Source organism: Pampinifervens navoyensis (genome assembly GCF_046159715.1).
In the GTDB taxonomy this organism is placed as follows: Bacteria; Aquificota; Aquificia; order Aquificales; family Aquificaceae; genus Pampinifervens.
The window spans coordinates 1-54,266 of record NZ_JBJXCT010000011.1 but is presented as its reverse complement, the minus strand read 5'-3'; the positions used below and the strand labels follow the sequence as shown (position 1 = coordinate 54,266).

Here is a 54,266-nt window from a genome sequence, read left to right as displayed (position 1 = left end):
TCGCACCCACTATGGTCAGGAACTTGCCCCAGAAGGAAGAACCCCCTGGAAGACCCATGGAGGAAAAGCCCGTTATGGCAACCAGTAGGGCAAAGACGGGCATGAACTTTATGCTTCCCCTGAGTGCCTGCATGTTAAAGCTGTGAAGCCTGTTGTAAATAAAGCCCGCCATCATGAAGAGGGCTGATGAAGTAAGCCCATGAGCAAACATCTCCGTTATGCTTGCCCTCATGCCCTCCGCGTTGAGGAGAAACATACCAGTGACCACAAAGCCCATATGACTGACTGAGGAGTAGGCGACAAACCTCTTTACATTGCTCTGACTTATGGTAAACCATGAGGCAAAGACTATGGTGAATATGCCCCAGAGGACCATAATAGGCATTAGGAAAACTGAGGCTTCTGGGAAAAGTCCTATGTTGAACCTGAGAAGTGCATATGTGCCCATCTTGAGAAGTATGGCAGCAAGCACCACAGAGCCAGCAGTGGGAGCCTCTCCATGAGCATCTGGAAGCCAGGTATGGAAGGGCACGATGGGCGTCTTTACTGCAAAGGCTATGAAGAAGAGAAGAAACATAAACACTTCAAACTCAAGGCTGTAGCTGTTGTTGAGAAGGTCAAAGTAGCTAAAAGAGAACTTGCCGTATTGTCTGAAGTGCTGGACTGCAAGGCTCACTATACCAAGAAGTAGGAAAAGGGAAGACACGAAGATGTATATGAAGAATTTATAGGCAGAATAGAGCCTAAGCTTGTAGCCCCATATGCCTATCACAAAGAACATGGGCACGAGGGTTAGCTCGTAGAAAACGTAAAAGACCATAAGGTCAAGACTTGCAAAGACACCTACAAGAAAGGTTTCTGTGAGCAGAAACCATATGTAATACTCCTTGAGCCTGTGGCTTATCTGGTGGTCTCTTGTGGACCAGAGGATTGCCACAAGAGAAACAAGAGTGGTGAGGATATACATGATGTATGAAAGTCCATCAAAGCCAAGGTGAAGGTTCAAGCTTAGCTCTGGAATGAGAGGATATTTCTCCTCAAACTGGACCCTTTCAGCCTTTGAAAAGTCAAAGAAGAGAAGAGACAGTAGAGAGAGGGCAAAAACAAGCCCACCGAATATGCTGGCAATCCACTTAGAAAGCTCCTCCCTGGCAAAGAGCACCACAAGGCTGCCCACAAGGGGCAGTATCATGCTTACAGAAACTAAGGGAAAGCCTTCCATCCTTTCACCTCATGCTGTATAGTATCACGCCCAGTATGAAGACAACACCAAGAAGCAAAAAGCTCACATAGTTGTTTAGAAGCCCAGTCTGCACATTGCGCACCTTTTTACCCGTCCAGTAAGAGACCTTTGCCACGCCGTTGACAAACAGGTCCACAAGCATTATGTCCAGCTTCATCCAGAGGAACTTCACCACTCTGAAGTAGAGAAAATTTAGAAGATTAAGAAAGCCATCTATAAGCACCCTGTCACCTGCCAGAAAGATAGCCCTTGAAAGACCCATGTATCCCCTTGCCACGCCTCTGTGGTAAAGCCTTTCAGTGAAGAACTGTTCTCTGAAGGCAGTATGCAGAGGTTTTAGGGCCTCATAAGCCCTCTGAGGGTCAACAAGACCCCTAATGTAAACAAGATAAGCCACAAGTATACCAGCCACACCCACAAGCACAGACAAAAGAGCAATATCAAAATGAAGCTCCTTCTTCACACCAAGCACACCACCATACCAGCCCTCAAAAAACCCAGCCACAACTGCCATAACTGAAAGCACAAGCATAGGAACAACCATCACAGAGGGACTCTCATGAGGCTCTCCCTCATGCTCATGCCTGAAATACTCCCTGCCATGAAACATCACAAACCCCTCCCTGAATATGTAATAGGCCGTCAGAAAACTTACCACAGAAACAAGAACACCCCAGAAAAAACTCACCTCGTAGGCAGTTGCCACTATAAGGTCTTTACTCCAGAAACCAGAAAGAGGAAAAATACCAGCCAGTGCAAGAGCACCCACAAGAAAAGAAGCATAAGTAACAGGCATGTATTTTTTAAGTCCACCAGTCTCATAAATATCATGCACATGATGATGAAAAGCATGAATAACAGAACCAGCAGCAAGGAAAAGAAGAGCCTTAAAGAAGGCATGAGTAGTCAGATGAAACATAGCAGACATTCTGTCACCAAGACCAAGAGCAAGGAACATAAGACCAAGCTGGCTCATAGTAGAGAAGGCAATAATCTTCTTTATGTCTGTGTGAGAAGTAGCAGCAAGAGCAGCAAAGAGAGCAGTAAGACCTCCCACAAGAGCGACCACCTTCAGACTCTCAGGAGCAGCCTCAAACATAGGAAAGAGCCTTGCCACCATATAAACACCAGCAGCCACCATAGTAGCAGCATGCAAAAGAGCAGACACAGGAGTAGGACCAGCCATAGCGTTGGGAAGCCAAGTATGAAGAGGAAGCTGACCAGATTTGCCCACAGCACCACCAAAGAGCAGGAGACAGGCAAGACCCAGAAGAGCAGAATCCACCTGAGAAACCCTTGAGAAGATATCAGAAAGAGAAAGAGAACCAAAAAGGTAGAAAGAAGCGATAATACCAAAGAGAAAGAGCCAGTCACCAATCCTGTTTAGAGTAAAAGCCTCAAAAGAGGCATTAGAAGCCTTTTTCTGAGTATGGAAGTAGCCAATAAGAAGATAAGAAGCAAGACCCACACCCTCCCAGCCAAAGAAGATACCCAGCAAATTATCAGAGAGCACGATAAGGAGCATGGCAAACAGAAACATAGACAGATAAGCGTAGAACTTAAAAGTCCACTGACCAAAAAGGTTGTGCATATAGCCTACGGAGTAGATGAAGATAAGAGTAGCCACGAAGGTGACCACAGAGGCGGTAATAGAAGAAAGGGGGTCAAAGAGAAGACCAAAGGAGAGAGTATAATCACCCATAGGCAGAAAGTTGTAGAGCTTAACAGAGAAGGGCTCATTTAGGGCTTTGAAAGTAGCCCAGAGGGAGAAGACAAAGGAGAAGGCACCTCCCAGGATACAGAGCACAGCAGAAGCCATATCACCCATTCTTGAGCCAAGGAGGGCAATGACCACAAAGGCTATCAGGGGTGAAAAAAGAACCACCAGACCTTCCATTTTAGTCCCTCAGGTGTGTTATCTCAGAAGAACCCTCGTAGCCCCTAAGTCTGAAGAGGGCAATTATGAGGCCAAGCCCCACTGCCACCTCAGAGGCAGCCACGGCAAGTATAAAGAGGGCAAATACCTGCCCCTCTATACCACCCACAATCCTGTCCACGCTCACAAGGGCTAGATTCACTCCGTTCAGCATGAGCTCTGTGCTTATAAGCAGTGTTATAAGGTTCTTCCTTATGATAACACCGAGAAGACCAGAAAGGAACAAAAATATGCTTATGAGCATATAAGCTTTTTCTATGGTCACTCCTCTTTCCTCCCGAGAAGTATGGCTCCTATCATGGCGGTCAATAGTATAACAGAAGCCACTTCAAGAGGAAAGAGGTAAGTGGAAAATAGGCTTTTACCCACCTCTTTTACATTGTCAGCTCCAGCAGTTCCAACTCTGGCAAAGTTTCCCTTCAGTATGGCGTAAGCAAAGAGGGCAAAGCTGGCAAGGAGAAGGGGAAAGCCAAAAAAGAACTCCCTTTTGTAAAAGCCCTCAAACCTCTTTACCTTTTCCCAGGGTATGGTGGTTATCACCAGCACATAAAAGACCACTATGGCAACCGCATATATGATTAACTGCAGGCCTGCCAGAAGCTCAGCCCTCATATGCAGGAACATACCAGCCACTGCAAGAATAAGACTTATAAAGGAAAGTATGGCATGAACTGGGTTTTTCAGAAAAAGCACCCCCATACTTGAGAGCACTGCCCAGACAGAAAGGAAGGCAAAAATCAGCCACTCCATTGAATCTTCCCCCAGAGCTTTTCCCTGTGCTGGTCATCTATCCATATGCGGTCTGGCTCAGAGCCCCTTCTTTTTTTCCAGTCTATGGCGTTTTCTTCAAGTTCACCCATCCTGAGAACGCCCTCTCGCCTCGTATACCCCGCAAGCTCATGGAGGTCCGTCATGGTAAGACAGCCAACCGGACAGGCATCCACGCATAGCCCGCAGAAAAGGCAGTTGAGCAGGTTCATGTCAAAACGCACCACCCTCTTTGAGCCATCGGGCATCTGCACCGCCTCTATCCTGAAAAGAGTGGGCATGGGACAGGCGGTCTGACACATATAACAGGCAACGCACCTGCTCTTGCCCTTCTCGTAGCTCATGAACTTTTCTATGGCTTTTAGAGAGTCCGGCTCAGTGCCGTCCCAGACAAAGTGTCCGTGAGCTCCTCTGTATCGCTTTGGGGGGGTGAGCTTTTCCAGAGGATAGTTGGTGGTTATGGGTTTCCTGAAGAGGTTTGTCAGGGTCACGGAAAGACCCTTTATAAAGTCCACGAACAAAACTGTTTCCAACAGGTTAAGAAAAGCCTTCCTGTCTACTTTCTTTATGCCCATAGTGGGCTATTATTTTAAGGCAAGCCAGGCAGTTATGCAAAAGTTTATGACATATTTCACTCTGTTAAACTCAGTTTTCTGTATAGCCAGCTCACGCCAAGAAAACCTCTCTTGACTGCATACTCCACTCTGTCTCCCACCTGTGCCCTCATGTAGAAACCCTCAGAGACCTTAAAGCTGTCACACCACTTACTTTTATGAAGCTCTGCGAGCACCACTCTGTGCCCACCTCTGATAAGGTGGTATTTTCTTGCTATTGTATCTCTTTTGAACTCTGGCTCAGACCTGTCAAAGTATCCGTTCACCCAAGTGAGAAAGAAGAGGCTTATCATGGGTATGCATACCAGACAGATAAAGAAAGTCTTAAGAATCACCCTCTGCCCGAGCGTGGGACCTCCAGTCAGGAAAAGAACAGAGGCTGTGTAGAGAATGACAATGGGCATCAGTATTTTAAAGCCAGCCAGCAGAATTTCATGGTCGCAGACATGGTCATACCTGTAAAAGCCAAGAAAAAAGCCCGCAATGCTCAAGAGTATGGTGGCAAAGATCGGTAGCTTCAGAGTGAGCCAGCCCCTGAGAGTTTCTCTGTAGACCTCTGCAGAGGGCACGGCGTCTATGGTTTTTCCAAGGTCTGCCATTATTTTAAAGGCTTCTAAAACTGCCTCCTTGCTCACCACCTTTCTGAACCTGTCCATACCGCCCAGATGCCAGCAGAGGATGAGTTTCTTGCCCTTTATCTCAACAGAGCTCAGACCGGGCAGGTCAAAGAGCTTTTTGACCATATCCTTAAAATCCTCCCTGCCAAGTAGCTTCTCAGCCCACTGGCTGTCCTCATACTCCACGAAGATTCCTTCCATATACCGCCTTCTGAAAAGGATTCTGTCCAGGAGACCCCCACGCCAGAGCCTCAGGTAGCCCAGTGCCTGAACTTCAAGGCTTACTTTGAAGGCATAAAGCCCCCGTCCTCCCTCTGTGAAAAGCCTAAATTTCTTGCCATCAGCTTCAAGCTCTGCAACGGGAAAGATAAGCCACCTGTAGCCCGTGTGTTTTGCCCCTATGGAGTTGTAAAAGTCAAAGAGCTCACGCCTGTGCCTGCCATAGCCAAAATACCAAAGGAGAAACAGCAGAGTCAGGAGGAGAGAAGGCAGGACGTATTCAATCTTTGCACTCCACAGCCCCAAGGTCATACCCTCCCACCTGAGTGATTTTTACCCTTATCATATCTCCGGTCTTTAGCTCTCCTTCTGTCTCTAAGTAAGTTATTCCGTCCACTTCTGGTGCCTGAGCGTATATCCTGCCAACAGGAATATAGCCAAACTCATCATCAAAACCATCAATAATTAGCTCAAGTTCCCTGCCCACAAACTCTTCGTTTTTCTTACGAGTTATGCTCTCCTGAAGGCTGAGAAGCTCTGTCTTTCTTCTTTCTTTTTCCTCCGCCGACCAGGGGTCTCCCAGAGGAAAAGCATGCGTGCCCTCCTCCTGAGAGTAGGTAAAGACACCTAACCAGTGGAAGTGCCCCTCGGAGACAAACTCTAAAAGCCTCCTGAAGTCCTCCTCGGTCTCTGTGGGATAGCCCACTATGAAGGTGGTTCTCAGCACCGCCTGAGGAAGCTTTTTCCTTATCTTCTCTACAAGCCCCCTTACAAAGGACTCGTCATAGCCCCTTCTCATGCTTCTGAGCACCTCGGAGCTTATGTGCTGGAGGGGCATGTCAAAGTAAGGAAGTAGCTTTTCAGAATCAGCCATAAGGGAGATGAGCTCTTCCTCTACCTCTGTGGGATACAGATACAGGAGCCTTATCCACCTTATGCCCTCTATCTTTTCAAGCTCCTGCAGAAGTTTTACCAGTGCACCCTTTCCGTAGATGTCCCTTCCGTAGTAAGTGGTGTCCTGAGAGACTACGCACAGCTCCTTTACTTCCCTTTCTGCCAGATATCTGGCTTCCCGGAGGACTTCTTCCATGGGCTTTGAGCGATGTTTCCCCCTTATGAGAGGAATGGCACAGAAGGAGCAGAGCCTGTTGCATCCTTCAGCAATCTTCAGATAGGCATAGGAACTGGGCGTGGTAAGAACCCTTTCTGACCTCTCTGCAGACTCAAGACCGAGGAACTTCAGCACTTCATTCCAGCTTTCTGTTCCAAAGTATGCCATCACCTCTGGAATCTCCTTCTGCAGCTCTTCTCTGTATCTCTGCACCAGACAGCCCATTACTATAACCTTCTTCTTTTCAGAAAACTCCAGGATTGTTTCTATGGCTTCCGCCTTTGCAGGCTCTATAAAACCGCAGGTGTTTATCACTATAACATCCGCATTTCTAGGGTCGCTTACCAATCTTGCACCACCGCCCTTCAACTTTCCGAGGAGCACCTCCGTATCCACAAGATTCTTGGCACAGCCAAGGCTTATAACACCTACCTTCATCACTCCTCCATATCAAGCTCTGAGTCTATCCTGAAAAGGTTGGCATTGTGGAAAGCATCATACATGACATATTTTCTGTAGGGGTTGTCTTTCAGGGCTTCTCTTATCTCGTCTATACTCTTGCCCTGTTCCTTCAGCCTTTTTATATCTTCCCTGAGGAACTGCGCATAGCCAAGGGTAAAGTCAACGGCGGACATATCCATGGGCTCGTTGTGTCCTCCAAGGAGAACTTTTGCGTCCATCTTCTTTATCTTCTGAAGAGCTTCCACAAGCCCCTTTGAGCTCGCCCCCCTGTCTCCCATAAAGGGAATACGGTCCTTCAGCACGAGGTCTCCCGTAAACAGAACCTTCTCTGTGGGCATGTAAACTACGAGGTCGTTGTCCGTATGGGCAGGTCCCATGTAAACTATCTCAAAGGTCTTTCTCCCTGCCTTCAACGTATACCTGTCCTCTACTACCACATCAGGTGGGACAAGGTCCACATTTTTGAAGAGCTCTCCAAACCTCTGCTTTGCACCCTCAAGGGCAAGCCTTGCCTCACCCGACTGGTAGAACTCCATCAGCTTTTTATGAGCCACAATCTTGGCTCCGAGGTCTCTATAGCTCTTCGCTCCATACCAGTGGTCTGGGTGGTAGTGGGTTATTATGGCGTATTTTACGGGAGCCTTCTTTACCCTCATCAGGTTTTGCACAAACTCCCTTGAAAGCTCAGGAGTTGAAAGGGCATCTACAACCACCCAGCCTTCCTCTGTAAGCACTGCAAAGGCATTGGACATAAAGCCCCTGTTTTCTAAAGAAGGCAGTGCATCCACACCCCGGACCATGTAAATGTCCTTCTGCACTCTTCTGAGTTTCATCTCCGGCGCCATGGCGTAGGCAATAAAGACCAGTAAAAAAGCCAGCTTCAGGTATCGCATGACTGCCTCCTCTATTTTTCCTTATTCTTCTGTGTTAATAAACTTACAAACAGGTTTATCATGTTGTCAAACTTCTGGTTGAGATGTCTTATCTCCGCCTTTAGCTCCTGTTTATCTCTTTCCTGCTTCTCCTCAAGCCGGTGAAAATAACTCAACAACTTTTGCTTGTCCCTTTCCTGCTTTTCAAGAATGCTTGCGGTTCTTTCGTCCACTATGTTGTATAAGAGCTCCATGCTATATGATTTTATTACCTTCAAGGTATTCCGCAAGTATGCTGACCATCTGCAACTCTTCATCCGTTTTCAGCACAAGGACCTTTATGGTGCTTTCCTCTGAGCTTATCACCTTACAGCTCTTCCTGTTTGCATCAATGTCAAGCCTTACACCCAAAAAGGCAAGCCTTCTACAGAGCTCCTCTCTCACTTCAGGGCTGTTCTCCCCTATGCCCCCAGAGAACACAAGAGCATCCACATTCCCCTCAAGAAGAAACCAGTAGGCACCCACATACTTTACAAGCCTGTGAAGGAAAGCCCTGAAGGCAAGGTCTGCCCTTTCATCTCCTCCTTTTTTCATAGCCATGAGCTCCTCAAAGCTGGAAACTCCCGCTATGGCTCTTATACCAGCCTCCCGGTAGAGTTTTCTTTCCAGCTCTTCCACTGGCATTCCGGAGCGGAGCATGTAAAGAAGGACACCCGCATCCACGTCCCCAGGTCTTGAGACCATGAGAAGGCCCTCAAGGGGCGTAAAACCCATAGAAGTATCCACCGACGCACCTTCCTTTACCGCACAGACGCTGCACCCCTGCCCCAAGTGCATCATTATAAGGCTGGGACTTTTCTTCTTGAGAAGCTCTTCAGATTTACTCAGGAGGTAGGAGTAAGATATGCCGTGAAAGCCATACTTCTTTATGCCTTGGCTGTATAGCTGGTAGTCCACTCCGTAAAGCCTTGCGTATTCGGGTATGCTCCTGTGAAAGTCTGTGTCAAAAATGGCGTAATGCTCGCTATTTCCAAAAAGCTGAAGGCTCAAACTTATGCCCTCAAAAGCTATGGAGTTGTGGAGGGGGTTTATGCGGGTGAGTTCTTCCAGAATCTTGAGCGTCTCCTCTGTTATCCGCATGGGGCTTTCGTGTTCCATGCCGTGCACTACCCTGTGGAGGACATACTGAGGGTGCTCTGGCAGACTTTCTGCAATCTGGTGTATTAGAGATGGCAGTTCCTCTATGCATGTCAGACTTTTCTTCTGTCTGAGAAGCTCCCTATCTTCAGAAAACATAGCATACTTAAGGGAGGAACTTCCGTAATTCAGGCACAAGAAAGTTCTCGTCGGAAAACTCCGGGTCATCTACTCCCTCCTCGTAGGCATGCTTTAAAGCCCTTATCTGCATGTCCTTTAGAAGGTCTATGTATTTTCCTCCTTTTGCCTGCAGTGTGGGCGTTCTCTGAATCACGTCTATGGCTATACTGAAACGGTCTATCTGGTTTATTATGGCAAGCTGGAGGGGCGTGGTAATACCACCCCTTCCCCTGAGGAAGGGCTGTATCTGGGTGGCGTCTATGCCGAACCTTCTGTTTTCCCTGTAGCCTCTCACATGGAGGTTTTTGTGGTTCTTCCTGCGGTAGGTGAGCCTGTGTATAAGCCACGGATATCCGTGGAAGTTGAAGATTATGGGTCTGTCTGTGGTAAAGTAGGCGTCAAAGTCCCTGTCGGGGAGACCGTCGGGATGCTCGCTATCGGGAGTAAGCCTGAAGAGGTTGACCACGTTCACAAACCTGATGGCAAGGTCGGGGAAAAACTCCCTCAGAATAAAAGAGGCACATACCCCCTCCTTGGTGGGTATGTCACCACAGCTTGCGAGCACCACATCGGGTTCTCTATCCGTGTGCGTGCTTGCAAAGTCAAATATTCCTATGCCCTTTATGGCATGCCTATAAGCCCCCTCATAGCTCAGATACTGGGGATGGACCTGTTTGTCCACCACTATGATGTTTACCCTGTTGGTGGATTTAAGGCACAGCTCCGCAGTTGCCAGAAGGGTGTTAGCATCGCAGGGAAAGTAGAGCCTGACCACATTGGGCCACTTGTCCACTATGCTGTTTATAAACCCGGGGTCCTGATGGGTAAAGCCGTTGTGGTCCTGCCTCCAGACCACGGAGGTAAGAAGGAGGTTGAGAGAGCTTATGGGTGCCCTCCATGGCACATCCAGTGAAATGTCCAGCCACTTTCCAAACTGGTTTACCATGGAGGTTATTATGGGGGCAAAGCCCTCGTAGGTGCTCAGAATTCCATGCCTGCCTGTAAGCAGGTATCCCTCCAGCCAGCCCTCCACCGTATGTTCTGAGAGCATCTCCATCACCCTGCCCACGGGGCTGAGATGACCTTCGTCTTCGTCTACCGGTAGCCTTTCCAGCATCCATGCCTTTCCCTCCTCAAAGGTGGGATGGAGTCTGTTGGAGGCGGTCTCATCAGGACCAAAGACCCTGAAGCTGCGGGGATTTCTCTTCAGAACTTCCCTCAGATAGTATCCCAGAGGGAGAGTGTTGCTGTGAAGTGTAAACTTTTCCACCTCAAACCTCTCGGCCTCTGGCAGTTCAAGGGGCTTTCTCAGCAGTCCACCGTTGGCGTAGGGCGTGTCTCCAAGCCTTCTGCCCTCCTCGGGAAAGACCTCACGACAGTCTATGAGGGGCTTTCCCTCTGCGTCAAAGAGCTCCTGAGGTCCGTAGCTCCTGAGCCACTCTTCAAGAAGACGCAGGCTTTCGGGATTTTCGTGCACCTCTGACAGGGGAACCTGATGGGACCTCCAGTAGCCCTCAATGTATCTTCCCCTAAATTCCTTTGGTGCAGTCCATCCCTTGGGAGTCTTGAGGACTATGGCGGGAAGCACGGGTCTTATAGCCTTTCCTCTGAGCTCCATGAGCCTTTCAAAGGCGGTCTCCACAGCCTGAAGCATCTGACCCATCACCTCTTCAGGCTCCTCTCCCTCCACCCAGAGGGGCTCATAGCCGTAGCCTCTCAGAAGGCTTATGAGCTCTTCCCTTGGAATCCTCGCAAACAGGGTGGGGTTGTTTATCTTGTAGCCGTTTAGTGATAGCACTGGCAAAACCAGCCCATCCCTCTGGGGGTTGAGGAACTTGCTAGAATGCCAGGCGGTGGCGAGCGGTCCAGTCTCCGCCTCACCATCACCCACTATGGCAACTGCCACGAGGTCAGGGTTGTCAAAGACAGCACCGAAGGCGTGAGATAGGCTATAGCCAAGCTCTCCTCCCTCCTGTATGGAGCCCGGAAGCTCGGGAGTGCAGTGGCTACCAAGACCACCGGGAAAGGAAAAGGACTTAAAAAGTTTCTTCATACCCTCTGCGTCCCTTGAAAACTCCGGATAGAAGCTGGTAAGAGTTCCCTCAAGGTAGAGAGGCGCTATGTATCCGGGTGCTCCATGTCCGGGACCCACCACAAGAAGGGAGTTCACAGAGTATCTTCTGAGTGTATAGCTTGCAGCCAGATACACAAGGCTTATGTTGGGGCTTGCTCCCCAGTGTCCCAGCAGTCTTCTCTTAAGGTGTTCTCTCTTGAGGGGCTCCTTCAGAAGGGGATTGTCCCTCAGATAAATCATCCCCACAGCCAGATAGTTGCACGCTCTGAAGGCTCTTAACAGCTCTTTCATAACCCACCTCCTCCAGCCACTCTTCAAATCTCTTACCTTCCATTATAGATGAGAGCATGGAGCTCTCTAAGTTGTTCATGTATTCCGGAATAAGGTCTCTTCTGAGCCTGAAGGTTCTCTCTATGGAGTGCCACAGCTCCCACAGGCTTATGAGCTGATGGTTGCCCGAGAGAAGCACCTCAGGCACCTTCATCCCCATGAACTCTGCAGGTCTGGTGTATACGGGTGCACCCAGCCATCTTCTGAAAGAGTCTTTTCTTATACTCTCAGGCTCGCCAAGGACTCCCGGTAGAAGCCTTGCTATGCCTTCAAGAAGCACAAGAGCCAGAAGCTCACCCCCAGCCAGCACAAAGTCCCCTAAGGATAGCTCCTCATCCGCCAGCGCGCTGACCCTCTCATCCAGCCCCTCATACCTCCCGCATATGACTGCAATGCTCTCCAACTTTGATAGCCTGTCAAGGTCTGCCTGAGTGAGCCTTCTGCCCCAAGGCTGTGGGATTATGGTGTGGGGCTTGCCAAAGTTTTTCATTACATGCTCGTATGCTCCGAAGACAGGCTCTGGCTTTATCACCATACCCGGATGTCCGCCGTAGGCGTTATCATCCACCTGTCTCTTGTGAGCAAAGTCTCTCAGGTCAAGGACAAAAAGCTCAAGGGCACCCTTTTTTAGAGCCTGTTTTACTATGCCGTAGCTGGCGTAGCATTCAATGACCTGAGGGAAGATGGTGAAAACAAAGAACTTCATCTGAGAAAGTTCTCCACCATGATCCTTGCCCTCTCCTGACTGAAACGGTAGTATATGTCTATGGTTGTCTTTACATTTGAGTGTCCTGCAAACTCCTTTACCACCTCTGCAGGAAAGCCTGAGTTTACAAGGTTCGTTATGTATGTATGCCTGAAGCTATGCACAGAAAAGGGAATGCCCAGTCTTTGAGAAAGCCTGTTGGTATAGACCTGCAAAGAACCTGCCTTTACCATAATGAAAGCATCGTAATCCTGAAGCCAGTAATCAAGCTTTTCGTTTATGCTCATGGTCTCCTCTTTTGATGGACCCATTATGGGAACCAGTCTTTCCTTCCCCCTCTTGGTTACCTCCGCAGGCAGTCTCAGCCAGTATATATTGTTCCTGTCCCTCTGAAAGAACTCCCTTCTGAGCTGGGCATATTCAGAAAGCCTTATACCACTGTATAGAAGAAGGCTATATACACGCTCGTACTTTGTATTTCTTACCGTTTCAAAGATTTTGCTCAATTCTTCCTTGCTGAGAGCTTTCGGGCTTTTCTGCGACCTGGAGCCTGAAAGGTCTTCCCTTATCTCTTCAATAACTGCTTCAAGCTCGGAGAACTGTTCCTTGCTAAGCCATCCCCTTCTAAAGGCGAATTTATAAAAATGCTTTATAGCAGAGAGGTGGGTCAGAAGAGAGGTTACAGAAAGCTCAGAGGAGTCAATGTATGAAAAAACCTTCATGGGTTCAATTTCGAGAAGATTCATGCCCTTACCTACATGTTTCTGAAAAGAGGCAAGACACATGCTGTAGGTGATTACAGTCCTTTGGCTCTTTGTCCTGCTCAGGCTCTTAACCCAGAGGTCTAAAAGCCCGTCCATGGTCTTATTAATTTTATTCCTTCTTCTTTCTCTTCTCCAGTTCCATGCGAAGGGTAGATAGTTCCATTTCCTTGCTTAGTAACTCTCTGTCTTTGTCCAGCACAACCCTCTGGAGTTCCAGCTCCTTCTGGTTCAGAATATGCTCCTTCTCTCTCAGTTCTTCTTGAAGCCTTTTGATTACTTCTTCCTTCTCTTCTATTATCCCCTTTAACTTCTGGTTTTCCAGCTCCTTTTCTCTGCATCTTTCCTTAGTGTTTTCAAGCTCTTTCAATAAAAACTCCATCTCCTTCTCCCTTATAGCAAGGAGCGTATAAAGACTTGAGAGTTCATGAAGAAGTTGTTCTTTCTGCTGTTCCTTCTGCATAAGTGCGGACATGTATGTGGCTATTAAACTACCTTCAAGGGTTGATTTCAGCCCCTCAAGGTTTGATTGAAGGCTCCTGTTTCTATCTTCCTGAACCTCTCTAAAACCTCTTATGTGTTCCAGCTCTTCCTGAGTAAGGTAAACATACCATATACCATCTTCCTCCTTGCCTCCCTTCAAGACCCCGGCCCTTATACGATTCTTTACCGTGTTGAGAGACAGGTCCATGAGCTGGGCGTATTCGGATGCCTTCACTTTGACAAATCCCCTGTCATTCTCCATGACAGCCTCCTTTCAATATTTTGACAGAATTTTATAATGTCTGATGTCAGATGTCAACAGATGTCAGTTAAACAGACCCGCTCCGTCTGTGTTAATATAATTGCTATTATATTAGCTATCCTCTCACAATCCTCGGCAGCCTCCACCCATAAACAATTGCAAGTATACGCAGTATGAGGGTACTGAGGGTGCATGCTAGTGAGGAAAGGGTAATATTCTGAATGATTTCCATACTTACATAAAAGACCACTGACCCGATTATGCTACATGTGGCGTAGAAGTCTTCTTTCAGCACCCATGGGACCCGTCTGAGAAGTATGTCCCCTATTGCACCTCCACCTACGCCAGTGATGGTGGCGAGGAGCACAACACCATAAAAGGACACACCTGTGCTGTAAGCCAGAATAGCACCCGTGGTGGTAAAGGCTGACAGCCCTACGGCATCAAGTAAGAGAAAGGCATACCTGTTTTCAAGCTGTCTTTTGATTCTTGTGTGAAGAAGCAGTGATATGAGAACACCCAAAAGGGCAAGGCTCATGTCATAGGGTGATAGGAGAGCGTTTGGAATCTTTCCCACCATTATGTCCCTGAGCATACCTCCACCAAGAGCAGTTACCACACCTAGAGTGGCTATTCCAAGAAGGTCAAGCCCTTCCCTTATTCCTTTGAGGGCACCAGCTACTGAAAATGTAACTATACCCACCAAGTTTGTGAGTTGAAAAAGCTGGTCAACATCAACGGGCACTACCATATTTTAATCTCTCTTACGACTCTAAACCGGAGGCTTCCAAAATTGGCAGCTAAAACCTCACCTGTAAGAATTACAGGACTATTTAGCGGATACCTTTCAATCCCACAATTGGCGGCTAAAACTAAAGAAATCCCCATCAAGAATTGACTTTCCTTTTACCCTTTTCAAAGGGAAAAAAGCAGAGAAAGTAAAAGGCTTCTGTCTGTTGTAAGAGTACCAGACCCTATAAAACAGCTCACCATCCTCTGAGCTCCTTTTTATTGATTCTTTGACCAGAGACAAAAGTCCCTGCCTGAAGTTATGTGGCACCTCCACGCCCCTCTTCAACTCTATATCACAGGAAAGTCTCATGACCCCTCCTGCGGTTGTAAGTATACACCACTCAGGAAACCACGTCAAGATTGAGAGATAATGTTTTTGTATTGGTCTACCAATACTCTTCTTATCCTTTCCAGAAGCTCTTTATCCTCCACTTCCACCATCGCCCTTTTTGTCTCAGGGTTATACTCAGGCATGGATATGAAGAAGCCCCCGTTCCTTGCTTCATAGAGCCTTATCCCCCTTATAAGTATCTTCCCATCAAGTCTTACATCTGCGTAGGCAAGAAGGCGTGGTTTCCTTGTGGACACTTCAAAGGGATAAAAGTCCACAAGCTCCACTTTCATACTCTCTGCTTTTGAAGCTTTGAGTATTTTTCAAGAGCCAGTCTTTTCCTCAGCCCGTTCAACCTGTCAAGGAATGTTATACCCAAAAGGTGGTCCATCTCGTGCTGAAAAACTATGGCAGGAAAGCCCTCAAGCTCGTATTCTTTCTCTTCCCCATTCAGGTCAAGAGCCTTCACCCTTAACTTGCTGTGCCTTTCTACCTCTACCGTAAGCCCAGGGAAAGAAAGACAACCCTCTCTGTATTTTGTGTTTCCCTCTGCGGATATAACCTCCGGGTTTATAAGAACCAGCTTCAGAGGTGGGCTCTCCTTCTTGGGCGTGGTGTCTATCACCATAATTCTAAGGCTCACCCCTATCTGATTGGCAGCAAGCCCCACACCTTCCGCATGATACATGGTCTCAAACATATCTCTGACAAGTTCTTTTATCTCCCTGTCTATGGCGTCCACCTTCTTAGTTGGAGTCTTCAAAGCAGGATGAGGGAATGTCAGTATCTCTCTTACCATAAGGGTAAAAGTTTATGCCGTCTTTCAGCAGTTTCAAGTCCTGCCCTATGTTGCACCACTGTTGCAACATGCAACATATGAGTTAAGACATACTCCTTTAAAAGACCTTATATTCCTTGCTTTAAAAACAGCTCAGTATGGCACTCTGTTTGCATATGTATAAAATGAAAACCTTTAAAGGAGGTGGAATCATGGCAACACTCAGCAAGCTCAAAGACTTAATGTCGCTGCCCGGTGCAGTGGCAGCAGGAGAGTTCACCGATGATGGTAGGCTGCTTGCCTACTATGGAAACATAACAGAAAAGGCTGCAGAAATCGCAGCCATGATGTGTGCCGCCAACAAGCTCATGGGCAACATGCAGGCGAAGGGCTGGAGTGCTTACACGGGTCAGGATGGTTTTTATCCAGTCTATGGCTTTGCGGTTGCTGGCGGTAAATACGCTGCCTGCATAATGGGCAACGTGGGCGTATTTGTAGAGCTTGACAAGGCGGACTTTGACAAGACCTTTGAAACCCTTTCCAAGTATATCTAAAAGGAGGTGAAAGCCATGGTAAACCTTGACAGGCTTATGAAAATTAAAGGTGTCTGGGCTGCAGGAGAGTTTACCAACGACGGCAAGCTGGTTGCCTACAAGGGCAACATTTCCGAAGAGCACGCAGCAATGGCAGCGGAGATGTGCGCCGCAAACAACATGATGGCAAAGATGCAGGCAGACGGTTACACAGCCTTCTCCGGTCAGGAGTGGACCCCACTGCATGGATGGGCTCTTACCGGTCCTAAATATTCCGTATGCGTAATGGGTAACGTGGGCGTCTTTGTAAACAACGACGAAGTTTCCTTCAACGAGGTTTTCAAGGCACTCAGGGAAGAGGCAGGCAAGTGACCGCCACAGGGGAAGGTCCTGAGCCTTCCCTCCTTTTTATTACTGGAGGCCAGTATGTGGAGAACCCTCTTTATTAGTGCTTTTCTGGTGGGAGGGTTTTTGAGTAGTCTCTATGCCAGTGAACAGCTGGCAAGGCAGAGGGGATGTATGGCATGCCATGATGTGAAGGCAAAAAAGGTGGGACCCAGTTATACGGACATAGCCAAGAAGTATAAAGGCAGACAGGATACAGTGGATTATCTCACAGAGAAGACTCTGAAAGGCAGCGCCGGTGTATGGGGTAATGTGCCCATGCCACCGCAGAAAATACCAGAAGCAGAAGCAAGACAGATAGTCCAGTGGATACTTTCACTAGAATAGGAGGTTAAGAATGCACAGGTTTCTGTCAGAAGAATGGATGAGGGCTTACATGGAAGAATGGAACAGAAACGAAAAGCTCAAATCTGACCTCAAGGACTTTTCCGCTACCATAAAGTATTTCATAGAGGGTAAAGAGGGCGATGCAGTAGAGCTTATAGTGGAAAAGGGTGTGGCAAAATCCGCCGGAAGGGCAAACGCCCACAAATATGACTTTGAGCTCTGGGCAAGCCCGGAAAACTGGAAAAAGCTGGCAACTGGGGATATGGGTCCCCGTGCAGCAATGTTGACAAAAAGGCTGAAGTTCAAGGGTTCCATGATAACCGCCATGAAATACATGTCAGCCTTTGAGGAGAGCCTCAGGATGATGTCAAAGGTGCCCACAAGCTGGGATTTATAATTTTGCTATGGATTTTTCCTTCCTTGAGGGGCTTTTTGACGGTGTTCTTGTAATAGATGAAAACTTTCATGTGGTATATGCCAACAGCTCTGCAAAGAGGCTTTTGGGAGTTCAGGAGCTTGAAGGGAAAAGCTGTATAGGCCTTTTCTCCATATGCAAAAACTGCCCCTTTGGGTATGTAAGGGAGGAGGGGGAAGGGGTTCAGGTCTACGACGTGGAGACATCAAGTTCAAAGCATGCCTGCTGGAGCATGTCGCCCCTTTACGAAGGGGATAGGTTTGTGGGGGTTCTTGAGGTCTTCAGAGATGTGAGTAACGTGGTTCACTGTATAGTGGAGGCCGAGCGTCAGAGAACATACAAGGAAACCATACTGAACTCCATAGTGGAAGCCATACTGGTGCTTGACCCAGAGGGCAATGTGGTGGAGCATAACAGGGTTGCAAGAAGGATGCTCTGTAGAGAGGAAGGAGAAACACTGGCAGGTAGAAACATAAAAGAGCTTATAAACCTCTCCCTTCAGGAGCTCCCTCCAGAGGGCGAGAGGGCAGACATATTCGTGGAAACACCCTGTGGAAGGCAAAGAGCATCTCTTCTCATTTCTCCCATGTCCTCTGGATTTGGTTATGTGGCATCTCTTTATGTGGTTAACGAGGTATCTATATGTGAGCTGGGTGAGGAGGAAACCATCATAACCAAGAGTCCCGCCTTCCAGAAGGTGCTGGACACGGTAAAGACCGTCTCAGATTATGATGTGAACATCCTTCTTGAAGGAGAGACGGGCGCTGGCAAGAGTCTTCTTGCAAGATATATACATTACCTATCTCCCAGGAGGGATGGTCCCTTTGTCAAGGTCAACTGCGCCGCCATACCCGAGAGCCTTCTTGAGGCAGAGCTATTCGGATACATGAGGGGAGCTTTCACTGGTGCGGTCAAAGACAAACCCGGCAAGGTGGAGCTTGCGGATGGTGGCACCCTGTTTCTGGACGAGATTGGTGATATGCCCATGCATCTTCAGGCGAAGATTCTTCATCTGGTGCAGGAGAAGGAGTTTGAAAGGCTCGGAGATACCAGAACAAGAAGGGCAAACGTGCGTATAGTAGCCTCCACCAACAGAAACCTCAGGGAACTGATAAGACAGGGGCAATTTAGAGAGGACCTTTACTACAGGCTAAGCGTTGTAAGACTGTATCTACCTCCCCTCAGAGAGAGGAAAGAAGATATACCAGCCCTTGTGAACCACTTTTTAGAGAAGTATTCAAGAAAATACTCAAGAAAGATAAGAGGAATATCTTCTGAAGCCCTGAGGCTTCTCCTTTCCTACCACTTCCCCGGTAATGTGCGGGAGCTTGAAAACATTATAGAGCGTGCGGTCATCACCTGCAGGGGGAGTTTCATAAATGTGGAAGACATTCAGATAGAGGTGGAAGCTGCAGAGGGCGACCGGGATGAAGAAAGAGAGAGAATAAAAAGGATTCTTGAACAGGTGGGAGGAAACAGAAGCCTTGCGGCAAAGATGCTCGGCATGCACAGAACCACCCTCTGGAGGAAGCTAAAAGAACTGGGTATGGGTTAAAATATACAACCATGGAAATAGTGGCAAAAAGCCTTCGCATTGAGGTAATCGGAGAAATAGAAAGATGCCACGATGGTGAAAATTCCAAGTTCTACTGTCTTCCAGTAAGGATTCATTTTGAAAACGGAGAGGTAAAAGAATACATGTTGAGAGCCCACGGAGAGCCAAAAACTCTTAAGGATTTTCTGGAGAACAAAAAGGGCTTGAGGGATAGAATGGAAAGGTCCTTCGGACTTACAAAAGCTGGCAAAGTCCTCTATATAGGCTACTCATCCCAGGAGGCTTCTGACAGCTGATATGTCCTGAGCTATCTGCCTCTTTAGTTCCTCCGGGCTGGAGAACCTTTTCTCCTCTCTGATAAACTTCAGGAACTCCACCTTTATCTCCTTACCTTTCAAGTTCCCTTCAAAGTCAAGGAGATGGACTTCAAGAACCTTTCTCTTTCCTCCAAAGGTTGGTCTTACCCCATAGTTGGCAACACCCATGAAATTATCTTCAACTCTGACTGCATACACACCCTCCTTTAGGCAGAGGTTTTCTGTATTTTCAAGGTTTGCGGTTGGAAAGCCAAGAGAGGAACCTCTTCTGTCTCCACTTACAACCCTTCTTCTCAGGGCATAGTTCCTCCCCAGATAAAGAGCAGACTCTTTAAGCCTTCCCATGTGTAGCAGTCTTCTTATCAGAGTGCTGCTTACCACATGACCGTTTATCCTGAAAGGCTCAGTCTCTTCCACATGAAAACCCATTTCTCTTCCCAGCTCCTTGGCAAGCTCTATTTCACCCTCGCGTCTGTATCCAAACCTCCAGTCGTAGCCTACCACAAGATGCCTGCACTTTAGCCTTTCCCAGAGAACCTCCCTTATAAACTCCTCGGCGGAGAGCCTTGAAAACCTCCTGTCAAACTTCACGAAGACAACCCAGTCCACCCCCTCATCAACCATCAGCTTTGCCCTTTCCCACAAGTCCGTGAGCTCACAGGGTGCCTGCGCCGGGCTCAGTATTTTGAGAGGATGGGGGTAAAAGGACAGGACAAGGCTTCTCAGCCCCTTTTCTCTTGCCCTTGATATAACCCTTTCCAGAAGATGTTTATGTCCCCTATGAACGCCATCAAAATTCCCAACAGTGACCACAGAAGGTTCTTTTAACTCTTCCACACACTTCAGGCCTTTCAGACAACCACTCTGGCTTGTCTTCAGACAGATTACCTTTTCCATAACTTTCTTATCCTCTCCCAGAAGCTGAGTTCTTGAGTTAGCTCTATCTTTTCCTCCACCACAAACCTGTCCATGTAATCGTCTAGGAGCAGAAACCTGTCGCAGACTTTCCGGAGGTGGTAAGAGCTCGTCCTTTTGAAGGTGGCGTTCTCAACCCTTTTACCTATCCTCTGCACCTCTTCCACCGTATAGGAGAAATCGCTGTCTCCGCTTACCAGCACCGCAGTGTCGTAGGTGTTCATGTATGCCATGCTGAGCATGTCTGTTGCCAGCATTATATCCACCTCTTTTTCTATGTATTCACCAGAGGGAAGTCTTCTGAGCTTCGCCAGTTTTACCTTTATGCCCTGGAGTGAGAGCTCTTCAAGAAACCTCCTCTGTCTCAGATAGCTTTCCCACTCGGGGCTGTTCTTTTTTATGTCCTTTTCCTGGGGCACAGCACCGTAGAAGTAAGCTCTTATTAGCCTTCTGTCCTCTCTGAGGAACTCTACCAGCTTCTGATAGTCTATTTTTATGTTCATATACCTTATGGCATGAAAGAGGTTGGAGCCGTCTATGAATATGAGGACCCTTTCATAGTTCATAGAGCAAACCGCATATAGCAGGCAAGCCCATCTATCCTCTTCTGGACCTCCTCCGAGAGAACTGTCTTCACTCTGGCTCTTTCCTCTAGGGCAAGCTCAATCACCTCATTTATTACATCAGGCACAGCATACACCTTTTCCTCTGCAGGACATTCTGGCTCTAAGAGTGGGAGGCGGGACCTTTCACAGACATAGCCTGGCTTATGAAAGCTCTCAGGGACAAGAAGGAGCCGAACATTACCATTGTATAGCTGCTGGAGAACCTTTGAAGTGCCGTTGACTGCAAGACCCTTGCCCTCCATTTCTTTGAGTTCATCAAGCAGCCTAAACTCTTCTTCTCTACTCTTCTGGATAAGCAAGTGGTAAACCTTTTCTTTCAGCTCTGTGTCCTCCACGTAGGAGGGGTTAATGTTTATGTATCCCACAAGCCTTTCCAGAAGGTATGGGTGCAGGTGGTTCTCAATCTCTCTTACATCTTCTCTGTCAGAGCCAATTATTAGCCTGTCAAACTTGCTCTCTTTCCATGCCTCCATGAGGGCATCTCCTGCAATCTTGAAAAGCCTGTGCCTTTCTTCCTTTATCCTCATGTTAAACCTGTATTCGCCAAAGGAGTGCTGGACCATGTCTGGACCACCTATTCTGGATGGCATGGAGAACTTCATGGTGCCCTCTGCACCCTTCAGCATACTTCCCCCAGAGTGGAACCTGTGTGCTCTCGTTGCCAGAGGCTCTACAAAGTCCAGAACCTCCTCAACTCCTTCAAGGTCCATGAGGAAAAACCTCACATGCTTCCTGTCTATAAGGAGTATTCCTATCCTGCCAAGCTCTTCATCAATGGTGGCTATTTCCCTTATTAAAGGGTCCTGGGATAGCATAAGTCTGTTTCTGTAAGTGTATGGGAGTTTTATGACCTCAAAGAGTCCCCTGGCGGATGAGGAGAAGAGGGCAATACCCCTACATCCCTTGAGGTTTTCAGGCTCTGAAAGGAAGGCCTCCATTTTCTTAAAGTCCTCTTCAACGGACTTCAGCACATCATCCTTGAGTCCCCATCCTTCTGAGTATTCCTTCTGAGCTTTAACAAGGTCCTTAAAGGTCCTGAGATACTTTCTGTCAGTTCTTTCCTCCACTCCAAGCCTGAGATAGAGGTTTGTTACCATGTAACCATCGGGTCTGAAGCTCAAAAGCCTTTCAATAGCGTCTTTCAGGCTTTTCATCAACTACCTCCTCATTGATTTCCTTTAATCCTTATATTTTACCAGAAGCTCCCTGGCGTATCTGTCCTTGGTCTTGTCCTCCTCACCCCATAGCATGCCTATCACCTTCCATCTTTTTACTCCACCAAAGGTAAAGTATATCCTCCCGCCCATGGGCTTTAACTTGAAGACATTTCTGTATCCCTTCATGACCTCAAACCTCTCGTCCCTGTCCTTCATGTTCAGTAGCATGAGCTCTCTGAGAAACTCCCTTTTTGCAACCCTGTCAAGCTCCAAAAATTCCCTTATCGCTCTCTCTTCAAACTCTATGTTTTCAAACAGGAAGGAAAACACTTCCTCATAGACTTCCTTCCTGTTCTCTACCTGCTTGAGAAGGTTTTCTACCTCCACCTCAAGCCTTTCCCTTTCTCTCCTTTCCTGTTCAAACTTCTTCAGGAGGTCCTCGTATTTTTTACTTATCTCCATGTTTTCTCTTGATAGTTCCTCTAAAAGTTCCTGCATCTGTATGAGCTCTCTGGAAAGCCTTTTCCTCTCCTGTCTTAATCTTGATACTTCCTCTTTTCCTCCCTTTGGCTCTACATCCTGTATAGCTTCGAGCATCTCAAAGAGTTCTCTGTTTATTTTTGTAAGTCTTTCAAGCCTATCTGTGTATTCAGTGAGTTTTCTCTGATTCTCCTGAAGCTTCTGGACCAGAATTTCCCTCTCACGCTCAAGCTCTTCCTTCTCTGCGAGCTCTTCCTCCCTCAGCCTTCTGAATTCCCTCTCTATGATCTCCTTCTCCCTGGAAAGCCTCTCTGCGAGGTCTTTTGAAAGGTTTATCTGCTCAAGAAGTCTTCTGAGTTCTGCGTCATTCCTTCTAAGCTCTTCCTCAAGCCTCCTTCTTTCCTCCTCAAGCCTTCTCGTTCTTCTTTCCATGGGAGATTCAAAAAGCCATATAAGGGAAACGGTCAGCAAAAGAGGTGGAAGAAACTGGGTTATGACCTCATAGTCTTCTCTCAAGAATGAAAGTCCTACAACCTGAAAGAGGGAAACGTATGCAAGCCAGATTACTGTTCTCTCTCTGTATCCAAAAAGCCAGGCCAGGTAAAGAGCTGAAACAAAGGATGCTACCATGAGAATATCTTCCATCTGATAGGGGAATAGGGGGACTGGCAGGAAGGTGGACAGGTAATGAAGTATGAAGTTGTAGGATACTATGAGGAAAAGCAGTTTCAGAGCCTCTCTCAGCATAGACTATAATATAGCCCATGGAAGCCTTTGATAGACTCCTGAATATCATGGAAGAGCTACGCTCAAAATGTCCCTGGGACAGGTCTCAGACACACCAGAGCCTGAAAAAATACCTTGTAGAGGAAGCCTATGAACTCCTTGATGCCATAGACTCGGGTGATGACAAGAAGCTGAAAGAAGAGCTTGGAGACCTTCTGCTTCAGGTGGTTTTCCACTCTCAGATAGCTAAGGAGAGGTCTGCCTTTGACATAAAGGATGTGATAGAAGGGCTCAGCAAAAAGCTCGTAGACCGCCACCCTCATGTCTTTGGCTGTGAAAGCCCGGAAGAGGTTCTCAGAAACTGGGAGGAGAGAAAGCTCAGAGAAAGGGAGAGCGTCCTTGATGGTGTTCCCAGAAATCTTCCAGCTCTTATGAGGTCTCAGAAGCTTCAGGACAGGGCGAGCCTTGTGGGTTTTGACTTTGAAAGACCCGAGCAGGTCATAGAGAAGCTCATGGAGGAGCTACAGGAGTTAAAAGAAGCCATGGCTCTGGGAGATAGAAGAGAGCTGGAGCACGAGCTGGGCGACCTCCTCACTGCGGTGGTGGAGCTTGGGAGGCTTCTGGGGCTGGACGCCGAGCTTTGCCTGCAGAAGGCCAACGACAGGTTTGAAAAAAGGTTCAGGTATATGGAGAGGAGAGCCAGAGAGATGGGCAGGGAGCTAAAGGATATGACCCTTCAGGAGATGGATGTGCTATGGCTTGAGTCTAAAAGTTTTGATTACAGAGAAGACTGCTGACCTTTTTGCCCGTTCTCTCCTCAAAGTATCTTATGCCAGGATTTCCCAGACTGCTGGCGCCGGCTACAAGGTAAGCTCTTTTTCCTATAGCAATTTCCCTCCGCCCCCTTGAGAGAAACTCCCTGAGCCAGTCCATGCTTATACCCCTTCCATCCTGAAGGGTATCTGCAGGCAGGTGGACTATTTCCTCAGCCTCTGTGCTGCCAATAATTAAAAGAAGAGACCTTTCTGGGACTATCTCCGTCTGAAGTGTGGCTGAAACACGATTTTTCAGAAGAAGCTCCTCATAATCTTCTGGCACAAGAAAGGTGGGACTGCAGAGGTTGTCTGGCGTATCAAGAGGCTCGTCTCTGAGCCCCTCTGTGAGTATAACTTTTAGACCTCCCTTGTTGAAGTATATGACCCTTCCCACCTTCTCTTCCGGGTCCGCCTTCAGAAGACCTTTTATGGAAGGAGAGTAGGGTCGGACAAAGGAAGGGACTGTCTGACCTGCTACCTCCAGCCTTCCCTGAAGGAGCCGCCAGTTTATGAACCCAAACTCCCATTCCCTGCAGGAAAGACCAAGCTCACCCTGTGCAAAGAGCCTTATCTCCTTTATAAAACTCAGCTCCTCTTTGCTTCCAGGTCTCCTTCCGCCAGAAGATAGGAGGTCCCAGTGCACATCTCCCTTTTTCTGTTTGAAAAGTCCGTAAATGCATCCGCAGTAGTCCTGATGATAAAACTGAAGCTCTTTAGAGAGCCTGAACATCTCCTGAGTGCCACCACCCTTGCGATAGTCCAGAGGGAGAAACTGTATGCCCGAGCCCTCACATACCTTTTCACCACTTTCTTTTAGCATGAGAAACTCCTTCTTGGGGCTCATGAGAAGGGTTGTGGTCAGGTGGGTTGCACCCACCTCCTTTGCAAACTCAAGGCTCCTGAGAAGCCTGTAGTCAAAGCATATGGCGCACCTCCTGCCTCTTTCTGGCTCCTCCTCATAGCCCTTTACCGCAGATAGCCAGTTTTCCAGGTCATACTCACCTTCATGGAGCTCTATGCCCAGCTCCCTGCAGGCCCTGTGGGTTTCCAGAAGCCTCAGTCTGTATTCTTCGTAGGGGTGGATGTTGGGGTCGTAGAAAAAGCCCACAAGCTGTGCATGAGGATGGTCCTCTCTCAGCCTTTTGAGAAAGTAAACCGCATCAGGAGCACAGCAGATGTGAACCAGAATCTTCATTTTTTACCCTTTACATATTGCTCCCAGTTCTCAGGATTAAAGGGAGATAGCTCTCTGAGCAGTTTCACTGTCTTTGGAAACTCCTCTATAACGTATTCTACGTCTTCCTCCGTGTTTTCCCTTCCAAAACTGAAAACTATGGAGCCGTTTGCCACCTCTTTTGGAACACCTACCGCAAAGAGCACATGAGATTGCTTCAGGGCGAGGGATACACAGGCGGAACCAGAGGCCGTCTCTATGCCCATGAGGTCAAGCCTGAGAAGCATAGCCTCCCCCTCTATAAGATGCACGATCAGAGATAGGTGGTGTGGTAATCTCTGGATGGGATGCCCAGTAAACTCTATCATCTCAAGCCTTTCTTCCAGACCCTTTCTGAGCCTGTCTCTGTAAGAAGACAGCCTCTGCATCCTGTCAGATAATTCTCTCATGGCAAGCTCGCATGCAGCGCCGAAGCCCACTATGCCCGGCACGTTCTCAGTTCCCGCTCTGACCCCCCTTTCCTGAGTTCCACCCTCAATGAGTGGTCTTATCTTCACGCCCTTCCTCGTCCAGAGGGCTCCCACGCCCTTGGGTCCATACATGAGATGGGCGGTAAAGGATGCAGCATCCACGCCCCAGTCCTTAAGGTCTACAGGGTAGTGTCCCAGTGTGGGGCAGGCGTCCGTATGGAATATAACCTTTGGGTTCTTCTCCTTTGCAGCCCGGACAAGCTCCTTTATGTTCTGTATGGTTCCTATTTCCCTGTTGGAATGTCCTATACTCACCAGCACCGTATCGGGCCGGATGGCATCAGCCAGCTGCTGAGGGTCTATGAGGCCGTAGTTATCGGGCTTTAGGTATGTAACTTCCCAACCTTTCTTTTCAAGGCTCTTGAGGGGGTGGAGAATAGAGTGGTGTTCAATCTCTGTGGTGACTATGTGCCTTCCCTTTTTTTCATATGCCTCCGCTATACCCTTTATGGCAAGGTTGTTTGCCTCTATACCACCAGAAGTAAAGATGAGTTCCTCTGGAGAGTTTGCGTTGGTAAGACTTGCCAGCTTTTCACGGGCTTCGTTTATGGCCTTCTTTGCCACCTGTCCAAAACTGTGCAGGGATGTGGGATTTCCAAAGTTTTCCCTGAAGTAGGGAAGCATGGCATGCAGGACTTCTTCTGCCACAGGCGTTGTGGCTATGTGGTCAAGGTAAACAACCCTTTTTCCTGCTTTTTTTACAAACATTTTTTACCTCCTTTCTGTTATGTCGCTTATAAGTTTTGCTATGCTTATAAAGGCCCTTGCGGTGTCTGAGTCGGGATGGCTTTCCACTACGGGCACCCCCAGGTCTGAAGTCTCCGCAAGCTCAGGGTCAACGGGTATGGAGCCAAGGATCTTCAGTCCGTATGCGGTCGCAAATTCTGCCACCCTTCCCTTTCCAAATATGTAATACTTTTTACCGCTGTCGGGACAGATAAAGTATGCCATGTTCTCTATAACACCCAGAACTGGTATCTGAACCTCCTTGAACATGGCAACCGCCTTCTTCACATCCGCCAGAGCCACATCCTGAGGAGTTGTAACCACCACTGCACCCCCCATGTGCACGTTCTGAGCCAGTGTGAGCTGAACATCCCCCGTGCCAGGCGGAAGGTCAAGAACAAGGTAATCAAGCTCTCCCCATTTAACGTCAAAGAGGAACTGGGTCAGGGCCTTCATAAGCATGGGACCACGCCATATAACCGGGGTATCTTCGGAGGGAAGTAAAAAGCCTATAGACAGCAGCTTTATTCCGTATTTCTCCACCGGTATAATCCTGTTTCCTTCATCCACATGGACCCTTTCACCCTTTACCCCCATTATGGTGGGGATGCTTGGTCCGTATATGTCCGCATCAAGAAGACCTACTCTGTAGCCCAGCTTTGAAAGGGCGAGGGCAAGGTTTGCAGATACGGTGGACTTTCCTACGCCGCCCTTTCCACTGCCCACTGCTATCAGATGCTTTATGCCCGGCACCCTCCTTCTGGTAAAGGCAGGTGCACCCATGACAGGCTGTGCAGGAACATCCTCCACAAACCTTACCTTGATGTCTTCTACATCAGGCACCCTCTCAAGGGCATTTCTTGTCTTTTCAACTATATCTTCCTCAAGCCCCTTTTGAGGAAGCCTGTAGACTATCTCAAGGGTTCTACCTATAAGTTTTATGTCCTTGACAAGCTCAGAGAGCCTTGAGTTGTTAACAACCGTATCCCTTAGAGCCTCCATAACATCCTTTACTGCCATTTTCTCCTCCTGAAGTTTAGGCATAATATAATTCTTACTGCTGACCCTGCTATGAGGATTATCAACAAGGAGAGATAGGATGAACTATGTGCCACACCTGATAAGTTATCTGAGTGCAAGCGAGGATATAACAGAGGTATACCTGGTGCCAAAGGCCTTTATAACGGAAAAGAGGGGTCAGAAACTCATAAAGGTATCCGACGCCCTTCTCACCCCTGAGGACATAAGGGATACGCTGGTTGCCCTCAGAAGCCATACACCCTTTGCTCTGGGTCCACTTGGAAGGGAGGGGATGTTTTCCTTTGGTCTTCAGAATGTGGGAAGGTTCAGGGTCAAATACATAACCCAGAGGGGTAGCTATGTGGTTTACATACTTAAAACACCCTACCATATACCGCCCCTTGGCAGGCTGTGCCCTGACAAAAATAGTGCCGGAAGGCTTGATGAGATATTGAGGCTATACAGCTCTGGCTTTGTTGTATTTCAGGGGAAAAATCATGCCCTTGTGAACACGCTCATATATTCCCTTCTGCAGAATATATGTGATAACTACAGCAGGGTTGTGTTCATTCTTGAGTCGCCTCTTACCTTCCTGCTCAGGCATGGGCAGTCTCTTGTAATTCAGAGGGAGGTCGGCGTGGATGTTGACACCTTTGAAGAGGGTCTTAAGGATGCCTTTTACATGAACCCCAACGTGCTTTTCATGGGCTACAGGGAGGTGATACCATCCAGAGATATGGAATACATGCTCAGGCTTGCTGAAAATACGCTACTTCTGCTAAATATGCCCGTAGTTGATAAAACCTTTCTTGAGCTTTCTGAACCTCTTCTCAGGTCATGGGTATATGTGAACAGCGATGCAGATGGAACGGTCTCCCTTACTTTTAGAGGCACAGAACCTCAGGCTCTGGAAAGCCGTTAAAGTCTGCTGCGTAAACAGTAGTATAGGCACCGGCGGAGAGTATGTATAAGTAGTCCCCAACTTCTGGCTCAGGCAGCGGCACCATGCGTGCCACCACATCCATGCTGTCGCAGGAGACACCTCCAATAGTCCATTCCTTAAGCTCTCCCTCCTTCTCCAGATAGAAGGGGTATCTTATTCCCCCCAGAGCCTCCGCAAGCCCGTTAAAGACGCCCGTGTCTATGTATAGCCAGTTCTCATCACCTCTCCTCGCTTTTCCTATAACTCTGCAGACCATTATGCCCTGGTCTCCCACAATGCCCCTTCCTGGCTCTATCTGAAGCTCATGGGGGAGAGAGGGCATGAACTTCTGCAAAAGACCCTTTACGTAGTAGGCTATATCCTCTATCCTGAGGGCCTCGTAGGTGTATCTTACAGGAATACCTCCGCCCATGTTTAGCATCTGAAGCCTCAGCCCTCTGAGTTTTGACTTCTGCCAGAGTTCACTTACCCTCTTTATACCGATTAGCCAGTTTCTGAAGTTGTTGCACTGCGAGCCCACATGAAAGGTTATGCCATATGGCACAAGACCCTTATTCTGTGCGTATTCTAATATATCAAGGGCCATATCCACATCCACGCCGAACTTCTTTGAAAGTGGCCAGTCGCTTCCCTCGTTGGGAACCACCAGCCTCACATAAACTCTTGACCTGGGAGCTACCTTTGATATCTTGTCCACCTCAGTAAAAGAGTCCACCACAAACCTGTTAATCCCCTTTCTGTAGGCGTAATCTATGAAATCCATGGGCTTTATGGGATTGCTGGATATGACCCTTTCTGGCTTTACTCCCAGGCTAAGAACTTTCTGTAGCTCTTGAGAGGAAGCTACCTCAAAGCCAGAGCCAAGCTCTGCAAGGGTTTTAAGAACATCCATGTGGTCGTTGGCTTTGACTGCGTAGTAAACCTTAAACTGGGAAAAGTGATACTTTACCTCAATGTATCTGCTCTTTATACCCTGCAGGTCCATAAGGAGCACAGGAGTTTTATCTGGCTTTAAATGTGGAAGGATATGCTCCCTTTCGGAGAGGAATTCTCGAAAGTATCTGCGAGAATTCTCATACTGTAGAGATAGGGGGTCTATGGTTTCCTTAAGCATTATGGCATATAATATAATCCATACGGCCCGTAGCTCAACTGGACAGAGCGTGGGACTACGGATCCCAAGGTTGCGGGTTCGACTCCCGCCGGGCTGGTTTTCATTGACTTTTCATAAACTGACCTTTAAAATTTTCTTTAAATTCACTCAGGAGGTGAAGTCATGAAAAAAGTGCTTTCAGGCGCTCTTACGTTTGCAGTGGTCGCTCTAGCCCAGCCAAAGATTGAGTTAAAGGATGCATGGGTAAGAGAGGTGCCTCCCACCTCCAAGATGTCCGCAGCCTATATGGTGATTGAAAACAAGGGTAAGGAGGCAGACAGACTTCTTGATGCCTCTAACAACGCCTCTGAGATAACTGAGCTTCATGAAACTGCAGAAGGTAAAATGAGAAGGGTAAGGGCTATTGAGGTTCCGGCTGGTGGTAAAGTAGAGCTAAAGCCAGGCGGTCTTCACATAATGCTCATAAACCTCAAAAAGCCACTGAAGGAGGGCGACACGGTAGAGCTCACTCTCAAGTTTGAAAAATCCGGTGAAGTGAAGGTGCAGGCACCTGTAAGGAAAGGAATGGGGGGTCAAATGCACCAGCACAGGCATGGATACTGAGCTTTCTCATAGAAGGTGGTCTCAGAGAAGGGTTATAATCTCTTAAAAACCCTTAAGGAGGTGAACCATGCCAGTGCATAAGGTGCAGCCCAAAGACCATCTCAAACCAGCAAACCTCAACGGAATTTCCAACGAGCAGATAGAGCCACACTTTGAAGCCCACTACAAAGGCTATGTGGCAAAATACAACGAAATTCAGGAAAAGCTGGCAGATCTGAGCTTTTCAGACAGAAGCAAGGCAAACCAGAATTACTCTGAATTCAGAGAGCTCAAAGTGGAGGAAACCTTCAACTACATGGGAGTTGTGCTTCATGAGCTCTACTTCGGTCATCTTGGTGCAAAAGGACAGCCATCAGAAGCCCTCAAGAAGAAGGTAGAGGAGGACTTTGGTTCATGGGATGCCTGTATTCAGGAGATAAAGGCAACGGGCATAGCTTTCAGGGGATGGGCTCTTCTTGGTCTGGATATATTCTCCGGAAGGCTAGTAATAAATGGCCTTGACGCTCATAACGTTTATAACTACACAGGCCTCATACCTATCATAATTCTTGATACCTACGAGCACGCCTACTACGTGGACCAGAAGAACAAAAGACCCCCTTACATTGATGCTTTTCTTCAGAACCTCAACTGGGAGGTTATCAACGAAAGATTTGAAAAGGCTATGAAGGCCTATGAAGCTCTAAGGGATTTTGTGAAGTAACTCGCTGGGGGCTCTGCCCCCATTCTTTCCATCCCTCTTCCTTGTTTATGCATATCTTTCTCACACCATCGTAGTTAATCTCTTTTGAAACCCTGTAAAGCTGGGGGTTTTCTATGAAGGCTTCCATGTGTTCCTTTCTATCAAAGTAAAGAAGACTCTTGCTGTCCATAAGCACACAGTAATCTCCTTCAGGGTTTACAAAACTGCCACATACTGGACATCGGGTGTGGGGTCTGGGCGGTGGTGGAAACTTCTCCCTGAGCCTCTTTACCCTGTAAGCCTTCATGAATATAGCAAGGCTGAGACCAATAATTATCGCATCCGCCATAAGAACTTCTGGCAGGGAGAAAGCTTTTATGAGCACACCAGTCAGTATGGCAAAGAAGCCTACCAGATTTATGGCGAAAACAAGAAAGGTGTGCCCAAGGGGAAATTCTTTTACCAGCATGAGTATGGCAAAGAAGAAACCAAAAACCTGAACAAACCTTGCCACTATTACGAGCACATTTACAAAATCCCACTGCTCCTGAGTCATACTCCTGAGACTTTATGCCCTCTGTCAGAGGCATACAATGACAAAGCTCATCAAGGCGTATACCAGAGCCTGTTAAAATATCAAGGACCCATGAAGGAAACCCGTATAGTGAAATACATAAAGGGCTTGATAAGAAACCACAGGTATGTAACCACAGAGGAGATTATGCTTATGCTGGAGAGGTATTACGGATTGCCCATAAAGGTCCCTTCCGTTTACTACAAGTATCGCACCATAATAAGGCAATGCAGGCAGGCAGTATACAGGGAAAGGAGGAAGAGAAAGGATGTATGACCTTGTTATAGTGGGCGCAGGCAGCGGTGGATACGAGGGGGCACTGTATGCCCACAGAAGGGGTATGAAGGTTGCCCTTGTGGAGCTGAGCCCAGAGACAGTGGGAGGGAACTGCCTCAACAGGGGCTGTATACCCTCAAAGTATATGAGGCATGGAGCCTACATGCTTGATAAGTTTCACAGGCTTCCAGAATATGGCATATTCCTAAAGGGATACGAGCTCAGTATGCAGGAACTCAAAAAGGGCAGGGACAGGGTGGTGGTCACCATAAGGGAAAACTTCAAAAAGTTTGCAGAGCATCTCAAAATTCCCATCTTCTATGGAAGGGGAGTTCTCAAGAACAGCCATACGGTGGTGGTGGAGCCAGAGGGCATTGAACTCAGAGGGAGATACATCCTGCTGGCAACGGGCTCTTCTACTTCCTCCCTGGGAAACCTTGTGCCCGATGGAAGGTATGTCTACGACACAGACCAGATATGGTCCCTTGAGGAATTTCCCAGGAAAATCCTGATAGTGGGCGGTGGTGCAGTGGGTGTGGAGTTTGCCTACATATTCAGGATGTATGGCTCTGAGGTGCTTCTGTTGGAACTGAAAGACAGGCTTCTTCCATCTGCGGATATTCCCGAGGAATCCTCCAGATACCTCGCAAGGAAGCTAAAAAGGCTTGGGGTGGAGATAAAGCTGAAAGCTACAGTTGAGAGCTGGGAGCCTTCGGAGGGTGGTATCAGGGCTGTTCTTTCCGATGGTTCAGAAGTGAGTGCAGACCTTATCCTCCTGGGGGTGGGCAGGAAGCCAAACACGGAAAGTATCGGACTTGAAGAGGTGGGTATTCAGAAAGACAGCAAAGGCTTTATAAAGGTAAACCAGTTCTGTCAGACGAGCATCCCCAACATATACGCCTGCGGAGACATAACCTCACCCCTCATGCTTGCCCACAAGTCCATGTATGAGGCAAAGGTAGCCATAAGCCACATGCTGGGGGAGGAGGACATGGTCAGGGATGAAAGGATTGTTCCAAAGATAATATACTCCGCCTACGAGATTGCCAGCGTGGGGCTCACAGAAGACCAGGCGGAGGAAGGGGGGCACGAGGTAAGGGTTGGCGTTGTCTCCTTTGTGTCAAACCCAAAGGCTATGGATGACGGGGAGAACGAGGGTTTTGTAAGGCTTGTGGTGGATGAAGATGGACGCTTGCTGGGATGTCATATACTTGGTCCTCATGCGGGTGAGCTTCTCCATCAGGTTGTTCACCTCATGAAGGCAGACCTAAGGGTGGACTTCCTTTCCAAGTCCATGTATTCCCACCCATCCCTTTCAGAGGTCATAGGTCAGGCAGGTATGGAGGTGCATTTTGGTCCCATAACATGGGCAAGGAGGCATTAGAGCTCAGCCAGTATATCCTTTACTATGACCTTCCCCTCCTTTAACCTTACATCTTTCACAAGCGCCTCCACGAAAGGTATGTAAAGCCTTCCTCCGTCCACCTCCAGAAGGTCGTAAGGCTTCTGTTCAATGATGCCCGAAACCCTTCCCACCTGCTTCCCACTTTCTGTAAGAACCTCCAGCCCCTCAAGCTCAAAGTAATAGTATTCTCCCCTCTTCTTTTTGGGAAGCTCCTCCTCTGGAAGAAAAATCTTTGCCCCCCTGAAGGCCTCCACCTGCTCAATAGCATTAAAGCCTTCAAACTTCAGAATAAGCTGGTCCTTGCCGTGGGGCTTTGTGTATTCCACGGAAAAGGGCACATACTCACCTCCCTTACGCTTGAGAAAAACCCTTTTTATTTTTGACCAGTGCCTTCTTTCCAGATAAGTCTGCACCTTTAGCTCTCCTTTCAGACCGTACGTGTCAAGCACCTTTCCTATCACCACATATTGATTTTCCTCATTGATGGACTTATCCCCTTGCATACTCTTATAGTTTATACACTTTTTAAAGGAGGAAAAAGATGGCAATGCCCACATGGGAAGAGGTTGAAGCGGTTCTTGATGAGATAAGGCCAGCCCTCAGGTTTGATGGGGGTGATGTGGAGCTGGTGGACATAAAGGAGGATGGCACTGTGCTTGTGAGAATGGTGGGGGCCTGCTCAGGCTGTGGCATGTCCGTGCTTACGCTCAAGGCAGGCATAGAGAGGGCTCTCAGGAATAAATTTCCTGACATAAAAGAGGTCAAGGATGTGAACATGGACATCCCCATGACCTTCGGCTTTTAGGCTACTGCACCTTTATGTAAGCAAATCTTTCAACAGCCTGAAGGTGTCCTACTATGCCGACACCTGATGGCACTATCTTCGTAAATTCATGTAGTTTGCTGGCATCCAGCTTAAGCCTCTGAAGGGTTATGTTGCATATGAGATACTCTACACCATACATGGAGAGGGATTTTTCCTCTTCGTAAAGCTCCTGAATCTTTATGGTTTCCTTTTCCCATGGACTGCCCGACAGGTCCTTCATAAAGAACTTCACTCCAGGTCCGTGAGCTACCACCACGATTTTTATTTTCATAGGGTTAAAGTCATAGACAGAAAGGTGGTTGCCTATATTTCTGAGCATGGTCCTGAACCTGTCCTCCTGAGGAAAGTCGCAGTGGTAGATAACTCCAACCTCTGCCTCCCTTTTTACCTGAGACATGTCAAGCCTCTGCGGGCTTGCCTGTCCTACTCTGTTAATTAAAGGCACGGAAGCAAGCAAGGATAACCATCTGAAAAAGCCCCTTCTGTCCATATACGCACCTCCTTGTGAAAAATATAAGGGGCGAGTCTGGAAGAGCTATAAAACCTCTGGAGCAGGAGATAAGGCATATTTATGTGCTTATATGCTTAATCCTGATGCCCAGCTCCTCCAGAGCCCTGAGAAACTCTCTGAACCTGAATATTCTCCTGTCGCAGAGCACTATGGTGCCCCTGTCTTCCCTGCTCCTCATGAGCCTGCCTATACCCTGCCTGAACTTTATGAGAGCCTTTCTCTTCTGGTATTCAAAGGGGTCAAGTCCCGCAGATTTCAGAAACCTTATCCTGTGAAAGGTTATTGGCTCTTCGGGGCTCTCAAAGGGCAGCTTTGCCATGAGGATCCCCTTCTCACCCTTTACATCAACCCCAAACCAGAGGCTGTCAAGACCGACCAGTGCACTTATCCTTCCGGACCTCAGGTCTTCAAGAAGACCGGACAGGGGCTCATCCCCCTGAAAGGCAACCCCTTCCTCCCTTTCAAAGAGCTTTATGTGTTCTCTGTTAGTAAGAAGCACAAGCACTCTCTCATGTAAACTTCTCAGGTATCTGTAGGCGTCTTTGAGGCAGTTCTCCCACTCTTCCTTTTTTCTCGGGTCTGCAGAGTAAAGGAGAAAATTGACCCTCTCGTAGGGAAAGGTATGCTCCAGCTCGTAGTATTCTCCGCTTATTCCGAGAGTCTGCCTTATATCCTCGGGTTCAACGGTGGCAGAGGTTATTATTACAGCCCTGTATTCTGTGAAATCTACATGTCCCGCCGGAAAAACTGGGAACACTTCCAGCCAGTAGTTGAAAGTCTGAAGTCTTTTACTGAATCGCCTGCCCACAAGGTATCCCATACCGGGAGGGTCTTCCTTCATGATTCTGTAAAATTCTCTGACTTTCTGCAGTCTTCTTGTGAGAAGCTCATAGTTTCTTAGCCTCTTTATCCACCTTTCCTCTTCTTCAGTTGGTTTCTCAAGGTTTGCCTTCAGGTCAAGGTATCTTTCCCAGTCAACGAGACCGCTCTTGAGAAGATAATCCTTAAAAGTAAGGCTCACAAAAATTCTGTCTGTGATAAAGCCTGTGAGCTCTGATATAAGGTTCTCCCTTATGGTCCTGTGGAAAAATAGCAGTGGTGAGAGTATGCTCTTTTCAAAGGCTTCTGCATAAGGCTGAAGGCTCTCAAGCGGGAGCTCCTCCTTCTGTTCCTTAAAGAGCCTCTCAAAGTTTTTTATGAAAAATTCCTCCGGCTCAAACCTTGCCTCCTTCAGAAAATCAAGCACCTTGCCCATTATGTCCACTCTGAGGGTATAAAGGGATACCCCTGATGTGAGACTGCTGGTTATGTATCTGTCAAGCTCATGGGCTTCGTCAAGCACCAGCACCCTTTCTTCAGGGTTTTCAAACTCCTTCAGGCTCAGGAGGGCATGGTTTACCACAAGAAGGTCCGCCTGCCTTTCAAGCCTTTTTAACCTTCCCCAGTAGTAGCAATCCTGCCTGAAACTGCATGTCTGCCTGTAGTGGGGCGTGCAGTAGTCATCATCCACACACAGCCTCTCTCTGAGCTCTGTCTCAAGGTTCACAAATTCAAAATCTCCATCCCAGCTCCCCTCCACAGCCATCTCCAGCTCAGCCGGTCTTTTCTCCAGAGGCAGATCGTAATACCTGTCAAGGCACAGATAGTTGCTCTTGCCCTTCATAACAAGATAGCTTATCTCCTTGCCGAAGATGTATAAGTAACAAGACCTCAGAGTTTCTATGTCTCTGCGTAGCTGTTCCTGAAGGAGCTTTGTTCCCGTGGAGATTATGGCCTTCTGCCCCTTTTCCATAAGGGGTATGAGATAGCCGTAGGTCTTTCCCGTTCCTGTAGGTGCCTGAATGACCTTCACGCAGTTGTTTCCCTCCTCTATGGCTGACAGGACAATGCTGAAGAACTTTTCCTGCACAGGTCTTCTCTCTAAGCCTTTTTTCAGCAAAAATTCGTAGATTTCAAGGGGCATGTTAAAATTCTAAGCCATGGAGAGCTTTCTGGTCACCGGCTGTGCGGGCTTTATAGGGTGGAAGGTTTCAGAGAAGCTCCTTCAAAAGGGTTTTAAAGTTGTTGGCGTGGACAACATGAACGATTACTACGATACAAGGCTGAAGGAATACAGGCTGGGGCTTCTGAAGGAGTATGAGAACTTTACCTTCTACCATATGGATATTGAGGACAGGCATTCACTGGAAGAGGCCTTTAAAAGGCATTCCTTTGACTGTGTGATAAACGAGGCGGCAAGGGCAGGGGTCAGGTATTCCATAGAAAACCCCCAAGTTTACTTTACCACCAATGTGCTGGGAACTCTCAACCTCCTTGAGCTCTGCAGGGAGCGGGGCATAAAAAAGTTTGTGCTCGCTTCCACTTCATCCCTTTATGCAGGACAGCCCATGCCCTTCAGGGAAGACCTGCCGGTGAACACACCCATATCGCCCTACGCTGCCTCCAAAAAGTCTGCAGAGGTGCTGTGCTACACATACCACTACCTGTATGGCATAGATGTGTCTGTGGTTCGATATTTTACCGTCTACGGTCCTGCAGGAAGGCCTGACATGAGCATCTTCAGGTTCATAAAGTGGGTTCTGGAAGGGAAGACACTTGAGGTCTTTGGCGACGGTTCCCAGAGCAGGGACTTTACCTACATTGACGACATTGCAGAGGGAACCATACTGGCCACAAAGCCCCTAGGCTACGAGATAATAAACCTGGGCAACAACAACCCCCACACTCTACTGGAGGTTATAGGTCTCATAGAAAAATACACGGGCAAAAAGGCACAGCTTGAGCTAAAAGATTTCCACAAAGCTGATATGAAAGCCACATGGGCGGACATTCAGAAGGCTGAGAGTCTTCTTGGCTGGAAGCCTCAGGTGAGCCTTGAGGAGGGTATAAAAAGGACTGTGGAATGGACTCTGAAGAACTGGGGGTGGGTAAAGGAGGTGAGGGTTTAATATCTACATAAGACAGGCTTATAGGAGTAATAAGCCGGGCTTATAAACATATAAGAAGGTTGAAAGGGAAAGACTGTGAAAAAGTTTTATTTTATAACTTCACAGGAGGTCTACCATGGAGATAGGCGGTAGCTTTTATGACAGAAAAGCCTACAGCACATGTTATATGTGTGCATGCAGGTGTGGTATAGAGGTATATGTAAGAAATAATAAAGTGACATACATAAAGGGCAACGACGACCATCCTACCAACAAAGGTGTTCTCTGTGCCAAGGGTTCCTCTGGCATAATGAAGGAATACAGCCCTGCAAGGCTAAGAAAACCACTTCTCAGAGTTGGTCCAAGAGGCTCCGGGCAATTCAGGGAGATTGAGTGGGAAGAAGCCCTTCAGATTGCTACCCAGTGGCTGGAGGAGGCAAGGAAAAAAGGTCCCTACAGGATTGCCTTCTTTACTGGAAGAGACCAGATGCAGGCTATGAACGGCTGGTTTTCCTGCCAGCTTGGAACGGTCAACTGGGCAGCACACGGTGGTTTTTGCTCTGTTAACATTGCAGCAGCGGGCCTCTATTCTATCGGTGGTTCCTTCTGGGAGTTTGGAGAAGCGGATTTTGAAAACACCAAGTATTTTATGCTTATAGGTGTGGCCGAAGACCACTCTTCCAATCCCTTCAAGCTTGGCATTCAAGAGATGAAAAGAAAGGGTGGAAAGTTTGTGGTGGTAAACCCTGTGCGCTGGGGCTACGGTGCGGTTGCAGACGAGTGGGTCCCCATAAAGCCCGGAACTGATGGTGCCTTCTTTCTCGGCATAATGCACGTGCTTTTCAAATACAACCTTGTTAACTGGGAATTTCTCAGGGAATACACCAACGCACCATGGCTTGTAATTCAGGCACCGGGCACTTCAAAGGATGGGCTCTTTTACAGAAACGCCGAAGGCAAGCCCATGGTCTTTGATAGAAAGACCCAGTCCTTCCAGCCTGCGGACAGGGTAGTCCCGGACAACCTTGACCCAGCCTTCATAGGAGAGTTCACCACCCCGGAGGGCTATAGAGTCAGACCCGCCTTTGATATCTTCGCAGAAAGGCTTGTGAGAGACTACAGCCCGGAGAAGGTGGAAAAAATAACGGGCATACCTGCAAAGGACATAGAAAGAATTGCCAAGGAAATGGGCACAATAGCCCTTTATCATCCCATAGAGTTCCCCATAGAGTGGATGGATGTGTGGGGCAGAAAGCACAAAAAGGTCATAGGAAGACCCGTATCCTTCCACATGATGAGGGGTGTGGCATCCCACAGCAACGGCTTCCAGAGCGCAAGGACTGTATTTCTGCTCATGATGATGCTGGGTGTGGTGGATGTGCCCGGAGGCTTTCTCAACAAGCCACCCTATCCCAAACACATAGAAGACCTTCCCAAGCCCTACAAGATAACAAGACCTGACGAGATAAAATACGGGGAAGTATATCCAGGTCCACATCTTGGATATCCTCAGAACCCTGATGACCTTCTTGTGGATGAAAAGGGCAATCCTGTAAGAATAGACCATGCCTACAGCTGGTGGTTCCCGCTGACTGCTCACGGGCTCATACACAACGTGATACCCGCAGCCTACGAAGGAAACCCATACCACATTGAGGTTCTGATGATTTACATGGCAAACATGGCATGGAATTCTTCCCAGAACATACCATACATAATTGAGGCTCTGACCGCAACAGACCCGGCGGGCAACTACATAATACCCAGAGTTATAACTATAGACGCCTTCTACAGCGAGCAAGTGGCCTATTCAGACCTCGTGCTTCCTGATGCCACATACCTTGAGCAATGGTTTTCCCTTTCGCTTCTTGACAGGCCGCCTTCCGCGGTGGATGGTCCAGTGGATGCCCTCAGGCATCCTATTATAGACCCTGTGGCAAACGGCTACGATGTGAAGGGCTGGGGAGATGTGATGGTGGAGCTTGGCTCGAGGCTCAGACTTCCGGGCTTTGTTAACCCTGACGGCTCAAGAAAGTATAAAGACTTTAAGGACTTTATCATAAACTGGCAGCCAAGGCCGGGTGTGGGTGCCCTTGCTGGCTGGAGAGGCAAGAACGGAGACAAGCACTTTGTGGGAGAGCCAAACCCCAGACAGTTAGAGATGTATATAAAGAACAAAGGCTTTTTCTACTACAGGCTTCCGGAAAACATGAGATTCTACAGGCACGTAAATAAGGATTATCAGGAATGGGCTGTGAGCGTGGGCTTCCTCAAGAAGGTCGCACCTATAGTCTTTAACTTCTACCTTGAAACTCTCCAGACCTTCAGGCTTGCCGGTCAGGGGCTGTGGGAGGGCAAAAATCAGCCACCAGCCGACCCAATCCTAAGGGAAAGGCTTGTAAAATACTTTGACCCACTGCCCTTCTGGTATCCACCCTTTGAAGAGGAGGTTTCCAGCAAAGAGTATCCTCTGTATGCCTTCACTCAAAGGCCTCAGTGGATGTATCACTCCTGGGATTCTCAGAACGTCTGGCTAAGACAGATATCTACGAGAAACTACCTGTATATGAACCCAAAGACTGCAGAAAAGCTGGGCATAAAACATCTTGACTGGGTATGGGTAGAGTCAAGGGTAGGAAAGGTCAAGTGTCAGGTATTTCTAACAGAAACTACAGAACCAAACTCCGTCTGGACATGGAATGCCATAGGCAAGATGAAGGGTGCATGGGGTCTCAAGCCCGAGGCAGAAGAAGGGCATGAGGGCTTTCTCCTAAACCATGTGATACCGCACAGCATACGCATAGGTGGAAAGGAGGTTTACTACGGAGACCCCATAACGGGGCACCTTGCGTGGTTTGATACAAAGGTGAAAGTCTACAGGGCGGAGGACCAGACACCGGAAACCTATCCCCAGTTTGAAATCCAGCCCCTTGACTATATTAAAGAGAGATGGGTGCCTGTGCTGAGGTATAAGCCATGAAGACCATTGAGAAAAAGACCATAGCGGACTACGAGGCACTGCCCGAGGGCAGCCCCTATCAACTAATAGAGGGGGAACTTATCATGAGCCCAGCTCCAGGCTTTGAGCATTTTGGAAGCTCTTTTAACCTTGTGCTTAAACTCGCTGACTTGGTATACCGTGCAGGTAAGGGAAGGGTCATTTACGCCCCCGTAGACCTCTATCTTGACGAAGAAAACGCCTACCAGCCGGACATAATGGTAGTTCTCAAAGGCTCAAGGGCGAGGATAACCAGTAAAGGCGTGCATGGACCTCCCGATGTGGTGGTGGAGATACTCTCGCCTTCTACCGCCTATTACGACCTGACGCAGAAGAAGGATGTTTACGAGAGGTCTGGCGTGAGAGAATACTGGATAGTAGACCCTCTCAGGAAGAGCCTTGAGGTGTATCTGAATACAGAGAAAGGTTTTGAACTTATAAGCAGGGCAAAAGGGAAGGGCACAGTGAGGTCTGAGGTGCTATCCTTTGAGCTTTCTCTTGATGAGGTTTTTGAGGGAATAGAGCCATGAAGACCATTGAGAAAAAGACCATAGCGGACTACGAAGCCCTTCCAGAGGGAAGCCCCTACCAGCTCATCGAGGGAGAACTGGTCATGAGCCCAGCACTAGGGTTTGAGCATTTTAGAAGTTCAAAGAAGCTATTTGTTAGACTCTACAGACTGCTTGAGGAAACAAAAAAGGGTGAGGTCATATACGCGCCAGTTGACCTATACCTTGATGATGAAAATGCCTATCAGCCGGACATTATGGTAATTCTCAAAGGCTCAAGGGCAAGAATAACCGGCAGAGGCGTTTATGGACCTCCTGACGTGATTGTGGAAATTCTCTCTCCATCCACTGCATACTACGACATGAAGGTAAAGAAAAGGGTTTATGAACGCGCCGGTGTAAGGGAATACTGGCTTGTGGACCCTATAGACAGGAGCTTTGAAATATATGTGAACACAGAGGAGGGCTTTAAACTGTATTCGTCCGCAGTGCGTAGTGGCACTGTGAGGTCTGAAATTCTTAACACAGAGCTTGACTTAGAAGAAGTTTTTGAGGAGGTATAAAGATGGCACAGTTTGCCCTTGTTATAGACCTGAACACCTGCGTTGGCTGTCATGCCTGTGCCACCAACTGTAAGGAGTGGAATACTCAGGCGGCCTTTGGACCCCTTTCCGACTTTGACCCCTATGGAAAGGAACCACAGGGCGTATGGTATAACAGGATAATGAGCTATGAGATGGGTGAATTTCCCAACACGCAGGTCTTTCATCTTCCCAAGTCCTGTCTGCACTGTCAGGATGCGCCCTGTGTGCCTGTCTGTCCAACTGGAGCCAGCTATAAGAGAGAGCAGGATGGTATAGTGCTGGTAAACTACGATGACTGCATAGGCTGTAAACTCTGCTCCTGGTCATGCCCCTACGGCTGTAGGGAGTTTGATGAAGCGGACAAGGTGATGAAAAAGTGCACCCTCTGCATAGACAGGATATACGACGAGTCCCTGCCACCAGAACATAGAAGACCTGCCTGTGTTCTTACCTGTCCTGCAAGGGCGAGGTTCTTTGGGGACATAGAAGACCCAGAAAGTGAAGTATACAGAGTTATAAAGGAGCGAAACGGCTTCGTGCTCTTCTCTGATATGGGAACAAACCCCGGCAATCACTATCTACCAAGGACAGAAACAAAGGTTCATGTGGATGAACACCTCTTAAAGCACGATAACCCGCTCTTCCTTGAAGTTTTAAGAAGACATCATGTAGGAGGTTAAGCATGCACCCACCAGTCTCTCTTATATGGTTTTTCCTTACCGCCGGTGTTTCTATAGGCCTCTTTACCTTTACCTACTTTATGGAATTTCTCACTCTCTTTGGCAGAAACACTGCCATGCCCAGGAATGCGGTTCTTATATCTCTCATCATTTCTCTCATTCTCATAGGTCTGGGTGCTATAGGGGCAAGTTTTCACCTTGGACACAAGTTGAGAGCGTGGAAGGCAATAAGACGTTTTCACACCTCCTGGCTTTCAAGGGAGGCAGTCTTCAGCGGGGCTTATGGTTTTACCCTACTTCTGTATGGGCTTTCTTACTACTTTAACGCACAGCCCTTTTTGCAGCACTTGCTTGGAATAACAACCTTTATCCTCGGCTGGCTTTCAGCCCTCTCTACTGCCATGATATATGCCAGCAACAAGTTCGTGCTTGAGTGGAACACATCTTTCACAGTTCTTTACTACCTCAATATGTATCTCATGCTTGGCTCTTCAGCCTTTCTGGCTCTTACTTACCACTACAGACCGGAGTTTATTCCCGCCTACCTTTTCCTTACCTTCCTTTTCCTGTCCCTGGGTCTTGCCTTCAGGATAGCCTTTAACATAAGACAGTTTCTCATATCAAGACCCACCATAAACGAAGCCCTCAACCTTCCTCACAACAGACCAATCAGGGTTCTTGACACGGGTAGCACCACCGATAACTACTGCACCACGGAGTTCTACTACAAAAAAGGGAAAGACCTTCTGGGCTCTGTTCTTCCCGTTGCATACATACTCACCTTCGTGGTTCCCCTCTTTCTGGTGCTCTACTCCTGGATTACTGGCAACTATAACTACACCTTCTACGCCATAACCTTTGCAAGCCTCGTGGTGGGGAGCTTTCTCGAAAGGTGGTGCTTCTTTGTGGAAGGAAACCATGTGCAGAACCTCTTTTATGGGCTTTATCCTGAGGAGGGCTACAGGCTGAGAAAGGGCTACATGGAGAGGAAAAAGACTGTTATAAGGCTCTAATCCTCCTTCTGGCACTCCTCTTTTATTCTTTCAACCACCGCCCTGAAGAGGGGCAGTGCGGTTGAGTTTATGTCTACATATGCTCTCCCCGCAAGAGAAAAGTCGTAGATGTGGACCACTTCGTTCCTGAGCCTGACCGTTTTTGCGATTTTCTCCGCAACTTCCCTGCTGAGAAGACCCACCGAATAAAAGCCCTTTAGGCAATCCATGGGTGAGTTGCACTCAAGCCCCTTCTTTTCAAGCAGAAAAAGTCTTATTGTCTTCCACAGGCTTTCAAAGGTGTATTCAAACCTCTTTGTAGCCACTTCGTAGAGAAGCTCCTCTTCAAGCCTTTCCTCAAGAGCCCTTACCCCTTCCAGCTTTTTCAGAGCCTTCTCTGTCTGAACCAGCTTTTTAAGTAGTCTCTCCCCACATGCCATAGCACCGCTCCTTTTATGATACTTTCAAGGAACTCTTCCGAAAGCCTTCTTATTTCCACCAGCTCAATCTTTCTGGGTGTATCCACTCTCAGACTCAGCTCCTCTACAATCTCAAGGAACAGCCTGTCATCAAGGGGTTCAAGACAGTCCAGTGCAAGGTCTATGTCGGAAAGCTCCGTATCCTCTCCCAGAGCGGTTGAGCCATACAGCAGAAGAAGGCATTTTTCCATGTTTAGCCTTTCTCCCAGAGTCTGAAGCACCTGCCCTCTTAACCTTTCTATCTCCTTCTTTCCCATCACCAGTCAAAGGGGATTATGTCCACCACCTGCCCTGCCTTAAGCTCATGCACGTCCTCGTATACCACCATGTAACAGTTGGCATCCACGTAGGAGGTGAGCATGTGGGACTGGGTTTTTGGGGAGTAGTCGCAGAAGAGCCTTCCATCTCTCTGCCAGAATCTTGCCCTCACAAACTCCCTTCTTTCCGCATCTTTTCTTGAAAAGCCCCTCACCAGCTCCGCCCTGTATAGAGGCGGTCTGCACTCCTGAAATCCCTGCATCCTCCTTATGGCAGGCTTTACAAGAAGGTCAAAAGCCATGATGCAGGAAACAGGGTTTCCAGGAAGACCGAAGAAGAGGCTCCTGCCCCTTCTTGCAAGGAGCACTGGCTTTGCAGGCTTTATCCTGAGCTTGTGAAAGAGGACCTCAAAGCCCATCTCCTTTACGAGCCTCTGCACAAAGTCCTTATCACCAACAGACACGCCTCCCGTGCTTACAAATATGTCAAAGCTCTCCACATCCCTGAGCACCCTTTCTATCTCCTCAGGCTCATCCCTCACTATCCCTAAGTGAACCACTTCACACCCAAGCTCTAAAGCCCCCGCATACAGGGCATGGTTGTTGGAGCTTCTTATGTGAGAGGGCCTTTCGAGGGCTTCTCCCAGCTCCCTTATTTCATCCCCCGTTGAGAGGATGGCAACCTTCGGTCTTCTGAAGACCTCCACCATTACTCTGCCCACAGAAGCCATAAGACTAACCTCATACCTTCTGACTCTTGTCCCCCTCTGGAGGATTACCTCACCTCCTTTTATCTCTTCACCCCTCAGTCTTACATTGGCACCCTTTCTTAGGGACTTTTCCACAAGCACATACTCTCCTTCAAGCTTTGTAAACTCCACGGGCACCACCGTGTCCGCACCCTCTGGTATGGGAGCCCCGGTGAATATCCTTACCGCTGTGCCCTTTTCCACTCTTATGTCCGCATCACCACCCGCCGGAGCCTCTCCCACAAGCCTGAGCCTTGCAGGGACTTCTGAGATGTCCTCACTTCTGACCGCATAACCATCCATTGCAGAGTTGTCAAAGGGAGGCTTGTCTGTATCCGCCTTTATGTCCTCTGCAAGCACTCTGTCAAGGGTATTCCACAGGAAAATCTTTTCAGTGGGCAAGGGTTCTGTGTTTTCGAGTAGCAGCTCCAGTGCATCCTCGTAAGGTGTTAGCATGGAGAATATATTAACGCATTCTACTTAACACCCGCCAGCCACTTGCTCACCAGCTCTATCTCCATCTCCGACAGACCCTGACCCCATGGGCACCTTCTGGCGAGCTCCGCAACCGCCTCCGGCTTGCCTTTATATTTTTCCTTCAGATAGCCCAGTGGCTTCTTGTCCTTATCGGTGTGGCATCTCATACAGGAGTTTTTGAAAATGAGCTCTCCTTCCACAGCGAAGCTAAGATTTATAAGAAATAGCACAGCAAAAAGCCTCTTCATGTCAGCACCTCCAGTTTAAAATATCCCTTAATGCTAAAGATAGCCCTGACGGGAAACCTTGGCTCGGGCAAGTCCACTGTGGGAAGGTTTTTTCAGGAAGCGGGCTTTCAGGTTTTTGATGCAGATGGGATTATAAGGAGCTTTTACGAAGAAAGGGGTGAGGTCTACACAGAGGTGGTAAGGGCTTTTGGCAGTGAAATACTTGATGAAGGTGGAGAAATTGACAGGAAAAGGCTTGCTGACATGGTTTTTAAGGACGCTGAAAAGCTCAGGCTTTTAGAGAATATAACCCACATAGCCCTTTACAAAAGGCTTGAAGAGGAGTTCAGGAAAATTCCAGAAAAGGGTGTGGTAGTTGTTGAGGCAAGCCTTCTCGTGGAAAAGGGCACCTACAGAAACTACCATGCAACTCTTCTGGTGTATGCACCCTATGAGGTATGCAGAGATAGAGCCCTGAGAGCTGGCTACAGTCCTGAAGACTTTGAAAGAAGGTGGAAAAATCAGATGCCTCCAGAGAAAAAGCTCAGATACGCCCACTTTATTTTGGAGAACAGGGGAACTCTGGATAACCTTAGAAGTAGAACACTTGAGCTTGTGAGGGTTTTCAGAAACTGGGTGGAGTTTCAGAATGAAGGAATATCTTGAGATACTCAGAAGGGAAGTGGCAACAGCCAGCAAGAGCCTGAAGATAGCCTCTCCCTGGATTGACCAGTGCATGCTTGAAAAACTCCTCGAGGTGCTTCCTAGAGGTGTGAGGCTTGAGGTTATACTCAGAGCCGGGGAGCTTAGGGACTTGAGCATAACGGGAGAGGGCACTTTTAAAGCTCTTGAAAGGTATGGTGCTGAGCTATACATAAACGAAAAGCTTCATGCGAAGCTCATACTGATAGACGACAGACTAGCCCTTGTGGGTTCTGCAAACCTCACAAGACCGGGACTTGAGGAGGATGGCAATTTAGAGGTCATGGTCGCCCTGCATGGAGAGGAGGCAAGGAGGCTTCTTGAGCTCTTTGAGGACTACAAAAGAAGGTCTGTAAGACTCTTTGAGGATACGGTGGCGGTTGTTCTGTCCGTTGAATCTTCCACAGAGGCGGTGGTGGCTCTCTTTGAAAACCTCCCAGAGCAGTCCTTTCTGTGGGCTCAAAGGGAGCATGGAAGGCTTCTGTGCAAGCTCACAAAGGTATACACCCATACAGGTCAGCCAGAATCCTTAGAGGGTCCCTCTGAAAGCAGGGTCTGGGCTGTTGCCTACCTCAGAACCTCTCTCAGGGCGTCTGGTCTTATGGGAAAGGTCAGGGTGCTCCTTGAGCTCAGAGAAAAAGAGGAGGGCTACTTTGGCACACCCCTCTCCGGTCTTCGTCCGGGTGACCAGCTTCTTCCTGTAAGAGAGGGGGATGAGGACCTCAAGAGGGTTATGAAAACAAACCTCTCTGGCTATTCAATGGACTTGCCTGTGAGGGTTGGAAACCTTGTGGGAAGGCCAGTATCAGTTTATGTGGACCTTGCAAAAATAAGCTCCATGCACATGGCTATCCTCGGGACCACAGGCTCTGGAAAGACCACCTTTGTGGCAAGGCTCATTGAAAACACGCCACCCGCTGTATGCAAAACCTTTGTCTTTGACCTGTTCGGAGAGTACAGGCAGAAGCTCAGAATTGAAGAGAGCAGAATTCACCACGTAAGAATACCCTATACACTTCTTCCTCTATGGGTGGAGGATATAAAGGAGCTCTTTAGAGAATATGGACTTTTACTTCAGGAGAAAGGTGAGGAGGAAAGGACATTCCTCACCCACATGAGGACTTACATAAAACCGGACCTCAGACTCTCCGCTTATGCTGAAAGAGGCCTGGGAGACATGCTCCTTGAGGCTTCTAAGGGTGGACTGAAAAAGGAGGTGCTTGAAGTGCTCCGTATGTTGTCAAAAGACATGGGTGAAGAGGTCCTCCAGAATCAACCACAAGTCTTCAGGTTGCTGGGTGAAGCCCTCAGCTCACCTGCTGATGTGGTCATAATAGACCTCAGGGATGTGGTGAACATAAACACCAGGCTAAACATGACGGGGCTCCTTCTCAGAGAGATAATGTCCATTGCCAGGTCAAAACCTTCAAGAAGGCTCCTTGTTCTTGAAGAAGCTCACAACTTTGCTCCAGAGAGGGGAGCCACGGAGGTTCCTGCAGGCAGGGAGAACCTGGCCATAAGTATGACAAAGAGGATAGCCCTTGAAGGAAGAAAGTTTGGAGTTGGTCTTCTGGCTGTCTCTCAGAGACCTGCAAACTTGAGCAAGTATGTGCTCTCTCAACTCAACACTCAGGCAATCTTCAGGCTGATAACGCAGAATGACATAAACGCAGTTTCACAGTTCTTTGAATATCCCTACGAAGACCAGGTCAGGTTGTTACCCACCCTCAAACCGGGTCACCTTTTCCTGAGCGGTATAGCCGTGCCCTTCAGCATGCTTTTAGAAATAGAACTCTAAATCTCCTTGCTGTCAAGTATTATGGTAACAGGTCCCCAGTTGACTATATGAACCTCCATCATGGCACCGAACATACCACACTGGGTGGGCACATGCTCCGAGAGTCTTTCTACAAAGAGCTCATAGAGCTCCCTTGCCCTCTCAGGCTTTTCTGCAAGCTCAAAGCTGGGTCTTCTGCCCTTTCTTATGTTGGCATAGAGCGTAAACTGGGATACAACAAGTGCAGAGCCCATTATATCAAGAAGAGAAAGGTTGAACTTTCCGGAGGAGCCTTCAAAGATACGCAGGTTTATTATCTTTTCTACGAGCTTTTTAACGTCATCTTCAGTATCACCCACCCCAACCCCCAGTAGTATGTTGAGCCCCTCACCTATGCGTGCAACCTCCGAGCCATCCACAAGAACCCTTGACTCTTTTACCCTTTGCAGAACAGCCCTCATGGTGTAAAATTTTATTGTAGAATAAGGAGAAAGGAGGGAAGCATGAAAAAGCTTGGTTTCTTACTCATGAGCTCTGCACTCCTCTATGCACAGGACTTTTCTAACATGAGGATTCTTGATGGTGTAAATCAGGTCCAGAGAAGCATTGAGCTTGCAAAGAGAGCAGAAATTGACCTCAAAGACCCATATCACTTTGAGAAGGCGAGGACAAGCAGAGATGTGGCAAACTCCCTTGCTTCCAGTCTGGATGAGGCTGGCTCAAGGCTCTTTATGGTAAAGAGCTTCAGTGCCCTTTCAAAGGCAAGGGCAGGAAGGGTGGAGCTTGATAACATTGAATTCATAGAGCAGGCAGAGGTAAAGAGGGTTAAGAAGGTTGAATACGGTGAGTATGGTGAGCCACTATACTATGATGAGGAGGAAGGCTCAAGAATAAGGGTTGAGTATGAAAAGAGTCTTGGGCTGGACATAAGCTCTCTCAATTCAAGCCTCAAGTATGCAAGAGAGAACAGGGCTCTTAGCTGTGCACCCGCCGAGCTTGCAAGGGCTGAGGTTTATTATGATGCCATGGCTTACGAGCTCTCAAAACCCCAGCCAAGCATTACAAAGGTTGTGGATTTTTACGGAAAGGCGCAGACTGAAATAAACACTGCCATACAGAAAGTAAACATAGCCAGGGACGGAAACCTTGAATGCTACACAGGTAAGCCCTTCCTTCCGGAGCTTGCAAAGGCTGAACCAGCTCCTCCTCCCGCTCCAGCTCCCAAGCCACCTCAGCCTCAGGAAGAGCTCCTCATGGTGACCGCAAGGGTTCACTTTGATTTTGATAAACACAACATAAAGAGGGAATACATACCGCTTCTTAATGAGGTGGTTAAAGCTCTCAAGGAAAACCCTGGCGTGAGAGTAAGGATAGAGGGCTTTACCGACAGCATCGGTCCAAAGGCTTACAATGACAGGCTTGCTCTAAGGAGAGCTCAGGCTGTAAGAGACTACCTTATTAAAGCTGGTATACCTTCAGAGAGGATAGAAATAGCAGGCTTTGGAAAGGAAAGATACATAGCGGACAACGCCACACCCATTGGTAGGCTTACCAACAGAAGGGCAGAGTTTATAGTGATTCAGGTGCCCGGTCAGTAAAGGCAGACGCCAAAGTCTTCAAATCTTTTATCCCCGCGGGCATCCATGAGGAACCTGAAGAGCCTGCTTTCTGAACCTGTGTAGAGCCTGAAGGTTTTTACTGGCTTACAGCCCTCAAAGGACCCAAGCCTGAAAATTACAAGCGAGCCTGCCTCTGGCTGTCTGTCCCTTATTATTCTTCTCTCCGCATAGAAGGGTAGGCTATGGTGAAAGTGCCCCACCTCGTAAGTTGGTTTAACTGCAGAAGGGTCAAGCCTCCTTATAAACTCTCCAAGCTCTCTGACCCATCTTTTCTCTTCGAGCTCTGGCAGAAGCCCCAGCTTGAGAAATACTATCAACAGAAGACCTGCCATTGCCGGAGAAAGTCTGAAATCTCTCAGAAATAGAAGAAGAGGAAGGGGCAATAGAAGAAGCAACAGAGGACTGAGCGAGAAGAAAAGCACGCCAGCAAAAAGTAAGAGCACCACAAGGGCTGAAACAGACAGAGACAGAGCTTTTTTAACCCTTCCCCACTCCTCAGAAATCAAGAAGCCAGAGGTGATTATGGCAAGGGCAGGAAAGGCAGGAAGCACATACACGGGTATCTTCTGGGCTACAAGGCTGAAAAGTCCATACACAAAGGCAAACCACACAAGAGGAAAAGCGTATTCTCTCCTCACCCTGAGGACTACCCATACAAGGGCGGGGAAGAAGAGTATGGAGTAGGGCAGAAAGCTCACATTCAGGTCAGCAAGATAAAAGTAAAAAGGCTCATCACCATGATACACACGCCTGAGATTTTCCCTGTAGAAGACCTCCCAGAACAGGCTTCCCTTTGTAAATATCTGATATACATGCCACCACAGACCCAGCACTATGGCCAGAAGGCTAAGCATATAATACCTGAGCCTGAGAAGCTCCCCAGGGTTTGTAAAGAGCAGGTAAAAAAAGACCACACCAGCTGGCAGCACAAAGCCAGCAGGACCCTTCACAAGCATGGCAAGGGAAGAAGAAAGAAAGGCAAGAGGGAGAAGGAGGAAAACCCCCCTTCTGTAGTATAGAAGCCAGAAGTATAGGCTCAGTGTTATGAAGAGGGTAAAGGGCACCTCCGGAGATGCATACTGAGAGTTGGCAAAGAACTGCACAGAAAGGGTAAGGACAAGAAAGCTCAGAAGCCCAATTCTCCAGCTCCCTGTGAGCTCCCTCGCCATTAGCATTGTTATCAACCCCGTCCCCAGTCCGAGGAGAGCATGCATGAGCCTGAGACCCCACTCGTTAACACCCAGAAGAGAGTATCCAGTAGCCACAAGCCAGTAGGTCATGGGTGGCTTGTTGAGCCTCAGCTCTCCGTTGTAGTAGGGTGTTATGAAGTCTCCACTCTGGAGCATCCTGCGTGCAGAGTCTGCATAGAAGGCTTCGTTGGGAGACCAGACCTGAAAGGCACCAAGATTAAAAAAATAGAGAACTGGCACCAGCAGAGCCAGAAGATAAAGCATGCTACAATTATAAACATGAAAAGCATACCTTTCATAAGCCTCAGGTATTATGCATACCTTGTCTCCCTCCTCCTTTTGCTACTGAGCCTTCTATCCCTTGCCTACAGGGGCCTTAACCTGGGGCTTGACTTTACAGGAGGAAGTGTTCTTGAGGTGAAGTTTGAAAAGCCTGTGAAGGTGGGAGATGTGAGAAAGCTTCTGGAAGGTGCGGGCTACTCCCACTTTCAGGTTCAGGACACCGCTCAGGGGACGGTTATTGTAAAGCTCAGGCTCGGAGACCCTTCAGAAAGAGCCCTTGAGGAACTGAAAAAGCTTTCTAAATATGAACTCATAAGGTCTGAGAGCATAGGGGGTATAATAACATCAGAACTGCGTCAGAAAGCCATATGGGCAATGCTTGTAGCCATTGGTGGCATACTCCTCTATCTTGGATACAGGTTTGAGCCTCTCTGGGCACTGGGCGCCATAGTTGCTCTGGCTCATGATGTGCTTATAGTGGTGGGAGCTTACTCCATAACCCAGAGGGAGGTTAACCTTGATGTGGTGGCAGCACTCCTCATAGTGGCAGGATATTCTGTATCGGATACGGTGGTTGTCTTTGACAGGATAAGGGAAAACCTGCGCATAAGAAAGGGAACACCTTTCAGAGAGCTTATAGACACCTCCATAAACCAGACCCTTGCGAGAACCTTGATGACCTCCCTTACCACCTTTGTAGTATCCCTTACCCTTTTCCTGTTTGGAGGTCCTGCCCTTTCCAACATAATGTTTGCCTTTGTGGTGGGCGTTGTGGTGGGCACGCTCTCTTCTATCTTTGTGGCCAGCGCACTGGTCTTTGACATTAAGAGCAGGCTCAGACCACAGCCTGTGAGTGTATAATTTTGTTAATGAGGGATATAATTCTCAGAGTAGGTGCTTTCTTAATCCTTCCCCTTATTCTTGTGGGCGCTTTCCTTCTCTGGAAAAGTTACACAAATCGCAAACTTCAGGAGCTTGCATACAAGGAGTATGAAATAAGAAAACTCCTGCAAGCGGGGAACTACATGAAGGCAAAGGAGCTGATAGATTCAGCTTCCTCAAAGGATAGCTCCTTCAGGTCTCTTTTCCTCTCCTACGAGCTATACATGGCAGAACACACAAAGGATGTGAAGGTTAATGAAGAGGCTGTTGCTCATGAAGTAGTGAAGAGCCTGAAGGACAGAGAGCTCCAATCCCTATACAGGGAAAGGTATGCCTATGAGCTTTTCAAGAAGGGCAAAAACAGGGAGGCTCTTAGAGAGTTGGAAGGTATTAGGGAAGAAGATTTTAACTATGTGAGCGCCCTTCTGCTCAAGGCACAGGTGCTCAGGAAAGAGGGAAGGACGCAGGAAGCACAGGCTCTTCTGAAAAAGATTGAGGAGAAATTCCCCAACACTTACTTTGCCAACATTGCACAAGCTCTTTCTCTTATGGGGGAATAGTATGAAAGACCTTCTTATAGAAATAGGAACTGAGGAGCTGCCCGCCGGTGTTATACTGTCTGCTCTGAACTATATGAAGGAGAGGCTTTCCCAGATTCTACACAGGCACGATATACAGGCCTTCGCAACACCCAGAAGGCTTGCCTTCTTTGTAAAAAACCTTGAAAACATTGCCCCAGAGAGAGAGGAAATTATCTACGGTCCACCCGTCAAGGTGGCCTATGAGGAGGGAAAGCCCACAAGAGCGCTCCTTGCCTTTCTTGAAAGAAACAGGGCAGACATGGAGGACCTTGTTGAACTTCATAAAGGTGAGGGACTCTACACCGCCATAAGGAGAAGGGTAAGGGAAGTCTCACCTCTTGAAAGACTCTCTCAGCAGTTTGAGGAGCTTCTCCAGTCTGCCCCTTTTCCGAGAACCATGAGATGGGATTCCTCAAACCTCAGATTTTCAAGACCCATCAGGTGGATATGCGCCCTCTACGGTGATGAAGTTCTGCCCTTCTCCTTTGGAAGGGTAAAGGCAGGCAGGTTCACCCTCGGCCACAGAATTCTATCCCCAGGACCAATAGAACTGAAGAGGGCAGGAGATTATATGGAGGTTCTAAGGAACAACTACGTGATTGCAGATTACAGGGAGAGGCTTGGCATGGTGCTTGCCTTCCTTCAGGATGAAGCCTATGCCCTTGGCGGAAGGCCTCTATATCCCGAGGGTCTGGAGGAGGAGGTAACAAACCTAGTGGAGTTCCCCTTTGCGGTGGTAGGGAAGTTTGATGAAAGCTACCTTGAGCTTCCAGACAGGGTCATAATGACCGTCCTTGCACACCATCAGAGGTTCTTCTGTGTGGAGAAGGAGGGTAAACTCCTACCTTACTTCATAGCCATAAGCAACAACTATCCCAGGGATGGGGTGATAGTAAAAGGCTACGAGAAGGTGATTAGGGCAAGGCTTGAGGATGCCCTCTTCTTCTACAGAGAGGACCTCAAAAGGCCCCTTGAGGAGCTTGTTCCCGGGCTTTCTGAAGTCCTTTTCCATCCAAAGGCTGGCAGTATGCTCCAGAAGGTAAGAAGGGTTGGAGCCCTTGCCATGAAGCTGGCGGACCTCCTTGGGCTGTCTGAAGAAAAGAAGAGAAAGATAGAGAGGGCAAGCCAGCTATGCAAGGCAGACCTTCTGACGCAGATGGTGAGGGAGTTTGATGAGCTTCAGGGATACATGGGGTATGTTTACGCTTTGAGGCAGGGCGAAGACCCTGAGGTTGCCCTTGCTATCTATGAGCATTACCTTCCTGTGCGTCCAACAGACCCACTGCCCTCCAGCCATATTTCTGCGGTGCTCTCCCTTGCGGACAGGCTTGATAGCCTTAGCACCTTCATGGCTGTGGGTGAGTCTCCCAGCGGAAGCTCAGACCCCTATGGTATGAGAAGACTTGCCCATGGGCTCTTTGCCATAATAGATGCCTTTGGCTGGGATGTGGACCTTTCTCAACTTCTTGAAGGGTCCCATGAGGATGTTAGAAAGTTTCTTGAAGCAAGGCTTGAAGCTTACCTTGACCCCTATGGCTATGACCTTGTGAGGGCAGTTCTTGAAGTTAAAAATCCGCTGAGACCTTACGAAGTGATAAACACGGTAAAAACCCTTGCCAGCCTGAGGGAGGAGGAAGAATTTAAACATATAGCTGAAGCCTACAGGAGGGTAGTGAGGATACTGCCTCCAGAATGGGGGGAAGGTATGGTGAAAGAAGGGCTGCTTCTTGAAGAGGAAGAGAAAAGGCTCTGGGAAGCCTTAAGGGGGCTTGAGGGCACGCAGGATTTGCTCAGTCTCTCAGCTCTGAAAGAACCCATAGACAACTTCTTTGATAAAGTGCTGGTAATGGACCCCAGGGAGGAAATAAGGAAAAACAGGCTTGCCCTCTTATACAGAATAAAAAAACTTTTCAACAGGTTTGCGGATTTTAGCAAGATAGTAACAGAAGGAGGCTATAAATGATGAAAAACCATAGACGCTACTTGACAGTATCTGGAGGAGGGATTAATTTATGCTCCTGAA

Annotated in this window: 59 protein-coding genes, 1 tRNA gene and 1 pseudogene (1 of these 61 running past the window's edge); 26 read left to right on the top strand and 35 right to left on the bottom strand. The window is 48.1% G+C overall.

All coding sequences use genetic code 11. The features are described from left to right. The 17 genes from ACKRDP_RS08465 to def all read right to left on the bottom strand — a co-directional run. Positions 1–1,222, bottom strand: partial view of a complex I subunit 4 family protein gene (locus ACKRDP_RS08465; protein ID WP_409154325.1) — the 5' portion only. It extends 278 nt beyond the left edge of the window; the window shows 1,222 of its 1,500 coding nt (coding positions 1–1,222); it begins with the start codon at positions 1,220–1,222; the stop codon falls past the left edge of the window. A 4-nt stretch (positions 1,223–1,226) separates the two neighbouring features. After that, positions 1,227–3,140 (bottom strand): NADH-quinone oxidoreductase subunit L, encoded by a 1,914-nt coding sequence (nuoL, locus tag ACKRDP_RS08460; RefSeq protein WP_409154324.1) that lies wholly within the window; start codon positions 3,138–3,140, stop codon positions 1,227–1,229. Between the two features lies 1 nt (position 3,141). Then, positions 3,142–3,444 (bottom strand): NADH-quinone oxidoreductase subunit NuoK, encoded by a 303-nt coding sequence (nuoK, locus tag ACKRDP_RS08455; protein ID WP_409154323.1) that lies wholly within the window; start codon positions 3,442–3,444, stop codon positions 3,142–3,144. Next, a complete protein-coding gene (locus ACKRDP_RS08450) occupies positions 3,441–3,929 on the bottom strand; it encodes an NADH-quinone oxidoreductase subunit J family protein (protein WP_409154322.1) in 489 nt (162 codons plus the stop codon). The genes nuoK and ACKRDP_RS08450 overlap by 4 nt, the downstream gene beginning before the upstream one ends. Beyond that, positions 3,917–4,522, bottom strand: coding sequence for a NuoI/complex I 23 kDa subunit family protein (locus tag ACKRDP_RS08445; RefSeq protein ID WP_409154321.1), 606 nt, complete (start codon positions 4,520–4,522; stop codon positions 3,917–3,919). The genes ACKRDP_RS08450 and ACKRDP_RS08445 overlap by 13 nt, the downstream gene beginning before the upstream one ends. A 56-nt stretch (positions 4,523–4,578) precedes the next feature. Further along, positions 4,579–5,709: a hypothetical protein gene (locus tag ACKRDP_RS08440; RefSeq protein WP_409154320.1), complete on the bottom strand. Its 1,131-nt coding sequence runs from the start codon at positions 5,707–5,709 to the stop codon at positions 4,579–4,581. Continuing rightward, positions 5,678–6,946: a 30S ribosomal protein S12 methylthiotransferase RimO gene (gene rimO, locus ACKRDP_RS08435; protein ID WP_409154319.1), complete on the bottom strand. Its 1,269-nt coding sequence runs from the start codon at positions 6,944–6,946 to the stop codon at positions 5,678–5,680. Before rimO ends, ACKRDP_RS08440 begins: the two co-directional genes overlap by 32 nt. Continuing rightward, complete coding sequence (locus ACKRDP_RS08430; protein ID WP_409154318.1) at positions 6,946–7,863, bottom strand: MBL fold metallo-hydrolase; 918 nt, start codon at positions 7,861–7,863, stop codon at positions 6,946–6,948. The genes rimO and ACKRDP_RS08430 overlap by 1 nt, the downstream gene beginning before the upstream one ends. 11 nt (positions 7,864–7,874) lie before the next feature. Further along, complete coding sequence (locus ACKRDP_RS08425) at positions 7,875–8,096, bottom strand: hypothetical protein (protein WP_409154317.1); 222 nt, start codon at positions 8,094–8,096, stop codon at positions 7,875–7,877. Between the two features lies 1 nt (position 8,097). Beyond that, complete coding sequence (locus ACKRDP_RS08420; RefSeq protein WP_409154316.1) at positions 8,098–9,138, bottom strand: acetate/propionate family kinase; 1,041 nt, start codon at positions 9,136–9,138, stop codon at positions 8,098–8,100. A 7-nt stretch (positions 9,139–9,145) separates the two neighbouring features. Further along, positions 9,146–11,524, bottom strand: coding sequence for a phosphoketolase family protein (locus tag ACKRDP_RS08415; protein ID WP_409154315.1), 2,379 nt, complete (start codon positions 11,522–11,524; stop codon positions 9,146–9,148). After that, positions 11,415–12,269: a tRNA (guanosine(37)-N1)-methyltransferase TrmD gene (trmD, locus tag ACKRDP_RS08410; RefSeq protein ID WP_409154314.1), complete on the bottom strand. Its 855-nt coding sequence runs from the start codon at positions 12,267–12,269 to the stop codon at positions 11,415–11,417. Before trmD ends, ACKRDP_RS08415 begins: the two co-directional genes overlap by 110 nt. Continuing rightward, positions 12,266–13,129 carry a tyrosine-type recombinase/integrase gene (locus tag ACKRDP_RS08405; protein WP_409154313.1) on the bottom strand — a complete coding sequence of 288 codons (864 nt, stop codon included), beginning with the start codon at positions 13,127–13,129 and terminating at the stop codon, positions 12,266–12,268. Before ACKRDP_RS08405 ends, trmD begins: the two co-directional genes overlap by 4 nt. A gap of 13 nt (positions 13,130–13,142) precedes the next feature. After that, on the bottom strand, positions 13,143–13,775 hold the full coding sequence (locus tag ACKRDP_RS08400) for a hypothetical protein (RefSeq protein WP_409154312.1): 633 nt from the start codon (positions 13,773–13,775) through the stop codon (positions 13,143–13,145). Positions 13,776–13,890: 115 nt separating this feature from the next. Further along, complete coding sequence (locus ACKRDP_RS08395) at positions 13,891–14,526, bottom strand: trimeric intracellular cation channel family protein (protein ID WP_409154311.1); 636 nt, start codon at positions 14,524–14,526, stop codon at positions 13,891–13,893. A gap of 395 nt (positions 14,527–14,921) precedes the next feature. Next, positions 14,922–15,191 (bottom strand): septation protein SpoVG family protein, encoded by a 270-nt coding sequence (locus tag ACKRDP_RS08390; protein WP_409154310.1) that lies wholly within the window; start codon positions 15,189–15,191, stop codon positions 14,922–14,924. Beyond that, on the bottom strand, positions 15,188–15,697 hold the full coding sequence (gene def, locus ACKRDP_RS08385; RefSeq protein WP_409154309.1) for a peptide deformylase: 510 nt from the start codon (positions 15,695–15,697) through the stop codon (positions 15,188–15,190). Before def ends, ACKRDP_RS08390 begins: the two co-directional genes overlap by 4 nt. Before the next feature lie 191 nt (positions 15,698–15,888). On the opposite strand from def, the gene ACKRDP_RS08380 reads away from it, so the two are divergent. The 6 genes from ACKRDP_RS08380 to ACKRDP_RS08355 are packed head-to-tail and all read left to right on the top strand — an operon-like array spanning position 15,889 to position 19,207. After that, positions 15,889–16,230: a DUF2173 family protein gene (locus ACKRDP_RS08380; RefSeq protein WP_409154308.1), complete on the top strand. Its 342-nt coding sequence runs from the start codon at positions 15,889–15,891 to the stop codon at positions 16,228–16,230. A 15-nt stretch (positions 16,231–16,245) separates the two neighbouring features. Then, positions 16,246–16,581 carry a DUF2173 family protein gene (locus ACKRDP_RS08375; protein WP_409154307.1) on the top strand — a complete coding sequence of 112 codons (336 nt, stop codon included), beginning with the start codon at positions 16,246–16,248 and terminating at the stop codon, positions 16,579–16,581. A 54-nt stretch (positions 16,582–16,635) separates the two neighbouring features. Next, positions 16,636–16,941 (top strand): c-type cytochrome, encoded by a 306-nt coding sequence (locus tag ACKRDP_RS08370; RefSeq protein WP_409154306.1) that lies wholly within the window; start codon positions 16,636–16,638, stop codon positions 16,939–16,941. Between the two features lie 10 nt (positions 16,942–16,951). Next, positions 16,952–17,338 carry an SCP2 sterol-binding domain-containing protein gene (locus tag ACKRDP_RS08365; protein ID WP_409154305.1) on the top strand — a complete coding sequence of 129 codons (387 nt, stop codon included), beginning with the start codon at positions 16,952–16,954 and terminating at the stop codon, positions 17,336–17,338. A gap of 7 nt (positions 17,339–17,345) precedes the next feature. Continuing rightward, positions 17,346–18,911 (top strand): sigma 54-interacting transcriptional regulator, encoded by a 1,566-nt coding sequence (locus ACKRDP_RS08360; protein WP_409154304.1) that lies wholly within the window; start codon positions 17,346–17,348, stop codon positions 18,909–18,911. Between the two features lie 11 nt (positions 18,912–18,922). Continuing rightward, positions 18,923–19,207 carry a hypothetical protein gene (locus ACKRDP_RS08355; RefSeq protein WP_409154303.1) on the top strand — a complete coding sequence of 95 codons (285 nt, stop codon included), beginning with the start codon at positions 18,923–18,925 and terminating at the stop codon, positions 19,205–19,207. Here ACKRDP_RS08355 and ACKRDP_RS08350 read toward each other — a convergent pair. From ACKRDP_RS08350 to ACKRDP_RS08335, 4 genes are read right to left on the bottom strand one after another with little or no spacing between them, the layout of a single operon-like run. Then, on the bottom strand, positions 19,181–20,125 hold the full coding sequence (locus tag ACKRDP_RS08350; protein WP_409154302.1) for a bifunctional riboflavin kinase/FAD synthetase: 945 nt from the start codon (positions 20,123–20,125) through the stop codon (positions 19,181–19,183). The genes ACKRDP_RS08355 and ACKRDP_RS08350 overlap by 27 nt on opposite strands. Continuing rightward, a complete protein-coding gene (locus tag ACKRDP_RS08345) occupies positions 20,113–20,709 on the bottom strand; it encodes a LabA-like NYN domain-containing protein (protein WP_409154301.1) in 597 nt (198 codons plus the stop codon). Before ACKRDP_RS08345 ends, ACKRDP_RS08350 begins: the two co-directional genes overlap by 13 nt. Then, entirely contained in the window at positions 20,706–21,923 is a 1,218-nt protein-coding gene (locus ACKRDP_RS08340) for a baeRF12 domain-containing protein (protein ID WP_409154300.1), read from the bottom strand. The genes ACKRDP_RS08345 and ACKRDP_RS08340 overlap by 4 nt, the downstream gene beginning before the upstream one ends. Positions 21,924–21,947: 24 nt before the next feature. Next, on the bottom strand, positions 21,948–23,153 hold the full coding sequence (locus ACKRDP_RS08335) for a hypothetical protein (RefSeq protein WP_409154299.1): 1,206 nt from the start codon (positions 23,151–23,153) through the stop codon (positions 21,948–21,950). A gap of 17 nt (positions 23,154–23,170) precedes the next feature. Here ACKRDP_RS08335 and mazG point away from each other — a divergent pair, with 17 nt between their 5' ends. Further along, the gene (mazG, locus tag ACKRDP_RS08330; protein WP_409154298.1) at positions 23,171–23,929 is read left to right on the top strand and encodes a nucleoside triphosphate pyrophosphohydrolase; all 759 of its coding nucleotides are present in this window, start codon (positions 23,171–23,173) and stop codon (positions 23,927–23,929) included. Here the strand turns inward: mazG and ACKRDP_RS08325 are convergent. From ACKRDP_RS08325 to ACKRDP_RS08315, 3 genes are read right to left on the bottom strand one after another with little or no spacing between them, the layout of a single operon-like run. Then, complete coding sequence (locus ACKRDP_RS08325; protein ID WP_409154297.1) at positions 23,898–25,142, bottom strand: epoxyqueuosine reductase QueH; 1,245 nt, start codon at positions 25,140–25,142, stop codon at positions 23,898–23,900. The two genes, mazG and ACKRDP_RS08325, sit on opposite strands and share 32 nt — an antisense overlap. Continuing rightward, a complete protein-coding gene (locus ACKRDP_RS08320) occupies positions 25,139–26,359 on the bottom strand; it encodes a cysteine desulfurase family protein (protein WP_409154296.1) in 1,221 nt (406 codons plus the stop codon). The genes ACKRDP_RS08325 and ACKRDP_RS08320 overlap by 4 nt, the downstream gene beginning before the upstream one ends. Before the next feature lie 3 nt (positions 26,360–26,362). Continuing rightward, positions 26,363–27,397, bottom strand: a complete 1,035-nt coding sequence (locus ACKRDP_RS08315) for an Mrp/NBP35 family ATP-binding protein (RefSeq protein ID WP_409154340.1) — start codon at positions 27,395–27,397, stop codon at positions 26,363–26,365. A 79-nt stretch (positions 27,398–27,476) separates the two neighbouring features. On the opposite strand from ACKRDP_RS08315, the gene ACKRDP_RS08310 reads away from it, so the two are divergent. Next, entirely contained in the window at positions 27,477–28,319 is an 843-nt protein-coding gene (locus ACKRDP_RS08310) for a twitching motility protein (RefSeq protein ID WP_409154295.1), read from the top strand. On the opposite strand, the gene ACKRDP_RS08305 is transcribed toward ACKRDP_RS08310, so the two are convergent. Then, positions 28,282–29,454 (bottom strand): type III PLP-dependent enzyme, encoded by a 1,173-nt coding sequence (locus ACKRDP_RS08305; RefSeq protein ID WP_409154294.1) that lies wholly within the window; start codon positions 29,452–29,454, stop codon positions 28,282–28,284. The genes ACKRDP_RS08310 and ACKRDP_RS08305 overlap by 38 nt on opposite strands. 23 nt (positions 29,455–29,477) lie before the next feature. On the opposite strand from ACKRDP_RS08305, the gene ACKRDP_RS08300 reads away from it, so the two are divergent. The 3 genes from ACKRDP_RS08300 (at position 29,478) to ACKRDP_RS08290 (ending at position 30,760) form a co-directional block, all read left to right on the top strand. Further along, a tRNA-Arg gene (locus ACKRDP_RS08300) sits at positions 29,478–29,551 on the top strand. A 65-nt stretch (positions 29,552–29,616) separates the two neighbouring features. Further along, on the top strand, positions 29,617–30,057 hold the full coding sequence (locus ACKRDP_RS08295; RefSeq protein ID WP_409154293.1) for a copper chaperone PCu(A)C: 441 nt from the start codon (positions 29,617–29,619) through the stop codon (positions 30,055–30,057). 67 nt (positions 30,058–30,124) lie between these two features. Next, positions 30,125–30,760, top strand: a complete 636-nt coding sequence (locus ACKRDP_RS08290; protein ID WP_409154292.1) for a superoxide dismutase — start codon at positions 30,125–30,127, stop codon at positions 30,758–30,760. Here the strand turns inward: ACKRDP_RS08290 and ACKRDP_RS08285 are convergent. Continuing rightward, the gene (locus ACKRDP_RS08285) at positions 30,720–31,295 is read right to left on the bottom strand and encodes a hypothetical protein (protein WP_409154291.1); all 576 of its coding nucleotides are present in this window, start codon (positions 31,293–31,295) and stop codon (positions 30,720–30,722) included. The two genes, ACKRDP_RS08290 and ACKRDP_RS08285, sit on opposite strands and share 41 nt — an antisense overlap. 90 nt (positions 31,296–31,385) lie before the next feature. Between ACKRDP_RS08285 and ACKRDP_RS08280 the strand changes: the two genes are divergently transcribed. Beyond that, on the top strand, positions 31,386–31,589 hold the full coding sequence (locus tag ACKRDP_RS08280; protein ID WP_409154290.1) for a hypothetical protein: 204 nt from the start codon (positions 31,386–31,388) through the stop codon (positions 31,587–31,589). Next, positions 31,582–32,973 (top strand): dihydrolipoyl dehydrogenase, encoded by a 1,392-nt coding sequence (gene lpdA / locus ACKRDP_RS08275; protein ID WP_409154289.1) that lies wholly within the window; start codon positions 31,582–31,584, stop codon positions 32,971–32,973. The genes ACKRDP_RS08280 and lpdA overlap by 8 nt, the downstream gene beginning before the upstream one ends. Here lpdA and rimM read toward each other — a convergent pair. Further along, on the bottom strand, positions 32,970–33,455 hold the full coding sequence (gene rimM / locus ACKRDP_RS08270; RefSeq protein WP_409154288.1) for a ribosome maturation factor RimM: 486 nt from the start codon (positions 33,453–33,455) through the stop codon (positions 32,970–32,972). The genes lpdA and rimM overlap by 4 nt on opposite strands. 80 nt (positions 33,456–33,535) lie before the next feature. Here rimM and ACKRDP_RS08265 point away from each other — a divergent pair, with 80 nt between their 5' ends. Continuing rightward, positions 33,536–33,799 (top strand): NifU family protein, encoded by a 264-nt coding sequence (locus ACKRDP_RS08265; protein ID WP_409154287.1) that lies wholly within the window; start codon positions 33,536–33,538, stop codon positions 33,797–33,799. A gap of 1 nt (position 33,800) precedes the next feature. Here ACKRDP_RS08265 and ACKRDP_RS08260 read toward each other — a convergent pair whose 3' ends face one another. Both ACKRDP_RS08260 and ACKRDP_RS08255 read right to left on the bottom strand, forming a co-directional pair. Further along, on the bottom strand, positions 33,801–34,310 hold the full coding sequence (locus ACKRDP_RS08260) for a DsrE family protein (RefSeq protein WP_409154286.1): 510 nt from the start codon (positions 34,308–34,310) through the stop codon (positions 33,801–33,803). Positions 34,311–34,389: 79 nt separating this feature from the next. Further along, complete coding sequence (locus ACKRDP_RS08255; protein ID WP_409154285.1) at positions 34,390–36,294, bottom strand: ATP-dependent DNA helicase; 1,905 nt, start codon at positions 36,292–36,294, stop codon at positions 34,390–34,392. A gap of 16 nt (positions 36,295–36,310) precedes the next feature. On the opposite strand from ACKRDP_RS08255, the gene ACKRDP_RS08250 reads away from it, so the two are divergent. The 6 genes and pseudogenes from ACKRDP_RS08250 to sreC all read left to right on the top strand — a co-directional run bounded on the left by ACKRDP_RS08250 (position 36,311) and on the right by sreC (position 43,042). Then, positions 36,311–37,279: an SDR family NAD(P)-dependent oxidoreductase gene (locus tag ACKRDP_RS08250; RefSeq protein ID WP_409154284.1), complete on the top strand. Its 969-nt coding sequence runs from the start codon at positions 36,311–36,313 to the stop codon at positions 37,277–37,279. 20 nt (positions 37,280–37,299) lie between these two features. Next, positions 37,300–40,238, top strand: a pseudogene (locus tag ACKRDP_RS08245) (molybdopterin oxidoreductase family protein). Then, positions 40,235–40,786, top strand: coding sequence for a Uma2 family endonuclease (locus tag ACKRDP_RS08240; protein ID WP_409154283.1), 552 nt, complete (start codon positions 40,235–40,237; stop codon positions 40,784–40,786). Before ACKRDP_RS08245 ends, ACKRDP_RS08240 begins: the two are co-directional and overlap by 4 nt. After that, positions 40,783–41,328: a Uma2 family endonuclease gene (locus tag ACKRDP_RS08235; protein ID WP_409154282.1), complete on the top strand. Its 546-nt coding sequence runs from the start codon at positions 40,783–40,785 to the stop codon at positions 41,326–41,328. The genes ACKRDP_RS08240 and ACKRDP_RS08235 overlap by 4 nt, the downstream gene beginning before the upstream one ends. 2 nt (positions 41,329–41,330) lie before the next feature. After that, positions 41,331–42,029 carry a sulfur reductase subunit SreB gene (gene sreB, locus ACKRDP_RS08230; RefSeq protein WP_409154281.1) on the top strand — a complete coding sequence of 233 codons (699 nt, stop codon included), beginning with the start codon at positions 41,331–41,333 and terminating at the stop codon, positions 42,027–42,029. A 2-nt stretch (positions 42,030–42,031) separates the two neighbouring features. After that, entirely contained in the window at positions 42,032–43,042 is a 1,011-nt protein-coding gene (gene sreC, locus ACKRDP_RS08225) for a sulfur reductase subunit SreC (RefSeq protein ID WP_409154280.1), read from the top strand. On the opposite strand, the gene ACKRDP_RS08220 is transcribed toward sreC, so the two are convergent. Genes ACKRDP_RS08220 through ACKRDP_RS08205 form a run of 4 tightly spaced genes read right to left on the bottom strand, consistent with a single transcriptional unit; the run spans position 43,039 to position 45,231 of the window. Next, the gene (locus ACKRDP_RS08220; protein ID WP_409154279.1) at positions 43,039–43,461 is read right to left on the bottom strand and encodes a nucleotidyltransferase substrate binding protein; all 423 of its coding nucleotides are present in this window, start codon (positions 43,459–43,461) and stop codon (positions 43,039–43,041) included. The two genes, sreC and ACKRDP_RS08220, sit on opposite strands and share 4 nt — an antisense overlap. Then, a complete protein-coding gene (locus ACKRDP_RS08215) occupies positions 43,407–43,757 on the bottom strand; it encodes a nucleotidyltransferase family protein (RefSeq protein WP_409154278.1) in 351 nt (116 codons plus the stop codon). Before ACKRDP_RS08215 ends, ACKRDP_RS08220 begins: the two co-directional genes overlap by 55 nt. Beyond that, positions 43,757–44,962 carry a molybdopterin molybdotransferase MoeA gene (locus tag ACKRDP_RS08210; protein ID WP_409154277.1) on the bottom strand — a complete coding sequence of 402 codons (1,206 nt, stop codon included), beginning with the start codon at positions 44,960–44,962 and terminating at the stop codon, positions 43,757–43,759. The genes ACKRDP_RS08215 and ACKRDP_RS08210 overlap by 1 nt, the downstream gene beginning before the upstream one ends. A gap of 20 nt (positions 44,963–44,982) precedes the next feature. Next, positions 44,983–45,231, bottom strand: a complete 249-nt coding sequence (locus tag ACKRDP_RS08205) for a c-type cytochrome (RefSeq protein WP_409154276.1) — start codon at positions 45,229–45,231, stop codon at positions 44,983–44,985. Between the two features lie 30 nt (positions 45,232–45,261). On the opposite strand from ACKRDP_RS08205, the gene coaE reads away from it, so the two are divergent. Continuing rightward, on the top strand, positions 45,262–45,876 hold the full coding sequence (coaE, locus tag ACKRDP_RS08200) for a dephospho-CoA kinase (protein WP_409154275.1): 615 nt from the start codon (positions 45,262–45,264) through the stop codon (positions 45,874–45,876). Further along, positions 45,860–47,710, top strand: a complete 1,851-nt coding sequence (locus ACKRDP_RS08195; protein ID WP_409154274.1) for a helicase HerA domain-containing protein — start codon at positions 45,860–45,862, stop codon at positions 47,708–47,710. The genes coaE and ACKRDP_RS08195 overlap by 17 nt, the downstream gene beginning before the upstream one ends. Here the strand turns inward: ACKRDP_RS08195 and dtd are convergent. Beyond that, positions 47,707–48,150 carry a D-aminoacyl-tRNA deacylase gene (gene dtd, locus ACKRDP_RS08190; RefSeq protein ID WP_409154273.1) on the bottom strand — a complete coding sequence of 148 codons (444 nt, stop codon included), beginning with the start codon at positions 48,148–48,150 and terminating at the stop codon, positions 47,707–47,709. The two genes, ACKRDP_RS08195 and dtd, sit on opposite strands and share 4 nt — an antisense overlap. Positions 48,151–48,192: 42 nt before the next feature. Between dtd and ACKRDP_RS08185 the strand changes: the two genes are divergently transcribed. Beyond that, positions 48,193–49,287 carry an OmpA family protein gene (locus ACKRDP_RS08185; protein ID WP_409154272.1) on the top strand — a complete coding sequence of 365 codons (1,095 nt, stop codon included), beginning with the start codon at positions 48,193–48,195 and terminating at the stop codon, positions 49,285–49,287. Here ACKRDP_RS08185 and ACKRDP_RS08180 read toward each other — a convergent pair. Next, on the bottom strand, positions 49,281–50,762 hold the full coding sequence (locus tag ACKRDP_RS08180; RefSeq protein ID WP_409154271.1) for an ArnT family glycosyltransferase: 1,482 nt from the start codon (positions 50,760–50,762) through the stop codon (positions 49,281–49,283). The genes ACKRDP_RS08185 and ACKRDP_RS08180 overlap by 7 nt on opposite strands. Before the next feature lie 15 nt (positions 50,763–50,777). Between ACKRDP_RS08180 and secF the strand changes: the two genes are divergently transcribed. The 3 genes from secF to glyS are packed head-to-tail and all read left to right on the top strand — an operon-like array spanning position 50,778 to position 54,206. After that, a complete protein-coding gene (secF, locus tag ACKRDP_RS08175; RefSeq protein ID WP_409154270.1) occupies positions 50,778–51,641 on the top strand; it encodes a protein translocase subunit SecF in 864 nt (287 codons plus the stop codon). Between the two features lie 8 nt (positions 51,642–51,649). Continuing rightward, entirely contained in the window at positions 51,650–52,222 is a 573-nt protein-coding gene (locus tag ACKRDP_RS08170) for a tetratricopeptide repeat protein (RefSeq protein ID WP_409154269.1), read from the top strand. Between the two features lies 1 nt (position 52,223). Beyond that, the gene (gene glyS, locus ACKRDP_RS08165) at positions 52,224–54,206 is read left to right on the top strand and encodes a glycine--tRNA ligase subunit beta (protein ID WP_409154268.1); all 1,983 of its coding nucleotides are present in this window, start codon (positions 52,224–52,226) and stop codon (positions 54,204–54,206) included. The last annotated feature ends 60 nt before the right edge of the window (positions 54,207–54,266 follow it).

Bases quoted from the DNA above. Each gene is read 5' to 3' on its own strand.
- nuoL (WP_409154324.1), bottom strand. From the start codon at position 3,140: ATGGAAGGTCTGGTGGTTCTTTTTTCACCCCTGATAGCCTTTGTGGTC.
- ACKRDP_RS08450 (WP_409154322.1), bottom strand. From the start codon at position 3,929: ATGGAGTGGCTGATTTTTGCCTTCCTTTCTGTCTGGGCAGTGCTCTCA.
- ACKRDP_RS08445 (WP_409154321.1), bottom strand. From the start codon at position 4,522: ATGGGCATAAAGAAAGTAGACAGGAAGGCTTTTCTTAACCTGTTGGAA.
- ACKRDP_RS08440 (WP_409154320.1), bottom strand. From the start codon at position 5,709: ATGACCTTGGGGCTGTGGAGTGCAAAGATTGAATACGTCCTGCCTTCT.
- rimO (WP_409154319.1), bottom strand. From the start codon at position 6,946: ATGAAGGTAGGTGTTATAAGCCTTGGCTGTGCCAAGAATCTTGTGGAT.
- ACKRDP_RS08430 (WP_409154318.1), bottom strand. From the start codon at position 7,863: ATGCGATACCTGAAGCTGGCTTTTTTACTGGTCTTTATTGCCTACGCC.
- ACKRDP_RS08425 (WP_409154317.1), bottom strand. From the start codon at position 8,096: ATGGAGCTCTTATACAACATAGTGGACGAAAGAACCGCAAGCATTCTT.
- ACKRDP_RS08420 (WP_409154316.1), bottom strand. From the start codon at position 9,138: ATGTTTTCTGAAGATAGGGAGCTTCTCAGACAGAAGAAAAGTCTGACA.
- ACKRDP_RS08415 (WP_409154315.1), bottom strand. From the start codon at position 11,524: ATGAAAGAGCTGTTAAGAGCCTTCAGAGCGTGCAACTATCTGGCTGTG.
- trmD (WP_409154314.1), bottom strand. From the start codon at position 12,269: ATGAAGTTCTTTGTTTTCACCATCTTCCCTCAGGTCATTGAATGCTAC.
- ACKRDP_RS08405 (WP_409154313.1), bottom strand. From the start codon at position 13,129: ATGGACGGGCTTTTAGACCTCTGGGTTAAGAGCCTGAGCAGGACAAAG.
- ACKRDP_RS08400 (WP_409154312.1), bottom strand. From the start codon at position 13,775: ATGGAGAATGACAGGGGATTTGTCAAAGTGAAGGCATCCGAATACGCC.
- ACKRDP_RS08395 (WP_409154311.1), bottom strand. From the start codon at position 14,526: ATGGTAGTGCCCGTTGATGTTGACCAGCTTTTTCAACTCACAAACTTG.
- ACKRDP_RS08390 (WP_409154310.1), bottom strand. From the start codon at position 15,191: ATGAAAGTGGAGCTTGTGGACTTTTATCCCTTTGAAGTGTCCACAAGG.
- def (WP_409154309.1), bottom strand. From the start codon at position 15,697: ATGGTAAGAGAGATACTGACATTCCCTCATCCTGCTTTGAAGACTCCA.
- ACKRDP_RS08380 (WP_409154308.1), top strand. From the start codon at position 15,889: ATGGCAACACTCAGCAAGCTCAAAGACTTAATGTCGCTGCCCGGTGCA.
- ACKRDP_RS08375 (WP_409154307.1), top strand. From the start codon at position 16,246: ATGGTAAACCTTGACAGGCTTATGAAAATTAAAGGTGTCTGGGCTGCA.
- ACKRDP_RS08370 (WP_409154306.1), top strand. From the start codon at position 16,636: ATGTGGAGAACCCTCTTTATTAGTGCTTTTCTGGTGGGAGGGTTTTTG.
- ACKRDP_RS08365 (WP_409154305.1), top strand. From the start codon at position 16,952: ATGCACAGGTTTCTGTCAGAAGAATGGATGAGGGCTTACATGGAAGAA.
- ACKRDP_RS08360 (WP_409154304.1), top strand. From the start codon at position 17,346: ATGGATTTTTCCTTCCTTGAGGGGCTTTTTGACGGTGTTCTTGTAATA.
- ACKRDP_RS08355 (WP_409154303.1), top strand. From the start codon at position 18,923: ATGGAAATAGTGGCAAAAAGCCTTCGCATTGAGGTAATCGGAGAAATA.
- ACKRDP_RS08350 (WP_409154302.1), bottom strand. From the start codon at position 20,125: ATGGAAAAGGTAATCTGTCTGAAGACAAGCCAGAGTGGTTGTCTGAAA.
- ACKRDP_RS08345 (WP_409154301.1), bottom strand. From the start codon at position 20,709: ATGAACTATGAAAGGGTCCTCATATTCATAGACGGCTCCAACCTCTTT.
- ACKRDP_RS08340 (WP_409154300.1), bottom strand. From the start codon at position 21,923: ATGAAAAGCCTGAAAGACGCTATTGAAAGGCTTTTGAGCTTCAGACCC.
- ACKRDP_RS08335 (WP_409154299.1), bottom strand. From the start codon at position 23,153: ATGCTGAGAGAGGCTCTGAAACTGCTTTTCCTCATAGTATCCTACAAC.
- mazG (WP_409154298.1), top strand. From the start codon at position 23,171: ATGGAAGCCTTTGATAGACTCCTGAATATCATGGAAGAGCTACGCTCA.
- ACKRDP_RS08325 (WP_409154297.1), bottom strand. From the start codon at position 25,142: ATGAAGATTCTGGTTCACATCTGCTGTGCTCCTGATGCGGTTTACTTT.
- ACKRDP_RS08320 (WP_409154296.1), bottom strand. From the start codon at position 26,359: ATGTTTGTAAAAAAAGCAGGAAAAAGGGTTGTTTACCTTGACCACATA.
- ACKRDP_RS08315 (WP_409154340.1), bottom strand. From the start codon at position 27,397: ATGGCAGTAAAGGATGTTATGGAGGCTCTAAGGGATACGGTTGTTAAC.
- ACKRDP_RS08310 (WP_409154295.1), top strand. From the start codon at position 27,477: ATGAACTATGTGCCACACCTGATAAGTTATCTGAGTGCAAGCGAGGAT.
- ACKRDP_RS08305 (WP_409154294.1), bottom strand. From the start codon at position 29,454: ATGCTTAAGGAAACCATAGACCCCCTATCTCTACAGTATGAGAATTCT.
- ACKRDP_RS08295 (WP_409154293.1), top strand. From the start codon at position 29,617: ATGAAAAAAGTGCTTTCAGGCGCTCTTACGTTTGCAGTGGTCGCTCTA.
- ACKRDP_RS08290 (WP_409154292.1), top strand. From the start codon at position 30,125: ATGCCAGTGCATAAGGTGCAGCCCAAAGACCATCTCAAACCAGCAAAC.
- ACKRDP_RS08285 (WP_409154291.1), bottom strand. From the start codon at position 31,295: ATGACTCAGGAGCAGTGGGATTTTGTAAATGTGCTCGTAATAGTGGCA.
- ACKRDP_RS08280 (WP_409154290.1), top strand. From the start codon at position 31,386: ATGAAGGAAACCCGTATAGTGAAATACATAAAGGGCTTGATAAGAAAC.
- lpdA (WP_409154289.1), top strand. From the start codon at position 31,582: ATGTATGACCTTGTTATAGTGGGCGCAGGCAGCGGTGGATACGAGGGG.
- ACKRDP_RS08265 (WP_409154287.1), top strand. From the start codon at position 33,536: ATGGCAATGCCCACATGGGAAGAGGTTGAAGCGGTTCTTGATGAGATA.
- ACKRDP_RS08260 (WP_409154286.1), bottom strand. From the start codon at position 34,310: ATGGACAGAAGGGGCTTTTTCAGATGGTTATCCTTGCTTGCTTCCGTG.
- ACKRDP_RS08255 (WP_409154285.1), bottom strand. From the start codon at position 36,294: ATGCCCCTTGAAATCTACGAATTTTTGCTGAAAAAAGGCTTAGAGAGA.
- ACKRDP_RS08250 (WP_409154284.1), top strand. From the start codon at position 36,311: ATGGAGAGCTTTCTGGTCACCGGCTGTGCGGGCTTTATAGGGTGGAAG.
- ACKRDP_RS08240 (WP_409154283.1), top strand. From the start codon at position 40,235: ATGAAGACCATTGAGAAAAAGACCATAGCGGACTACGAGGCACTGCCC.
- ACKRDP_RS08235 (WP_409154282.1), top strand. From the start codon at position 40,783: ATGAAGACCATTGAGAAAAAGACCATAGCGGACTACGAAGCCCTTCCA.
- sreB (WP_409154281.1), top strand. From the start codon at position 41,331: ATGGCACAGTTTGCCCTTGTTATAGACCTGAACACCTGCGTTGGCTGT.
- sreC (WP_409154280.1), top strand. From the start codon at position 42,032: ATGCACCCACCAGTCTCTCTTATATGGTTTTTCCTTACCGCCGGTGTT.
- ACKRDP_RS08220 (WP_409154279.1), bottom strand. From the start codon at position 43,461: ATGGCATGTGGGGAGAGACTACTTAAAAAGCTGGTTCAGACAGAGAAG.
- ACKRDP_RS08215 (WP_409154278.1), bottom strand. From the start codon at position 43,757: ATGGGAAAGAAGGAGATAGAAAGGTTAAGAGGGCAGGTGCTTCAGACT.
- ACKRDP_RS08210 (WP_409154277.1), bottom strand. From the start codon at position 44,962: ATGCTAACACCTTACGAGGATGCACTGGAGCTGCTACTCGAAAACACA.
- ACKRDP_RS08205 (WP_409154276.1), bottom strand. From the start codon at position 45,231: ATGAAGAGGCTTTTTGCTGTGCTATTTCTTATAAATCTTAGCTTCGCT.
- coaE (WP_409154275.1), top strand. From the start codon at position 45,262: ATGCTAAAGATAGCCCTGACGGGAAACCTTGGCTCGGGCAAGTCCACT.
- ACKRDP_RS08195 (WP_409154274.1), top strand. From the start codon at position 45,860: ATGAAGGAATATCTTGAGATACTCAGAAGGGAAGTGGCAACAGCCAGC.
- dtd (WP_409154273.1), bottom strand. From the start codon at position 48,150: ATGAGGGCTGTTCTGCAAAGGGTAAAAGAGTCAAGGGTTCTTGTGGAT.
- ACKRDP_RS08185 (WP_409154272.1), top strand. From the start codon at position 48,193: ATGAAAAAGCTTGGTTTCTTACTCATGAGCTCTGCACTCCTCTATGCA.
- ACKRDP_RS08180 (WP_409154271.1), bottom strand. From the start codon at position 50,762: ATGCTTTATCTTCTGGCTCTGCTGGTGCCAGTTCTCTATTTTTTTAAT.
- secF (WP_409154270.1), top strand. From the start codon at position 50,778: ATGAAAAGCATACCTTTCATAAGCCTCAGGTATTATGCATACCTTGTC.
- ACKRDP_RS08170 (WP_409154269.1), top strand. From the start codon at position 51,650: ATGAGGGATATAATTCTCAGAGTAGGTGCTTTCTTAATCCTTCCCCTT.
- glyS (WP_409154268.1), top strand. From the start codon at position 52,224: ATGAAAGACCTTCTTATAGAAATAGGAACTGAGGAGCTGCCCGCCGGT.